This window comes from Streptomyces sp. LaBMicrA B280 (genome assembly GCF_049222185.1).
GTDB classification, from domain to species: Bacteria; Actinomycetota; Actinomycetes; order Streptomycetales; family Streptomycetaceae; genus Streptomyces; species Streptomyces murinus.
The window spans coordinates 1-56,263 of the sequence record NZ_JBMJCT010000023.1; the positions used below are offsets into that span (position 1 = coordinate 1).

The 56,263-nt window shown below is 72.1% G+C and carries 49 protein-coding genes and 2 pseudogenes (1 of these 51 cut by a window edge); 20 read left to right on the forward strand and 31 right to left on the reverse strand.

Annotated features, from left to right (window positions below):
• The coding region (locus ACLF5H_RS21345) for a hypothetical protein (protein ID WP_421677624.1) at positions 1-218 on the forward strand (218 nt) is incomplete at its 5' end.
• Between the two features lie 202 nt (positions 219-420).
• Here ACLF5H_RS21345 and ACLF5H_RS21350 read toward each other — a convergent pair.
• Entirely contained in the window at positions 421-1,428 is a 1,008-nt protein-coding gene (locus ACLF5H_RS21350) for a stage II sporulation protein M (protein WP_421677625.1), read from the reverse strand.
• A 144-nt stretch (positions 1,429-1,572) separates the two neighbouring features.
• Here ACLF5H_RS21350 and ACLF5H_RS21355 point away from each other — a divergent pair, with 144 nt between their 5' ends.
• On the forward strand, positions 1,573-2,565 hold the full coding sequence (locus ACLF5H_RS21355; RefSeq protein WP_421677626.1) for an RDD family protein: 993 nt from the start codon (positions 1,573-1,575) through the stop codon (positions 2,563-2,565).
• An 85-nt stretch (positions 2,566-2,650) separates the two neighbouring features.
• Here the strand turns inward: ACLF5H_RS21355 and ACLF5H_RS21360 are convergent, their stop codons facing one another.
• The 8 genes and pseudogenes from ACLF5H_RS21360 to ACLF5H_RS21395 all read right to left on the reverse strand — a co-directional run bounded on the left by ACLF5H_RS21360 (position 2,651) and on the right by ACLF5H_RS21395 (position 11,207).
• Positions 2,651-3,262 carry a hypothetical protein gene (locus tag ACLF5H_RS21360; RefSeq protein ID WP_421677627.1) on the reverse strand — a complete coding sequence of 204 codons (612 nt, stop codon included), beginning with the start codon at positions 3,260-3,262 and terminating at the stop codon, positions 2,651-2,653.
• Between the two features lie 184 nt (positions 3,263-3,446).
• On the reverse strand, positions 3,447-4,904 hold the full coding sequence (gene ahcY, locus ACLF5H_RS21365) for an adenosylhomocysteinase (protein WP_421677628.1): 1,458 nt from the start codon (positions 4,902-4,904) through the stop codon (positions 3,447-3,449).
• A 296-nt stretch (positions 4,905-5,200) separates the two neighbouring features.
• Complete coding sequence (locus ACLF5H_RS21370) at positions 5,201-6,181, reverse strand: cation diffusion facilitator family transporter (protein WP_421677629.1); 981 nt, start codon at positions 6,179-6,181, stop codon at positions 5,201-5,203.
• 129 nt (positions 6,182-6,310) lie between these two features.
• Entirely contained in the window at positions 6,311-7,462 is a 1,152-nt protein-coding gene (manA, locus tag ACLF5H_RS21375; protein WP_421677630.1) for a mannose-6-phosphate isomerase, class I, read from the reverse strand.
• Between the two features lie 206 nt (positions 7,463-7,668).
• Positions 7,669-8,849, reverse strand: a pseudogene (locus ACLF5H_RS21380) (SIS domain-containing protein).
• Between the two features lie 116 nt (positions 8,850-8,965).
• Positions 8,966-9,136, reverse strand: a complete 171-nt coding sequence (locus tag ACLF5H_RS21385; protein ID WP_061444380.1) for a Trm112 family protein — start codon at positions 9,134-9,136, stop codon at positions 8,966-8,968.
• Between the two features lie 112 nt (positions 9,137-9,248).
• On the reverse strand, positions 9,249-10,613 hold the full coding sequence (locus tag ACLF5H_RS21390) for a phosphomannomutase/phosphoglucomutase (protein WP_421677631.1): 1,365 nt from the start codon (positions 10,611-10,613) through the stop codon (positions 9,249-9,251).
• A 171-nt stretch (positions 10,614-10,784) separates the two neighbouring features.
• Positions 10,785-11,207, reverse strand: coding sequence for a DUF3499 domain-containing protein (locus ACLF5H_RS21395; RefSeq protein ID WP_079661865.1), 423 nt, complete (start codon positions 11,205-11,207; stop codon positions 10,785-10,787).
• A gap of 294 nt (positions 11,208-11,501) precedes the next feature.
• Here ACLF5H_RS21395 and ACLF5H_RS21400 point away from each other — a divergent pair, with 294 nt between their 5' ends.
• Positions 11,502-11,957: a metallopeptidase family protein gene (locus tag ACLF5H_RS21400; RefSeq protein ID WP_421677697.1), complete on the forward strand. Its 456-nt coding sequence runs from the start codon at positions 11,502-11,504 to the stop codon at positions 11,955-11,957.
• Positions 11,958-12,023: 66 nt separating this feature from the next.
• On the opposite strand, the gene ACLF5H_RS21405 is transcribed toward ACLF5H_RS21400, so the two are convergent.
• Positions 12,024-12,416 (reverse strand): nuclear transport factor 2 family protein, encoded by a 393-nt coding sequence (locus tag ACLF5H_RS21405; protein ID WP_421677632.1) that lies wholly within the window; start codon positions 12,414-12,416, stop codon positions 12,024-12,026.
• A gap of 97 nt (positions 12,417-12,513) precedes the next feature.
• Between ACLF5H_RS21405 and ACLF5H_RS21410 the strand changes: the two genes are divergently transcribed.
• Positions 12,514-12,972 (forward strand): MarR family winged helix-turn-helix transcriptional regulator, encoded by a 459-nt coding sequence (locus ACLF5H_RS21410; RefSeq protein WP_421677633.1) that lies wholly within the window; start codon positions 12,514-12,516, stop codon positions 12,970-12,972.
• A gap of 44 nt (positions 12,973-13,016) precedes the next feature.
• On the opposite strand, the gene ACLF5H_RS21415 is transcribed toward ACLF5H_RS21410, so the two are convergent.
• The 3 genes and pseudogenes from ACLF5H_RS21415 to ACLF5H_RS21425 form a co-directional block, all read right to left on the reverse strand.
• Positions 13,017-14,534, reverse strand: coding sequence for a DUF5719 family protein (locus tag ACLF5H_RS21415; RefSeq protein ID WP_421677634.1), 1,518 nt, complete (start codon positions 14,532-14,534; stop codon positions 13,017-13,019).
• A pseudogene (locus ACLF5H_RS21420) lies at positions 14,531-18,305 on the reverse strand (glycosyltransferase). The gene ACLF5H_RS21415 and the pseudogene ACLF5H_RS21420 overlap by 4 nt, the downstream one beginning before the upstream one ends.
• Before the next feature lie 224 nt (positions 18,306-18,529).
• The gene (locus ACLF5H_RS21425) at positions 18,530-18,793 is read right to left on the reverse strand and encodes a WhiB family transcriptional regulator (protein WP_003975777.1); all 264 of its coding nucleotides are present in this window, start codon (positions 18,791-18,793) and stop codon (positions 18,530-18,532) included.
• Between the two features lie 621 nt (positions 18,794-19,414).
• Between ACLF5H_RS21425 and ACLF5H_RS21430 the strand changes: the two genes are divergently transcribed.
• The 4 genes from ACLF5H_RS21430 to ACLF5H_RS21445 all read left to right on the forward strand — a co-directional run bounded on the left by ACLF5H_RS21430 (position 19,415) and on the right by ACLF5H_RS21445 (position 23,350).
• Positions 19,415-19,933, forward strand: coding sequence for a cysteine dioxygenase (locus ACLF5H_RS21430; RefSeq protein ID WP_421677635.1), 519 nt, complete (start codon positions 19,415-19,417; stop codon positions 19,931-19,933).
• 34 nt (positions 19,934-19,967) lie between these two features.
• Positions 19,968-20,927: a 2-phospho-L-lactate transferase gene (gene cofD / locus ACLF5H_RS21435; protein WP_421677636.1), complete on the forward strand. Its 960-nt coding sequence runs from the start codon at positions 19,968-19,970 to the stop codon at positions 20,925-20,927.
• Positions 20,924-22,246, forward strand: coding sequence for a coenzyme F420-0:L-glutamate ligase (locus ACLF5H_RS21440; RefSeq protein ID WP_421677637.1), 1,323 nt, complete (start codon positions 20,924-20,926; stop codon positions 22,244-22,246). Before cofD ends, ACLF5H_RS21440 begins: the two co-directional genes overlap by 4 nt.
• 90 nt (positions 22,247-22,336) lie before the next feature.
• Positions 22,337-23,350, forward strand: a complete 1,014-nt coding sequence (locus ACLF5H_RS21445; RefSeq protein WP_421677638.1) for a DNA-3-methyladenine glycosylase family protein — start codon at positions 22,337-22,339, stop codon at positions 23,348-23,350.
• 45 nt (positions 23,351-23,395) lie between these two features.
• Here ACLF5H_RS21445 and ACLF5H_RS21450 read toward each other — a convergent pair whose 3' ends face one another.
• The gene (locus ACLF5H_RS21450; RefSeq protein ID WP_398038558.1) at positions 23,396-24,478 is read right to left on the reverse strand and encodes a sugar phosphate nucleotidyltransferase; all 1,083 of its coding nucleotides are present in this window, start codon (positions 24,476-24,478) and stop codon (positions 23,396-23,398) included.
• A 183-nt stretch (positions 24,479-24,661) separates the two neighbouring features.
• On the opposite strand from ACLF5H_RS21450, the gene ACLF5H_RS21455 reads away from it, so the two are divergent.
• The 4 genes from ACLF5H_RS21455 (at position 24,662) to ACLF5H_RS21470 (ending at position 30,512) form a co-directional block, all read left to right on the forward strand.
• On the forward strand, positions 24,662-25,408 hold the full coding sequence (locus ACLF5H_RS21455; RefSeq protein WP_421677639.1) for a TIGR03089 family protein: 747 nt from the start codon (positions 24,662-24,664) through the stop codon (positions 25,406-25,408).
• A 96-nt stretch (positions 25,409-25,504) separates the two neighbouring features.
• Positions 25,505-26,683, forward strand: a complete 1,179-nt coding sequence (locus ACLF5H_RS21460) for an LCP family protein (protein WP_421677640.1) — start codon at positions 25,505-25,507, stop codon at positions 26,681-26,683.
• Between the two features lie 232 nt (positions 26,684-26,915).
• Positions 26,916-28,760 (forward strand): LCP family protein, encoded by a 1,845-nt coding sequence (locus tag ACLF5H_RS21465; protein WP_421677641.1) that lies wholly within the window; start codon positions 26,916-26,918, stop codon positions 28,758-28,760.
• A gap of 135 nt (positions 28,761-28,895) precedes the next feature.
• Complete coding sequence (locus tag ACLF5H_RS21470; protein ID WP_421677698.1) at positions 28,896-30,512, forward strand: LCP family protein; 1,617 nt, start codon at positions 28,896-28,898, stop codon at positions 30,510-30,512.
• 87 nt (positions 30,513-30,599) lie between these two features.
• Here the strand turns inward: ACLF5H_RS21470 and ACLF5H_RS21475 are convergent, their stop codons facing one another.
• Positions 30,600-31,625, reverse strand: a complete 1,026-nt coding sequence (locus tag ACLF5H_RS21475; RefSeq protein ID WP_421677642.1) for a glycosyltransferase family 2 protein — start codon at positions 31,623-31,625, stop codon at positions 30,600-30,602.
• 249 nt (positions 31,626-31,874) lie between these two features.
• Here ACLF5H_RS21475 and ACLF5H_RS21480 point away from each other — a divergent pair, with 249 nt between their 5' ends.
• Positions 31,875-33,257, forward strand: a complete 1,383-nt coding sequence (locus tag ACLF5H_RS21480) for an LCP family protein (protein WP_421677699.1) — start codon at positions 31,875-31,877, stop codon at positions 33,255-33,257.
• A gap of 44 nt (positions 33,258-33,301) precedes the next feature.
• Here the strand turns inward: ACLF5H_RS21480 and ACLF5H_RS21485 are convergent, their stop codons facing one another.
• Entirely contained in the window at positions 33,302-33,859 is a 558-nt protein-coding gene (locus ACLF5H_RS21485) for an acyl-CoA thioesterase (protein ID WP_232988352.1), read from the reverse strand.
• Between the two features lie 119 nt (positions 33,860-33,978).
• Between ACLF5H_RS21485 and ACLF5H_RS21490 the strand changes: the two genes are divergently transcribed.
• A complete protein-coding gene (locus ACLF5H_RS21490; protein ID WP_421677643.1) occupies positions 33,979-35,232 on the forward strand; it encodes an LCP family protein in 1,254 nt (417 codons plus the stop codon).
• Between the two features lie 93 nt (positions 35,233-35,325).
• On the opposite strand, the gene ACLF5H_RS21495 is transcribed toward ACLF5H_RS21490, so the two are convergent.
• Together ACLF5H_RS21495 and ACLF5H_RS21500 are read right to left on the reverse strand one after the other, a co-directional pair.
• Positions 35,326-35,691 carry a four-helix bundle copper-binding protein gene (locus ACLF5H_RS21495; RefSeq protein ID WP_421677644.1) on the reverse strand — a complete coding sequence of 122 codons (366 nt, stop codon included), beginning with the start codon at positions 35,689-35,691 and terminating at the stop codon, positions 35,326-35,328.
• 153 nt (positions 35,692-35,844) lie between these two features.
• A complete protein-coding gene (locus tag ACLF5H_RS21500) occupies positions 35,845-37,002 on the reverse strand; it encodes an acyl-CoA dehydrogenase family protein (RefSeq protein WP_037660888.1) in 1,158 nt (385 codons plus the stop codon).
• Positions 37,003-37,201: 199 nt separating this feature from the next.
• On the opposite strand from ACLF5H_RS21500, the gene ACLF5H_RS21505 reads away from it, so the two are divergent.
• Positions 37,202-38,545, forward strand: coding sequence for a UDP-glucose dehydrogenase family protein (locus tag ACLF5H_RS21505; protein WP_421677645.1), 1,344 nt, complete (start codon positions 37,202-37,204; stop codon positions 38,543-38,545).
• A 150-nt stretch (positions 38,546-38,695) separates the two neighbouring features.
• Here ACLF5H_RS21505 and ACLF5H_RS21510 read toward each other — a convergent pair whose 3' ends face one another.
• On the reverse strand, positions 38,696-39,202 hold the full coding sequence (locus ACLF5H_RS21510) for a CGNR zinc finger domain-containing protein (protein WP_421677646.1): 507 nt from the start codon (positions 39,200-39,202) through the stop codon (positions 38,696-38,698).
• A gap of 83 nt (positions 39,203-39,285) precedes the next feature.
• Here ACLF5H_RS21510 and ACLF5H_RS21515 point away from each other — a divergent pair, with 83 nt between their 5' ends.
• Positions 39,286-39,654, forward strand: coding sequence for a VOC family protein (locus ACLF5H_RS21515; RefSeq protein WP_421677647.1), 369 nt, complete (start codon positions 39,286-39,288; stop codon positions 39,652-39,654).
• 27 nt (positions 39,655-39,681) lie between these two features.
• On the forward strand, positions 39,682-40,074 hold the full coding sequence (locus ACLF5H_RS21520; RefSeq protein ID WP_421677648.1) for a VOC family protein: 393 nt from the start codon (positions 39,682-39,684) through the stop codon (positions 40,072-40,074).
• Between the two features lie 188 nt (positions 40,075-40,262).
• Here ACLF5H_RS21520 and ACLF5H_RS21525 read toward each other — a convergent pair whose 3' ends face one another.
• From ACLF5H_RS21525 to ACLF5H_RS21535, 3 genes are read right to left on the reverse strand one after another with little or no spacing between them, the layout of a single operon-like run.
• A complete protein-coding gene (locus ACLF5H_RS21525; RefSeq protein ID WP_421677700.1) occupies positions 40,263-41,441 on the reverse strand; it encodes a dipeptidase in 1,179 nt (392 codons plus the stop codon).
• Between the two features lie 5 nt (positions 41,442-41,446).
• The gene (gene purE, locus ACLF5H_RS21530) at positions 41,447-41,968 is read right to left on the reverse strand and encodes a 5-(carboxyamino)imidazole ribonucleotide mutase (RefSeq protein ID WP_078967599.1); all 522 of its coding nucleotides are present in this window, start codon (positions 41,966-41,968) and stop codon (positions 41,447-41,449) included.
• Positions 41,965-43,104: a 5-(carboxyamino)imidazole ribonucleotide synthase gene (locus ACLF5H_RS21535; protein WP_421677649.1), complete on the reverse strand. Its 1,140-nt coding sequence runs from the start codon at positions 43,102-43,104 to the stop codon at positions 41,965-41,967. Before ACLF5H_RS21535 ends, purE begins: the two co-directional genes overlap by 4 nt.
• Positions 43,105-43,321: 217 nt before the next feature.
• Here ACLF5H_RS21535 and ACLF5H_RS21540 point away from each other — a divergent pair, with 217 nt between their 5' ends.
• Positions 43,322-43,828 (forward strand): GtrA family protein, encoded by a 507-nt coding sequence (locus tag ACLF5H_RS21540; RefSeq protein ID WP_421677650.1) that lies wholly within the window; start codon positions 43,322-43,324, stop codon positions 43,826-43,828.
• Positions 43,829-43,881: 53 nt separating this feature from the next.
• Here the strand turns inward: ACLF5H_RS21540 and ACLF5H_RS21545 are convergent, their stop codons facing one another.
• Entirely contained in the window at positions 43,882-45,153 is a 1,272-nt protein-coding gene (locus ACLF5H_RS21545) for an ATP-binding protein (protein WP_085565062.1), read from the reverse strand.
• 41 nt (positions 45,154-45,194) lie between these two features.
• Positions 45,195-45,872: a response regulator transcription factor gene (locus ACLF5H_RS21550; protein WP_020940464.1), complete on the reverse strand. Its 678-nt coding sequence runs from the start codon at positions 45,870-45,872 to the stop codon at positions 45,195-45,197.
• A gap of 498 nt (positions 45,873-46,370) precedes the next feature.
• On the opposite strand from ACLF5H_RS21550, the gene ACLF5H_RS21555 reads away from it, so the two are divergent.
• Complete coding sequence (locus tag ACLF5H_RS21555) at positions 46,371-47,876, forward strand: peptide MFS transporter (protein WP_421677651.1); 1,506 nt, start codon at positions 46,371-46,373, stop codon at positions 47,874-47,876.
• Between the two features lie 161 nt (positions 47,877-48,037).
• Here ACLF5H_RS21555 and ACLF5H_RS21560 read toward each other — a convergent pair whose 3' ends face one another.
• The 6 genes from ACLF5H_RS21560 to ACLF5H_RS21585 all read right to left on the reverse strand — a co-directional run bounded on the left by ACLF5H_RS21560 (position 48,038) and on the right by ACLF5H_RS21585 (position 53,765).
• Complete coding sequence (locus ACLF5H_RS21560; RefSeq protein WP_421677701.1) at positions 48,038-49,309, reverse strand: hypothetical protein; 1,272 nt, start codon at positions 49,307-49,309, stop codon at positions 48,038-48,040.
• A gap of 2 nt (positions 49,310-49,311) precedes the next feature.
• Positions 49,312-50,403 (reverse strand): hypothetical protein, encoded by a 1,092-nt coding sequence (locus tag ACLF5H_RS21565; protein ID WP_421677652.1) that lies wholly within the window; start codon positions 50,401-50,403, stop codon positions 49,312-49,314.
• Positions 50,400-51,242 (reverse strand): hypothetical protein, encoded by an 843-nt coding sequence (locus ACLF5H_RS21570; protein ID WP_421677653.1) that lies wholly within the window; start codon positions 51,240-51,242, stop codon positions 50,400-50,402. The genes ACLF5H_RS21565 and ACLF5H_RS21570 overlap by 4 nt, the downstream gene beginning before the upstream one ends.
• Positions 51,243-51,303: 61 nt before the next feature.
• Complete coding sequence (locus ACLF5H_RS21575; protein WP_421677654.1) at positions 51,304-52,041, reverse strand: LPXTG cell wall anchor domain-containing protein; 738 nt, start codon at positions 52,039-52,041, stop codon at positions 51,304-51,306.
• A 369-nt stretch (positions 52,042-52,410) separates the two neighbouring features.
• The gene (locus ACLF5H_RS21580; RefSeq protein ID WP_421677655.1) at positions 52,411-53,019 is read right to left on the reverse strand and encodes an ATP-binding protein; all 609 of its coding nucleotides are present in this window, start codon (positions 53,017-53,019) and stop codon (positions 52,411-52,413) included.
• 359 nt (positions 53,020-53,378) lie between these two features.
• Positions 53,379-53,765 (reverse strand): STAS domain-containing protein, encoded by a 387-nt coding sequence (locus tag ACLF5H_RS21585; protein WP_046419781.1) that lies wholly within the window; start codon positions 53,763-53,765, stop codon positions 53,379-53,381.
• Positions 53,766-54,012: 247 nt separating this feature from the next.
• Here ACLF5H_RS21585 and ACLF5H_RS21590 point away from each other — a divergent pair, with 247 nt between their 5' ends.
• Complete coding sequence (locus ACLF5H_RS21590) at positions 54,013-54,909, forward strand: RNA polymerase sigma factor SigF (protein WP_125211244.1); 897 nt, start codon at positions 54,013-54,015, stop codon at positions 54,907-54,909.
• Positions 54,910-55,174: 265 nt separating this feature from the next.
• On the opposite strand, the gene hutI is transcribed toward ACLF5H_RS21590, so the two are convergent.
• A protein-coding gene (gene hutI, locus ACLF5H_RS21595; RefSeq protein ID WP_421677656.1) for an imidazolonepropionase crosses the window boundary here: on the reverse strand, positions 55,175-56,263 show its 3' portion. It continues 87 nt past the right edge of the window; only the last 1,089 of its 1,176 coding nucleotides appear in the window; the start codon falls outside the window, past its right edge; its stop codon occupies positions 55,175-55,177.

Below are 56,263 nucleotides of genomic sequence, written 5' to 3' on the forward strand. Positions count from 1 at the left end.
CATATCTGGCGTTGACTTTTGGCACGCTGTTGAGTTCTCAAGGAACGGTCGCTTCCTTTGTACTCACCCTCTCGGGCTTTCCTCCGGGCTTCCCTTCGGTGTTTCCGACTCTATCAGATCTTTTCTCGATCCGATTTCCTCGGTGCTTTCCAGGTTCTCGCTTTCGCGTTTCCCTTTCCGGCGATTCCGACTTTATCAGAAGTTCTTGGCCGGTCTGACCGGCCGCTCATTTCTGAGTAATCGGGAGGATGCTTCTTTTGAATGTCGATAGCGACTTCTTGGAAGCTAGTAGAGTCTAGCGGTCGCCACCGGACGTGTCCAGTTCTAGGCAACTGTTTGAATCTACCTCCCCACACGACCCTTGTCAACGGCTCTTGTGGGCGAAGAGGAGACTAGCAGCTCAGAGGGGCCGGACGCACATCATGCGGCGGTGGGCACGGAGGAACTGCGGTCCGCCGCGTCGAGGTCACCCGTCTCGCCCTCACGCACCGCGCGGCCCCCGAGGACGTAGACGTATGTCAGGAACGCCACCTCGGCCAGGACACCGATACCGATACGGGCCCAGGTGGGCAGGCCGGACGGTGTCACGAACCCTTCGATGGCGCCGGAGACGAACAGGACAAGGGCAAGGCCGATCGCCATGCCGACCGCGGCCCGTCCCTCCTCCGCGAGGGCGGCACGCCGGGTGCGGGGGCCGGGGTCGATCAGGGTCCAGCCCAGGCGCAGCCCCGTACCCGCGGCGACGAAGACCGCGGTCAGTTCCAGCAGGCCGTGCGGCAGGACCAGGCCCAGGAAGGTGTCGAGGCGGCCGGCGGAGGACATCAGGCCGAAGCCGACACCGAGGTTGAGCATGTTCTCGAAGAGGATCCACAGGACCGGCAGACCCAGGAAGACGCCCAGGACCAGGCACATCGCGGCGGCCTTGGCGTTGTTCGTCCACACCTGGGCGGCGAAGGACGCCGCCGGGTGGCTGGAGTAGTAGGTCTCGTACTCACCGCCGGGACGGGTCATCTGGCGCAGCTGGGCGGGTGCGGCGATGGCGGACTGCACCTCCGGGTGGGCGCCGATCCACCAGCCCAGGAGGATCGCGACGGCCGTGGAGACGAGTGCCGTGGGGATCCACCAGCGGCGCGCGCGATAGACGGCGGCCGGGAAGCCGCGGGTCAGGAAGCGGGTCACATCGCGCCAGGAGGCGGTGCGGGCACCGGTGACGGCGCTGCGCGCACGAGCCACGAGCTGGCTGAGCCGCCCGGTGAGCTGCGGGTCGGGCGCGCTGGACTGGATCAGCGAGAGGTGGGTCGCGGTGCGCTGGTAGAGGGTGACGAGTTCGTCGGCCTCGGCGCCGTCGAGGCGGCGTCGACGGCTGAGCAGGGCGTCGAGGCGGTCCCATTCGGCTCGGTGTGCGGAGACGAAGACGTCCAGGTCCATCGGGTCTGCCTGCTCCTCGGCCGGTCGCCGACTGATCGTCGTCGATGATCGTGTTTGCTGTCAGCTTGTCGTACTGACACGCAACGCGCCCACAGCTTGGCAGACTTGCCGCTCAGGGGCGGACCAGGGGAAGGACGGGCGGGCGTGAGCGAGCTGGTGACCGGCGAGGCGGTGGCGCTCGAACTGCTGCCGGCGAAGTTTCCGAGCAGGGCGTTGGCCGTACTGCTCGACCTGGCGGCGGCGATGGTCACGTACCTCGCGGTCACCATGGTGCTCGTGGTGTCGACGTCCTCCCTGGACAGTGCCGCACAGACGGCGCTGGGCATCGCGACGTTCCTCCTGGTTCCCGTCGGGGGGCCGATCGCGGTGGAGACGCTGAGCCACGGCCGTTCGCTCGGGAAGCTGGCGCTGGGGCTTCGGGTGGTGCGGGACGACGGCGGGCCGATCCGGTTCCGGCACGCGCTGGTGCGGGGTTCGATCGGGGTGGTCGAGATCCTCATGACGTTCGGGACGATCGCGTCCATCGCGTCGCTGGTCTCGGCGCGGGGGCGGCGGCTCGGGGACGTGTTCGCGGGGACCCTCGTCGTACGGGAGCGGATCCCGGTGGGGCAGACCGGCCTTGTCGCGCCTCCGCCTGCGCATCTCGTGCGGCGGTTCACCGGTCTCGACCTGTCGGCCGTGCCGGACGGGCTGTGGCTGGCCGTACGGCAGTACCTGACGCGGATGCGGCAGCTGGATCCCGGGGTGTCGTCGGAGATGGCGCAGCGGCTGGCCGGTGATCTCGCGGCGCGTACGGGGGCTCCGCTGCCCGTCGATCTTCCTCCGGCCGTCTTCCTGGCCGCCGTGGTGCATGAGCGTCAGTCGCGGGAGGCGCGGCAGGCCGGGCGGTCCTCCGGTGCGGACGGGCTCGTGGCGGGCCAGGTCCCGTTCGCGGCCCGGGTGGACGCGGGGCCGGGTACCGAGCCGGGCGGGGAGGCGGAGGGCCGGGCGGTGTACCGGGGCCCGACGCCGGTCCAGCCGGAGCCGCCCGCCGTGCCGCCGGTCGCGCCCGCCTCCCGGGAGCAGCCGCCGGTCGCGCCCGCCTCCCGGGAGCAGTCGGGCGAGCGGCCGGCCACCGGGTTCGCGCCGCCCGCGTAGCGCCGGGTGCGGAGCGCGGCCCTCCCGGCTCCCCCGCGCGAGTTCCGGCTCCCCCGCGTGGGACGGACGTCGTACGACCCGCCGCTCAGCGGAACGTCGACGGCGGTGACTCCAGGTCCTCCAGCTCGATCCCGGGCGCGGCCAGGACCACGTCCCCGGCGATGTGGACGGTGTGCTGTTCGCCCGTGTCCAGGGCGCTGACCTGGTATTCCTCCACGGTCAGGGGGCCGTTGTCAGTGGCGTGTGCTTCGCTGTTCACCAGTGCCCAGGACTGGTCCACGGTGCGGGGGGCGAGGACCGGGTCGGTGAGGGCGAGGAGTCGTACGCGGGTCGCGGAGGAGGGGGTGAGGCGCAGGAGCCGAGCGGTGGCGACGAGGAACGCGGGGGACGTGCCGGTGAAGGCGTGGGCGCGCACATTGCCTTCGGTGGCATGGGTTCCGGTGGGGTCCGTGCGGACCCAGGTGACGCCGTCGAGGGCGGCACCGCGTACCTGCCAGCCGCCCGCGTGGAGTTCGAGGCGGATCGGACGGCCGAGGTCGTCGAGGGCGAGGTCGACCGAACCACGCTGGTCGCCGGCGGGGGTCGTCAGCCGGGAGACATAGCGCCAGCCGGACGGGCCGGGGGCGCACTGGAAGTGCTCTTCACCGAGGGGGGTGTGATCGTGCGGATCGTGGAGCGAATAGCGGCCGCGGGGCATGGAGGTCCTGGGTCGTGACGGGCTCGGGTCGTCGCCGCGGTACGTCGGTCCGGGGGGTGACGCGCCGGACGGGTGCGTGAGGGCCGGACCGGACCGGCCACAAAGGGGCAGGCCCCCGGCACGGGGGTGCGGGGGCCTGCCTCTGGGGACCTGGCCGAGACGCGGTGACGCGGCTCGGGGGCGGTCAGTAGCGGTAGTGGTCCGACTTGTACGGACCCTCGACCTCGACACCGATGTACGCCGCCTGCTCCGGACGCAGCGTCGTCAGCCTGACGCCGAGGGAGTCCAGGTGGAGACGGGCGACCTTCTCGTCCAGGTGCTTGGGCAGCACATACACACCGGTCGGGTACTCGTCGGGCTTGGTGAACAACTCGATCTGGGCCAGCGTCTGGTCCGCGAACGAGTTCGACATCACGAACGACGGATGACCCGTCGCATTGCCCAGATTCAGCAGACGACCCTCGGACAGCACGATGATCACCTTGCCGTCCGGGAACGTCCACGTGTGGACCTGCGGCTTGACCTCGTCCTTGACGATCCCCGGGATCCCCGCCAGACCGGCCATGTCGATCTCGTTGTCGAAGTGACCGATGTTCCCCACGATCGCCTGGTGCTTCATCCGGGCCATGTCCGAGGCCATGATGATGTCCTTGTTACCCGTCGTGGTGACGAAGATGTCAGCCTTGTCCACGACCTCGTCCAGCGTCGTCACCTGATAGCCGTCCATCGCCGCCTGCAGCGCGCAGATCGGATCGATCTCCGTGACGATCACCCGGGCACCCTGACCCCGCAACGACTCCGCACAGCCCTTGCCCACATCGCCGTAACCACACACGACGGCGGTCTTGCCGCCGATGAGGACGTCGGTGGCACGGTTGATGCCGTCCACCAGAGAGTGGCGGCAACCGTACTTGTTGTCGAACTTCGACTTCGTCACCGCGTCATTGACGTTGATCGCCGGGAACAGCAGCACACCGTCACGCTGCATCTCGTACAGACGGTGCACACCCGTCGTGGTCTCCTCGGTCACGCCGCGGATCTCGGAGGCCAGCTGGGTCCACTTCTGCGAGCCGTCCGTGATGGTGCGGTGCAGCAGTTCGAGGATGACGCGGTGCTCGTCGGACTCGGCGGTCTCCAGGCCGGGGACCTTGCCGTCCTTCTCGTACTCGACGCCCTTGTGGACGAGGAGGGTGGCGTCACCGCCGTCGTCCAGGATCATGTTCGGACCGCCGGTGGGCTCCCCCGGCCAGGTCAGCGCCTGCTCGGTGCACCACCAGTACTCCTCCAGGGTCTCGCCCTTCCAGGCGAAGACCGGGACGCCCTGAGGGTTGTCCGGCGTGCCGTTCGGACCGACGGCGATGGCGGCGGCCGCATGGTCCTGCGTGGAGAAGATGTTGCAGGACGCCCAGCGGACCCGGGCACCGAGGGCGACCAGGGTCTCGATCAGCACCGCGGTCTGCACCGTCATGTGCAGGGAACCGGTCACACGGGCGCCGGCCAGCGGCTGCGCCTCGGCGTACTCCCTGCGGATCGCCATCAAGCCGGGCATCTCATGCTCGGCGAGAGTGATCTCCTTGCGGCCGAACTCGGCCAGCGAGAGATCGGCGACCTTGAAGTCCTGTCGGTTGTCGACAGTCGTCATTGCGAGCTGCTCCTCGGAATCGGGGCGAGGGTGGGTACGGCTGGTCTGCGCGGCGGCGGACATACGGATGCCCGGGAAGAGGGCACAGGGGTGCCCGCGTGCGCGCAGCGCAGTCCGTCGGAGGCCCTCTCTCCCTCGGACGGTCCGCTAGGGGACCGCCCGACCGCCATCAGCAGCGACGTCTGGCTTCGTCCCAAGCTACACCGGACCGCCCGGTCGCCCACAGTCCGCGTCCGCTTGGTTCAAGCCGTATCCGAGACGGCCGCGCGGTCCCCGGCGGGGTGGGCGGTGCCGGGTCAGTGGCCGCCGACGTGCGGGTTCGGGCCGCCGGGGGTCGCCAACGGGTCCGGGCCCTTGGCGGCCTCGGCCTCGCTGTAGATGTCGGGTTCGAGGTAGATCACACGGGCGATCGGGACGGCGGTGCGGATGCGGTCCTCAGCGGCGTCGATGGCGGCGGCGACCTCGGCGGCGGTGTCGTCGTGCCGGACCGCGATCTTGGCGGCGACCAGCAGTTCCTCGGGGCCGAGGTGCAGGGTGCGCATGTGGATGATGCGGGCGACCGAGGCGCCGTCGACGGTCGCGGCCTCGATCTTCTTGATCACGTCGAGGCCGGCCGCCTCGCCCAGCAGCAGCGACTTGGTCTCGGCGGCCAGCACCAGGGCGATGCAGACGAGCAGGACACCGATGCAGATGGTGCCGACGCCGTCCCAGACGCCGTCGCCGGTGAGCACGGAGAGGCCGACGCCGCCGAGGGCGAGGACGAGACCGATGAGCGCGCCGAAGTCCTCCAGCAGGACGACGGGCAGCTCGGGGGCCTTGGCGCGGCGGATGAACTGCGACCAGGACAGCGAGCCGCGCAGTTCCTGGGACTCCTTGATCGCGGTGCGGAAGGAGAAGCCCTCGGCGAGGATCGCGAAGACGAGGACGCCCACCGGCCAGTACCAGTTGTCCAGGGCGTGCGGGTGGGAGACCTTCTCGTAGCCCTCGTAGATGGCGAACATGCCGCCGATGGAGAAGAGGACGATCGAGACGAGGAAGGCGTAGATGTACCGCTCGCGGCCGTAGCCGAAGGGGTGCTGCGGGGTGGCCTCGCGCTGGGCCTTCTTGCCGCCGACGAGCAGCAGGAACTGATTGCCGGAGTCGGCGAGCGAGTGGACGCCCTCGGCGAGCATCGAGGACGAGCCGCTGAAGGCGAACGCCACGAACTTCGATGCCGCGATCGCGAGGTTGGCGCCCAGTGCCGCCACGATCGCCCTGGTACCGCCTGACGCGCTCATGTGTCCGCGTTGTCCCTTCGGTCTCTGCTCGGTCTCTGCGCCTTTGCCCGGCCTTTGCCGGTGGGCCATTCTTGCAGCCCGGCCGGGCCCCGACGCGTCAGGTATCCACAGCCCCGGTCATACGATCCGTCAGACGCGTACGGTGGCGCGGAAGACCGTACCCGCGCCCGAGATCCCGGCCCGCTCACCCGCGGGGACGAACACCGACTGCCCGGGGCCCAGTTCGTGCTCGCCCGCGCGGACGGAGCCGGCCGTGCACAGCAGGATCTGCGGGGTGTCCCGGGTGAGGTCGTGGGCGGCGCCGCCCTCGGCCAGGGTGTACCGGGAGAGCCGGAACTCGTCGATCGGCGTCTCGTAGACCTCCTCTCCGTCCGGGGCGGCCTCCGGCCGCAGTACGCCGGGGTCGCCCGCCTCGAAGCGGACGACGCGCAGGAGTTCGGGCACGTCGACGTGTTTGGGGGTCAGACCGCAGCGAAGGACGTTGTCGGAGTTGGCCATGATCTCGACGCCCAGGCCGTCGAGATAGGCGTGCGGGACACCGGCGCCCAGGAACAGGGCCTCACCGGGCTGGAGGCGGACATGGTTGAGCAGCATGGCCGCGATGACGCCGGGGTCGCCGGGGAAGTGGTGCGCGAGGTCGGCGTACGGGGCGTGGTCGCCGCCCAGGCGGGCGCAGGCCGCGGTGGCCTCGGCGACCGTACGGGCCATGTCGTCGCGGTCCGCGGAGAGGATCGCGGTGAGCACCTCGCGCAGGGCCGCCTCCTCGGGATGGGCGCCCAGGAGATCGACGTACGGCTTGAGGGAGTCGACGCCGAGGGCGGCGAGCAGTTCGGCGGCGTGGGCCGGTTCGCGGAAGCCGCACAGGCCGTCGAACTCGGTGAGGGCGCAGATCAGTTCGGGCTTGTGGTTGGCGTCCTTGTAGTTGCGGTGCGGCGCGTCGATCGGGACGCCTCTGCGCTCCTCGTCGTCGTAACCCTCCCTGGCCTGCTCCAGATCGGGGTGCACCTGGAGGGACAGGGGCGCGCCGGCGGCGAGGATCTTCAGCAGGAAGGGCAGCCGCGGGCCGAACCTGGCCACCGTCTCCTTGCCCAGTTCGCGCTCCGGGTCGGCGTCGATCACCTCGGCGAGTGTGCCGCGCGCGGTGCGCGAGGGGGCGCCGGGGTGGGCGCCCATCCACATCTCCGCCTGGGGTTCGCCGGTCGGCTCGACGCCGAGCAGCTGCGGGATGGCGGTGGCGGAACCCCAGGCGTAGGGGCGGACGGTGTTGTCGAGGCGGTCCATGTGTCTTCTCTGTCTTCCGTGCGTGCGCTGCTCGGCCGGCGGGCCTCGCGCGGGGCGCGGCGGCGGGGTGCGGGCCGTGGAGGGGCGGGCCCGGGGGTGCGCGGGGTCGACGGCGAGCGGGGTGAGGACCGGGAAGATCTGGTGCCGGAACAGCGTGAACAGGCGGGCCTGCTCCTTGTCCGCCAGTTCGCTCTCCCGTAGCCAGATCAGGCCCCGGAAGCGAGCGCCAGGTAAACGGCGGCGAAATCCGTGACGGCGATCAGTTCCGCGAGGGTCTCCAGTTCGCCGCCCTCCTCGGGTTCGAGTTCGCTGATCGGCGTGTCGTGGCTGAGGGCCAGGTCACGGGCGGTGGGGGCGGCGGAGAGGCCGCCGCTCGGGCGGTCGCGCAGCAGCACCACGCGCGTGTGCAGCGCGGGTGCCTCCTCCACGCGGTCGCGGAAGAAGTCGTCCGGGTCGGCGCCGGCGGCGAGCGGTCCGGCCAGCAGGGCGCCGTGCGCGGCGAGCGCCTCGGGCAGCTCGGCGACGACGGCGGGGCGAGATCGGAAGAGCACACGAGCGCCTCGGGCAGCTCGGCGACGACGGCGGGGCGCCCCGCGAGTTCGGCGAGGGCGGCGGCGAAGCGGCGGCCGGCGGGGCCCGCGGAGGCGCCCTCGGTCCACACTACGGGGAGCGCGTCGGCGAGTTCGGCGGCGACGGTCTTGGCGGGGTTGCTGTAGGCCACGATGGCGGGTCCGCAGCGCTCGGCGATCCGGTCGAGGCGGTCGGCGACCTTCTCCAGGGCCTCGGGCGGGGCGGTGAGCAGGCCGATCCGGTCCAGGAGCGCGAGCAGCGGGGTCAGCAGGGCCCAGAAGACGCCGGGTGAGGACGCGGCGAGCGGTTCCTCATGGTCGTACGGCGCCGTCGCCATCGGTACGAACAGTGCGCGGCTGACTCCGGCGGCCTCGGCGAGGGGGGTGTCGGCCGGGGCGACGGCGACGACGGTGACGCCGCGGCGGTACGCCTGGTCGGCGAGGAGGGCGAGGCTGGGTTCGGTGCCGTCCGGGGTGGTGATCAGGAGGAGGTCGACCGAGCCGGCCCAGCCGGGGAGTTCCCAGCGCAGGGCACCCGCGGCGGGGGCGACGCCGGTGGGCGCGAGGCGGACCACGGGGCTGCCGGGTCCCGCCAGGGTGCCGAGGAGGTCGGCGGTGTGGGTGGCGGCGGCGCCGGGTCCCGCGATCAGTACGGCGCGGGGGCGGCCGTCGGGTTTGAGGTTGCCGACACCGGCCTCGGCGGCGTGCCGGGCGGCGGTGCGGACGCGGGCGCCGGCCTCGGCGGCACCACGCAGCAGGCCCCGGCGGTCGGCCTCGGCGAGGCCCTCCGGGCTGTCGAGCAGCGATTCGTCCAACATGGGCGGCAGCCTCCGATGGCCGGGGGGTGGCTACGACGATCTACGACGCTACGGGGTGCGGGGGGGGCTTCCGACGGTACGGCGGTGTCCTCGCCGGTACGACGGGCCGGGCCGCGTCACTCGGGGCGGCGGGCCTCGTCCACGAGGAGGACCGGGATGCCGTCGCGGACCGGGTAGGCGAGACCGCAGTCCTGGCCGGTGCAGATCAGCTCGGCGTCCTGCTCCTCGAGGGGGGCGTGGCAGGCCGGGCAGGCGAGGATCTCCAGGAGGCCGGCTTCGAGCGGCATGGGGTGTGTCCCTTCGGGGCGAGGTTTCTTGGACCGCTGGTCAGCGTACCGCTGTGGGGCGGGTGGGGCGGGGGTCGCGGTACCGTCCGCGACCCGCCGGTGCCGCCCGGGGTCAGGCCCGGATGATCGCCAGGGCCTCGTCGCGGATCTCGGCCATGGTGGGCTCGTCCTTCGCCTCGGCGTTCAGGCGCAGGAGCGGCTCGGTGTTGGAGGGGCGGACGTTGAACCACCAGTCGGGGGTGGAGACGGTGAGGCCGTCGAGGTCGTCCAGGGTGACGTCGGCGCGCCCCGCGTAGGCGGCGCGGATCGCGGCGAGGCGGGCGGACTGGTCGGCGACGGTGGAGTTGATCTCGCCGGAGCCCTGGTAGCGGTCGTACTGGGCGACGAGCGAGGACAGCGGGCCCTGCTGGCCGCCGAGGGCGGCCAGGACGTGCAGGGCGGCCAGCATGCCGGTGTCGGCGTTCCAGAAGTCCTTGAAGTAGTAGTGCGCGGAGTGCTCGCCGCCGAAGATCGCGCCGGTGCGGGCCATCTCGGCCTTGATGAAGGAGTGGCCGACCCGGGTGCGGACCGGGGTGCCGCCGTTCTCGCGGACGACCTCGGGGACCGTGCGGGAGGTGATCAGGTTGTGGATGATCATGCCTTCACCGCCGTTGCGCGCCAGTTCGCGGGCGGCGACCAGGGCGGTGATCGCGGACGGGGAGACCGGGTCGCCGTTCTCGTCCACGACGAAGCAGCGGTCGGCGTCGCCGTCGAAGGCGATGCCGAGGTCGGCGCCCTCCGCCGGGACCCGCTTCTGGAGGTCCACGAGGTTGGCCGGGTCGAGCGGGTTGGCCTCGTGGTTCGGGAAGGTGCCGTCCAGTTCGAAGTACATCGGCACGAGCGTCAGGGGCAGGCCGGCGAAGACCGTGGGCACCGTGTGGCCGCCCATGCCGTTGCCCGCGTCGACCACGACCTTCAGGGGGCGGATCGCGCTCAGGTCGACCAGTGCGCGCAGGTGCGCCGCGTAGTCGTCCAGCGTCTCGCGCGAGGTGAGGGTGCCCGGCTCGGGGGCCGGCTCGGGGGCGCCCGACTCCAGCCACTTCTCGACCAGTTCGCGGATCTGGGTGAGGCCGGTGTCCTGGCCGACCGGGGCGGCGCCGGCGCGGCACATCTTGATGCCGTTGTACTGGGCCGGGTTGTGCGAGGCGGTGAACATCGCGCCGGGCAGGTCCAGCGCGCCCGAGGCGTAGTAGAGCTGGTCCGTGGAGCACAGGCCGATCTCGGTCACGTGCACGCCGCGGTCGGCCGCGCCGCGCGCGAAGGCGCGGGACAGGCCGGGGGACGAGGGCCGCATGTCATGGCCGACGACGATCGCCGTCGCGTCCGTCACCTGTGCGAAGGCGGCGCCGAAGAGACCGGCCAGGGTTTCGTCCCACTGGTCCGGGACCACTCCGCGTACGTCGTACGCCTTCACGATCTGCGACAGATCAGCCGTCACGGCCAGCCCTCCTGAAGTTCTCTGGACCCCCACAAACTACCCGTCCGCGGTAAGGGGGAGGTGTGCGGACACCGATGGGGCGCGCGGTCGTCACCGGGAGGAGTGGCGGGGGCGGGTGGCGCTCCGGCCACCCCTACGGGGGACCGTCCGCCATCTCCCCGCGGGCGTCCGTCAGTTGTCGGGGGAGCGCAGGACCCGCAGATGACCGCGGCGGGCCACCTCCATGGGGTCCGCGGTGCGGGCTCCGCCGCCGGCCCCGGCCGCGCGCTCCTGGGGGCGGGCGGCCTCGCGCACGGCGTTGGCGAGCGCCTCCAGGTCGTCACCGCTGGGGCGGGCGGGGGCGGAGCCGTCCAGGAGGCGGACGACCTCCCAGCCGCGCGGGGCGGTGAGGCGCTCGGAGTGCTCGGCGCACAGGTCGTAGCAGTGGGGTTCGGCGTAGGTGGCGAGCGGGCCGAGGACCGCGGTCGAGTCGGCGTAGACGTACGTCAGCGTCGCGACGGCGGGTCGGCCGCAGGCGGTGCGCGAACAGCGACGTACAGGGCTCACGACGTTGGACGGTACCGCACTCTTGAGCGGGCCGCGACGACTCTCCACCAGGTCACTCCCCCGTGTCGTGCTGTGAGACGCCCCACATACCCCTGAGAACAGGCCCTGTTGAGCTGCGCGGAAGGGGACGGCGGGGTGTGGGGGCAGGACTGTTTCCGGTCATGAGTCAGTACAAATACGGTCAATTGGCTTGAGTTCCGGGGACTTGAGGAGTTCGAGGACAGTTGCCGAAAAGAGCCGGTCCTTGGCCGAAACGGTCAGCCCGCGACAGGAATTCGCCGGTGGCCGGTTGGCGCGTGCGGCCGGGCGGGCGGGGCGGCCGAGGACTACGCTTCAGCAGTGATGGACAACCGTGTACCGCCCCGAGCCGCAGGCCCCGGACCCCGTCGCCGTGATCGTCACGGGCGGGGCATGCGGGGGCCGATCGCACCGCCGCAGGTGCCGTTGGCGGCGAGCAGGGCGGAGGTGTTCGCCGATCTCGTGCAGGACTCCGTGGAACGGCTGGAGCGGCGGTGGCCGCAGCTCGCCGAGGTGGAGTTCCTGGTGCTGGAGGTGCCCCGCCTGGAGGGGCAGGAGTCCGTCGCCCTGTGGGGGGACGAGGGGGTGCCGCTCGGCGGGATCGCGCCGGCGCGGGACGGGCGGCGGGCGCGGGTGGTCGTGTACCGGCGCCCGGTGGAGATCCGGTCGAAGGGGCGGGACGAGCGGGCGGCGCTCGTCCATGAGGTGGTCGTGGAGCAGGTCGCGGAACTGCTCGGGCTGACGCCGGAGACGGTGGATCCGCGGTACGGCGAGGAATAGGGCGGCGCCGGGGCCCGTGGAGAGGGGCCCCGGCCGGCGAGTCGGGCCTGATCCGGACGAGCGGCCCTAGCGGGCGCTGCCCAGGTCGCGGTCCGCGCTGGAGCCCTGGAGCATCAGGGTGGTCTCCTCGATGCGGCTGAACCGGCCGTCGGCCGCCAGGTCGGCGAAGACGTAGACCTCCATCTGCACGGTCGTGCCGTCCTTCTTCGTGATGTGGGCGGTGTGCCGGTCGGCGTACCGGTTGCCGTCCTGCAGCTCCTCGTGGACCTCGACGTGCCCGTCGGCGACGAGGGTGCGCAGGTGGGCGATGTGGTCGAGGAACTCGCCGCGGTCCGCCCACTCCCCGTCCGTGCGCTGGCGGTACTCCGGGGCGAAGTGGCGGTCGGCGGCCTCCTGCAGGGTCAGCTCCTCATTGAAGAGCAGGTCGGTCAGGGCGGCCTCGATACGGGTGCGGGTCATGGCAGGTCCTCTCAAAGAATCCGAGATGCGTGCGCTGCGCACGCTTCGCCATGACTGTAACACCCAATGCGTGCGCTGCGCACGCTATTCTTGGGGGATGGATTCCTCGCATACGGAAAACGAAGTCGGGCAGGAGATCGCGGACGCCCTGGGGGTGCTGCTGCGGCGCACCACGCGCACACGGCTGCACCAGAAGCTGACCGAGGGCATGGGTGAGGCGGTGGACGAGCTGACCTACCCCGTCCTCAGCGCCCTCGCCCGGATCGGCCCGTGCAGCGCGGCCGAGCTGGCGCCCGAGGTGGGCCTCGACCGCTCCGGCGTCACGCGCCGGGCCTCGCGGTTGCAGGACGCCGGTCTCGTACGGCGTGAGCCCGATCCCACCGATCAGCGCGCCCAGTTGCTCGTCCTCACCGAGCCGGGGCTGCGGGCCGTGGAGGAGCTGCGCGGGCGGCTGGCCGCCCACATCAGGGCGAGCCTGTCGGCATGGCCCCCGGGCGAGGCCGAGGCCTTCGCGCGGGGGCTGCACCGCTTCACGCAGGAGGGTCCGTTCGCCTGACGCGTTCGTCCGACAGGTTCGTCTGAGGGGCGGACCGGGCGCCCCTACTTCTGGAGGATCGAGAGGTCCTCGCTCGTCTTCGGCACCGAGACCAGGCCCCTGTCGCTCGGCAGGGTCTGGATGGTGAAGCCGGAGGGGTCGGTGGAGGTGAGGGTGCGGGAGGCGTAGAGAGGGGCGGTGGTGAGGGGTTCGACGGTCAGGGCGTAGGTGCCCTTGGCGCCGGAGGGGACCGGGGCGTCGATGTCCTGGGTGGTGCCGGCCTTGATCGTGTACGTCTTGCTGACCGCCGTACCGCCGTCGCTGCCCGCCGAGGCGGTGACCTTGACCTTGGCCGTGGCGGTGGGCGCCGTCAGGGCGAGGGTGGTGTTCTTGGCGCTGTTGTCGGCCGCGGTGGCGCGCGCGCCGACGGGGGCGGTGGCCGGGATGAACGCCGTCTCCTGGTTCGCCCCCTTGCCCCGGACCACCCGCAGCGCGGCGACGACCGGCACCGACTGGTCGGTGGGGGTCAGGACCAGGGACCCCGCCTCGCCACGAGTGAGCGGGCCGAGGTCGGCCGAGGTGGTCATGCCGGACTTGACGTGCAGTTCCTCATTGCCCGCCGGGGTGATCAGGCCGTCGGGCGAGGCGAGGCGGATCTTGAGGTCCGCGTCCGCGTCGCCGGGTGTGAAGGCGATCAGGCGGACATCGGTGGCGTCCTTGGGGATGCCGGGCAGCACCAGGCTGCCGGCCGGGTCGGCGGCCGCGGCCAGCCAGTCACCGCCCGACTTGTCGTCCAGCGCCTGCACCGTCGCGCCGACCCGCCCGCTGCGCACGCTGACATGCACGGTCAGGTCGTCCTGCCGCTCATCGGTCAGCGTGGACAGCAGGATCGGCTCGCTGGTGTGCGGTTTGACCGTGAGGTTCTCCCCCAGCGGCGACTTGATCGCGCCGTTCTTGCCGTACAGCTCGACATCCACGACGGCGGCGGAGTCGTCCGGGTTGGTCAGATGGACGTAGTCGGTGCGGCTCGCGGCGGTGCTGGCGCCCGGGAACCAGAACTCGGTGTCCGCGGGGGTGCAGCTGACGCCCTGGAGGCCGCGGCCGGTACCGGCGGCGATCTCGGTGGTCTCCTGCACGGTCCAGCCGGGCGCGAACTTCCCGTCCGCGGTACCGATCAGCGCGGGCGTGTCGGCGCCGGAGGTGTCGCCGGTGACCGGGGTGCCGGGCGCCTTCGGGGTGAGCGCCGGCTGGCCGGCGCTCGACTTCTTGCCGCTCTTGCCCTTGCCCTTGCCCTGCTGGGTGTCGCCCGTGCCGTCCGCCGACTGCACGGGGGCGGCCTGGAGTTGGGCCTTGCCGCCGCTCGCGGCGCCCTGGGTGACGGGCGTGAACGAGGTGTACGTCGTGTCCGCGATGTCCGACACGCTGGGCGCCGGGCACAGCAGACCGGTGCGCTGCACGGGCAGTTGGGCGGCGGCGCCCGGGGCGGGCGCGCCGGACGCGGACGGGGTGGCCAGCGCGGCGACCGCGGTGACGGCGGCCAGCGCGGTGGCACCGGCGATCAAGGACAGGGTGGTGCGGTTCACTGCTGGCTCCCGTCGGGGCGCTCGCTGCCGGTGCCATGGTGCGGCTGGGCGGGGTCGTAGCCCTGCTGGGCGGGGTCGTACGCCGGGTCGTAGACCTGCTGCTGGTACGCCGCCGGGTCGTACGGCTGCTGGTGCTGCTCGGCGGTGCCGCCGTAGGCGTACGGGTCGTAGGGCGCCGTGCCGTAGGGGTCGGTCTGGTACGCCTGCTGGTCGTAGCCGCCCTGCTGGTAGGCGTCGTTGCCGTAGCCCGGGTACGGGGTGTTCGCGTAGGGGGTGGCGTACGACTCGTCGTAGGCGGGGTCGTACGGCTGCTGGTGCGGGATCTCGGGCTCGGCGGGGGCCGGGGCCGGGGGCGCCTCAGGGGCTTGCTCCGCGGGCGGTTCCGCGGCGGACTCCTCCTCGGCCTGGGCGCGCAGGCGGCGGGCGCGGCGGCCCTCGCCCGCGGGGACCTCCGCGGGCTGCGGCTCCTCCTCGGGGAGGTCGTCGTCCACGTCGCGGCGGCGGCCCGGCAGGGCGAGGACGACCAGGACGACGGCGAGCGCGCCCTGGGCGAACAGCCAGGCGGTGTGGGTGAGGGGCGCGTCGTAGGTGACGTCCAACCGGCCGCCGGTGGACGGGAGTCGGAAGCCCTGGGCCCAGCCGTCGACGGTGGTGCGGGTGAGCGGCTTGCCGTCCAGGGTGGCGGTCCAGCCGGGGGCGGCGCTGTCGGCGAGGCGCAGCACACGGCCGTCCGAGCCGGACGGGACGGTGGTGTGGATGTCCACCGGTCCGGCCTCGACCGGCCGGGTGGTGCCGGAGTCGACGGAGTCCGAGGTGCCGGCGGGCAGGATGACCGCGCGGGAGACCTCCTGGTCGACGCGCCACAGGGCGTTGCCGTTCTGCTGGCTGAGCCGGGCCAGGCCGGGGGTGGCGTCGAGGACGCGGGTGATGTCGCGGGGCGCGCCCTTGTGGACGAGGACGTAGCGCACGGCGAAGCCGCCGAGTTCGTCGGCCTGGTCGGCGCCGGAGCCGGCGACCAGGTTGGCGACGACCTTGTCCAGGCGGGCGTTCTGGCCGTCGGTGGCGGTGAATTCGGCGTCTCCCATGCGGGCGCCGGCGCCGCGCACCAGGGTGTAGCCGACGTGCGCGGTGGAGTCGCTGTCCAGGACGAGGGTGCGGGCCCGGTCGCCGGTGGTGGAGTCCTCGGCGACGAACGCGGGCACCTGGGCCGGGTCGCGGCGCTGCACGGGGCCGTCGGCGCCGCGGACCATCCAGGCGGCGGCGAGCAGCAGCGGGCCCACGGCCGCGGTGAGCGCGATCAGGGCGGCCACGGCCCACGGCCGCGGTGAGCGCGATCCGGGCGGCCACCGGCTGGCGCCAGCCGAAGCTCTGCTCGGCCACGCGCGCGCGGGCGCCGTCGGCGCCGAGGACGGCGGCGGCCAGCAGCGCGATGCCGTAGACGAGGGTGGCCGGTCCGGCCCAGGCGGAGCGGTTGGCGAGGACCGCGAGGGCGAGGCCGATCAGGGCGACGACCCAGGCGGTGCGGATGCCGGCCTGCCGCTCGGAGCGCAGCAGTGCGGCGAGGGCGGCGAGCACGATGCCGAGCAGCAGCAGGCCGCTCGTGGTGCCGGGGCCGCCGGGGCTGGCGCCGAGCAGGTCGAGCGCGGAGGCGGACGAGGCGCCGTACGCGAGGCCCGCTTCCTTGAGGAAGCCGGTCGGCAGCAGGGTCAGCGACCAGGGGGCGAGGAGCAGCAGCGGGGTGCCGAGCTGCACGAGCAGGCGCAGGCCGTGGGCGATCAGGTCGGCGCGGCGCAGCGCGAGCACGCCGAGGCCGAGGACCAGCGCGATGGGCCAGACGATCGGGGTGAAGGCGGTGGTGATGGTCAGCAGCAGGGCGTACGCCCAGGTGGCGCGCCAGCTGCCACGGGCGCCGGTGCGGCTGGTGAGGCCGCTCGCGGCGACGCCCGCGCGGGCGATCAGCGGCAGCAGTACGGCGAGTACGGCGGTGCCGATGCGGCCGCCGGCCAGCGCGCCGGTGGTGGCGGGCAGGAAGGCGTAGGCGATGGCCGCCCAGGCGCGCAGCAGCCGGGAGGTGACCAGGGGCCGGGAGGCGAAGTAGGCGGTGCATCCGGCGAGCGGTACCGAGCAGACCAGCAGCACGGTGACGGCGACTCCGGCGGAGCCGAACAGCAGGGTGGCCAGGGTGGCGACGATGGCGAGGTACGGCGGTGCGGCGGGGGTGCCGCCCGCGCCGACCGGGTGCCAGGCGTCCGCGAAGCGGGACCACAGTTCACCTGCGCTCGCCGGGGCGGGCAGCAGGGCGCCGCCGCCGAGCGCGCCGCCGGAGAGCAGGGCGCGGCAGGCGACCAGGGAGATGACCAGCAGGGCGAGGAAGAGCACCGGTCCGGGCCTGCGGGCGATCCGCTTGAGGCGGACGAACTGTTCGACCTCCAGGAAGTCGGCGTCGTCGCCGCCGGGCCCGGACTCCACGGCGCCGCCGTGCCGGCCGGCCGAGGTGGTGTCGGTGTCGGAGCCGCTGGTGAAATTGCCCGCGAACTGCTCCACGGTGGCGCGGATGGTGGCGCCGGGCGGGGGGAAGAGGGGGCGCAGTTCGTCCTTGCCGATCTGCGGGGTGCCGCGGCGGCGCCGGGCGGCGATGATCCGCTCGGGCCGCAGCAGGGTGCCCAGCAGTCCCCGGATCTCGTCGACGGCCTGGCCCGGGACCTTGCCGACCAGGTAGGCGACGGTGCGCACCAGGGTGCCGAGGACGAGCCGCAGCATCACCCAGGGCAGCGCGGCGGTACGGGTGTTGGCGAGCAGGGTGTGGACGGCGCCGGCCTTGTCGACCTTGTGCGGGGAGGCGGCGGTGCGGCCCACGCAGTCCACGGCGCGGCGCTCGCGGGAAGCGGCCTCGGCGTGTCGGACGACCGCGTCGGGGGCGATCAGGACGCGGTGACCGGCGAGATGGGCGCGCCAGCACAGGTCCACGTCGTCGCGCATCAGGGGCAGTCGGCGGTCGAAGCCGCCGAGCTGTTCGAAGACGTCGCGGCGGATCAGCATGCCGGCGGTGGAGACGGACAGCACGGTGCGGACGTGGTCGTGCTGGCCCTGGTCCTGTTCGCGGCGGTCCAGGCCGGTCCAGCGGCGGCCGGAGTGGGCGATGGAGACGCCGACCTCCAGCAACTGCCTGCGGTCGTACCAGCCGCGGAGTTTGGGGCCGACGATCGCGACGTCGTCGCGGCCCAGTTCGAGCTCGTTCTCGACGACCCGGAGCAGCTGGGCGAGGGCGTCGGGTTCGGGGGCGCAGTCGTCGTGCAGCAGCCAGAGCCACTGGACCGGTTCGCCGTAGGGCAGTTCGGGGAGGTCGTAGGCGTCGTCGCGCCAGGTGCGGGTGGCCGGGTCCCAGCCGCTGGGGCGCTTGAGGTAGGGCAGCTCGTCCGGGGTGAGGACGGGGACGGTGCGGCTCGCCTCCTCGACGGCCTGGCCGAAGCCGGTGCGGCGGGCGAGGTGCAGCACGCCCGCGTCGCCGAGGGCCTCGCCGAGCAGCTGGGCGGAGTTGTCCGCGCTGCCGGTGTCGGCGGCCACCGCGTGCTGGACGGGGCGTTCCTGGCCGAGCAGCCCGGCGAGCGCGTCGGGCAGCCAGCGCGCGCCGTCGTGGGAGACGAGGACGGCGGTGACCACGTGACGCGGAAACTCTGGGGGGCGGGCCGGGTCGAACGCCGCCTGGTGGGCTGGGTCGAACGCTGCTGCGGCGGCCGGGTCTTGGGCTGCCGTATGGCTGTGCACGGACATCGAGGTACGGGCCCCGGTTCGCTGGACTGCGGTGGACACCTGCGGTCCCCGGGCCTCGATGGGCTCGCGGGGACAGCGGGTCGTCTCGGACGAGCGACCACACTATCGGCTGTCCACGACGACGGCCCGCCGCCTGTGGATAACCCACGGGCCACGGGCCGTTCGTGATGTTTTCTCGGGTATGGCGCGGGTATGTACCGGGTGCCCGCGGCGCCGGCTCGCGGTCAGACGGCGGCCTTCTTCAGCCGGCGGCGCTCCCGCTCGGACAGACCGCCCCAGATGCCGAAGCGCTCGTCGTTGGCGAGGGCGTACTCAAGGCATTCGGAGCGGACCTCGCAGGCGAGGCAGACCTTCTTCGCCTCTCTGGTGGAGCCGCCCTTCTCGGGGAAGAAGGACTCGGGGTCGGTCTGGGCGCACAGCGCGCGCTCCTGCCAGCCGAGTTCCTCGTCCGCGTCGTCGACCAGCAGTTGCTGCACCAGCTCGGTCATGTGCGCCCCTCGTCTGTCTTTCGCGTCCCCGTGCGTACGCCGTTACCGATTTCGGCTGAACGACACGAGTGAAATTACAAGTGTGCTGCTCCGGGCGAGTCAAGCCGAGATCTGCTATTGAGCCCGTTATTCACTCTGCGGAACCAAGGCCATGCGGAAAGTGTTCAAATCGGCATAAAGCACGACACTCATCCACTCCATGAAGGAAGACGTTCTGACGTTCGATCGCGTTGCGCCGCTCGTCGAGCGCTCGGATGTGCCCCATGTGTCCCGGTGCCCCGGGCAGCAAACCTCATGCACGGCAGATGACCCGGATGGGGTGAAATGTGTCCCACATGGCGGTCATCGAGTTGACAGCACTGGTGTGAACCGTTGTCCTAGGGGGCATGCTCGCGAACTCGGTACCCACCTCGACCCGCACCGCCGGGTCCCACGGTGCTGCCCGGGCCCGCTGTAGCTGTTGTCGCTGTCGCGGCTGTTGAGCCGGACCCTTCCGCTTTCTTTCGGGTCTCCGCTCCGGCTGTCGCCGACGCCTCGTCCTGTCGCGGCTCGGTCGTCCTTCCCTCGCAGCCCCTTTCGCCGGGCTTCCACTCTTCTTCGCCGAGGAACCAGCACACCCCCATGAACAGCGACAACGACCTCCAGATCGCCGGTGACCTGCTCGAAGTCCCGCATCTGCTCCAGCCGCCGCGCGAGCACCCGGCCACCGTCGCCGAGTTCGCCGGTCTGGCCCGCGCCATCGCCGCCGACCGCGGTCAGTGGGCGGACCTCGTGCGCTACGACGCCACGACCCGCTGGTACCACCGGCTGCGCACCGGCCCCGGTTACGAGGTCTGGCTGCTGTCCTGGGTGCCGGGGCAGGGCACCGGGCGGCACGATCACGGCCGCTCCTCCGGCGTCCTCACCGTCCTGGAGGGCACGCTCACCGAGCACACCCGGCGCGGTGCCAGGACGCTCGCGCCCGGCGCACAACACGTGTTCGCGCCGGGGTACGCCCACGAGGTCGTCAACGACGCGCTGGAACCAGCCGTCAGCCTGCACATCTACTACCCCGGTCTCACCGAGATGCCCATGCACTCCGCGGCGCACGCCGGGGCGCACGCCTCTCCCTCCTGCGCGGCGCGTCCGGTGACTGCCTGACGCGTTGTCGGACCCTCCTGCAAGACTGGTTCCCATGCGCATTGTGGTTCTGGCAGGCGGTATCGGTGGTGCTCGGTTCCTGCGTGGTCTCAGGCAGGCCGCGCCGGACGCGGACGTCACGGTGATCGGCAACACCGGCGATGACATCCACCTCTTCGGGCTGAAGGTCTGCCCGGACCTCGACACGGTGATGTACACGCTGGGCGGCGGCATCAACGAGGAGCAGGGCTGGGGGCGGTCCGAGGAGACCTTCCATCTCAAGGAGGAACTGGCGGCCTACGGGGTCGGCCCCGAGTGGTTCGGGCTCGGCGACCGGGACTTCGCCACGCACATCGTGCGGACGCAGATGCTCGGCGCCGGCTATCCGCTGAGCGCGGTCACCGCGGCGCTGTGCGACCGGTGGAAGCCGGGCGTGAAGCTGATCCCGATGACCGACGACCGGGTGGAGACGCATGTGGCCGTCGAGGTCGACGGCGAGCGCAAGGCGGTCCACTTCCAGGAGTACTGGGTGCGGATGCGGGCCGGTGTGCCCGCCGAGGCCGTGGTCCCGGTCGGCGCCGAGCACTCCAAGCCGGCCCCCGGCGTCCTGGAGGCGATCGCCGAGGCGGACGTCATCCTCTTCCCGCCGTCCAACCCGGTCGTGTCCATCGGCACGATCCTCGCGGTCCCCGGCATCAGGGAGGCCATCGCGGAGGCGGGCGTGCCCGTGGTCGGCCTGTCCCCCATCGTCGGCGACGCGCCGGTGCGCGGGATGGCCGACAAGGTGCTCGCCGCGGTCGGCGTGGAGTCCACGGCCGCCGCGGTCGCCGAGCACTACGGCTCGGGCCTGCTGGACGGCTGGCTGGTCGACACCGTGGACGCGGCGGTGGTCGAGCGCGTGGAGGCCGACGGCATCCGCTGCCGCGCCGTACCGCTGATGATGACCGACGTGGCCGCCACCGCGCAGATGGCGCGGGAGGCGCTGACGCTGGCCGAGGAGGTGCGGGGCGCGTGAGCACGGACCGCGCGGAGCGCCCCGCGTTCCAGGTCTGGGCGCCGGCCGGGCTGCCCGAGGTGCAGCGGGGCGACGACCTCGCCAAGCTGATCGCCGTCGCCGAGCCCGGCCTGGCCGACGGTGACGTGGTGGTCGTCACCTCCAAGATCGTGTCCAAGGCGGAGGGCCGGATTGTTCAGGCCACCGACCGGGAGGCCGCGATCGACGCGGAGACGGTGCGCGTGGTGGCCCGCCGGGGCGCCCTGCGGATCGTGGAGAACCGGCAGGGCCTGGTCATGGCCGCGGCCGGGGTCGACGCCTCCAACACCCCTGCCGGGACCGTGCTGTTGCTGCCCGAGGACCCGGACGCGTCCGCCCGGGCGATCCGCGACGGCCTGCGCGATGTCCTCGGGGTCGAGGTCGGGGTCATCGTCAGTGACACCTTCGGGCGCCCCTGGCGCGCGGGGCTCACGGATGTGGCGATCGGCGCCGCCGGAGTGCGGGTGCTGGACGATCTGCGCGGCGGCACGGACGCGCACGGCAACCCGCTCAGCGCCACCGTGGTGGCCACGGCCGACGAGCTGGCCGCCGCCGGTGACCTGGTCAAGGGCAAGGCCGAGGGGCGGCCGGTCGCGGTGGTGCGGGGCCTGTCCCAGGTGGTGGGAGAAGGCGGCGAGTCGGACACCGGCGCGCGGGCGCTGGTGCGCGCCGCGGCCGACGACATGTTCCGGCTCGGCACCTCCGAGGCGGTCCGCGAGGCCGTGACCCTGAGGCGCACCGTAAGGGCGTTCACCGAGGAGCCGGTGGATCCGGGTTCGGTACGGCGGGCGGTGGCGGCGGCCGTGACGGCGCCCGCCCCGCACCACACCACGCCCTGGCGGTTCGTGCTGCTGGAGTCCGCCGAGTCGCGGAACGAACTGCTGGACGCGATGCGGGACGCCTGGATCGCCGACCTGCGCCGGGACGGCAAGAGCGAGGAGTCCGTCGCCAAGCGGGTCCGGCGCGGCGAGGTGCTGCGCGACGCGCCGTATCTCGCGGTGCCGTGCCTCGTCATGGACGGCTCGCACCACTACGGGGACGCGCGGCGCGACGGTGCCGAGCGGGAGATGTTCGTCGTCGCCATGGGCGCGGGCGTGCAGAACTTCCTGGTGGCGCTGGCCGGGGAGCGCCTCGGCTCGGCCTGGGTGTCGTCCACGATGTTCTGCCGGGACGTGGTGCGCGAGACGCTCGGACTGCCCCCGGAGTGGGATCCGATGGGCGCGGTGGCGATCGGGCACCCGGCCCAGCCGCCGGGCCCGCGACCGGACCGGGACGCGGGAGCGTTCATCGAGGTGCGATGAGACGGAGGCGGGAGCGGGGGCCCGGTCTCGCCTAGTCTCGAAGGACGGCACCGCGGCATTCGGCCGCGCCGGCGACCCGAGGATCCATCCGTGGCAGGACGTTTCGTTCAGCGGCCCACGCGTACGGCTGTGCGCGGTGGGCAGGCCGGCGTGTCCGCGGGCGGGATACCGCGGCAGGTCCCGGTACCCGCGCGGGTGCGGCGGTGGGTGCCCGAGGGACCGCTCGATCTCGGCCTGGTGCTCGGGCCGCTGCGGCGCGGGCCCGCCGATCCGACGTTCCGGGCCACGGCGGACGGGTCGGTGTGGCGGGCGTGCCGCACCCCGGCCGGTCCCGGCACGCTGCGGGTACGGGCGTACGGCGGTGAGGTGCTCGGCGAGGCGTGGGGGCCGGGGGCGCGGTGGCTGCTCGACGGTCTGCCCGCGTTGCTCGGGGCGGCCGACGATCCGGAGGCGTTCGTGCCCCGGCACCGGGTGGTGGCGCTGGCGCGGCATCGGCGGCCGGGGTTGCGGCTCACGCGGACCGGGCTGGTGCTGGAGTCGCTGATTCCGTCGGTGCTGGAGCAGAAGGTCACGACGGATGAGGCGTACCGGGCGTGGCGGCTGCTGGTGCGGCGGTTCGGGGAGCCCGCGCCGGGCCCTGCGGGCTCCGGTGAGCGGCCGATGTTCGTCATGCCCGCGGCGCGGACGTGGGCGTTGATTCCCTCCTGGGAGTGGCACAAGGCCGGGGTCGACGACAAGCGCGCGGCCACGATCCTGCGGGCGGTGCGGGTGGCCGCGCGGATGGAGCAGGCGGTGGACATGCCCCCGGGGGAGGCCCGGGCGCGGCTGGAGGTCGTGCCGGGGGTGGGGGTGTGGACGTCGGCGGAGGTGGTGCAGCGCAGCCATGGGGCGGCGGACGAGGTGACGGTCGGGGATCTGCATCTGCCGGGGATCGTGGGGTGGGCGCTGGCGGGCGACCGGCACGCCGACGACTCCGAGATGCTGCGTCTGCTGGAGCCGTACGCCGGTCAGCGGCACCGTGCCGCCCGGCTGATCCTCTTGAGCGGTCTCGCCCCGGCCCGGCGCGTCCCGAAGATGCCCCGGGTGGACATCGGGTCGCTCTGAACCGGGGCGAGCCCCCCTTCTCGCCCCGGCCTCCGCACCGCGCCCCTACTGGTCGGAAGAGAACCGCACCGCCCCCGCCGGAATGCGCGCGTCGCACCACACCCGCGCCCCCTCGCGCAGCTCGTTGTCGGGCCCGATGACCGCGCCGTCGCCGATGACCGTGCCGGTGAGGACGGAGCGGGTGCCGACGCGGGCGCGGGTGCCGATGAGGGAGTCGGTGATGACCGCGCCGGGCTCGATGACCGCGCCCGGCAGGATCGTCGAGCCGAAGACCCGTGCGCCTTCCGCGACGAACGCGCCCTCGCCCACCACCGTGCCCCCGGTCAGCTTCGCGTCCGGCGCCACCTGGGCCGTCGGCAGCACCAGCCGGTCACCGCAGCGCCCCGGCACCGCGGGCGACGGCGCGCGCCCGAGCACCAGATCGGCCGAGCCGCGCACGAACGCCGCCGGGGTGCCGAGGTCCAGCCAGTACGTGGAGTCGACCATGCCCTGAAGGTGCGCCCCGGCCGCGAGCAGCTGGGGGAACGTCTCGCGCTCCACCGACACCGGCCGGCCCGCCGGGATCGCGTCGATGACCGAGCGCCGGAAGACGTACGCCCCCGCGTTGATCTGGTCGGTGACGATCTCCTCGGGCGTCTGCGGCTTCTCCAGGAACGCCAGCACCCGGCCCGTCCCGTCGGTCGGCACCAGGCCGTAGGCCCGCGGGTCGGACACCTTCGTCAGATGCAGCGAGACGTCCGCGCCCGTCGACTCGTGGGTGTCGACGAGGGCCCGGATGTCCAGGCCGGTCAGGATGTCGCCGTTGAAGATCAGCACCGGCTCGTCGGGTCCGGAGCGCAGCCGCGAGGCGACATTGCGGATCGCGCCGCCCGTGCCGAGCGGCTCCTCCTCGGTGACGTACTCGAGGTGGAGGCCGAGCGCCGAGCCGTCGCCGAAGTACGGCTCGAAGACCTCGGCCAGATAGCTGGTGGCAAGGACGATGTGCTCGACGCCCGCCGCTCTCGCCCGCGCCAGCTGGTGGGTGAGGAACGGCACGCCCGCGGCCCTGACCATGGGCTTGGGCGTGTGCACGGTGAGCGGGCGCAGCCGGGTGCCTTTGCCGCCGACCAGGAGGATCGCTTCTGTCACCTGTCGTCTCTGCTTCCTGCCGGGACCGGCCGAACTGGCTCGTTCTACTCGTATCGGCCGGTCAGTGTATGCAGACCGTAGCGACGGAGGCCGTGACGGCCACGCGGTTTGCCGTGAGACGGGTGTGAGATCAGTGAGAGACGCGCCCCCGCCGCGCGCCGTCGCGCGCGTACCCTGTGCCGGGTGAACGCCACCGATCGCACCCCCGCCGACCTGCTGACTTCCGCCCTCGCCGCAGATCCCGGCCGCCCGCTGGTGACCTTCTACGACGATGCCACGGGCGAACGCGTCGAACTCTCGGTCGCCACCTTCGCCAACTGGGTGGCCAAGACCGCGAACCTCCTTGAGGGCGACCTCTCCGTGGAACCCGGCGACCGGGTCGCGCTGCTGCTGCCCGCGCACTGGCAGACGGCGGTGTGGCTGCTGGCCTGCGCCTCGGTGGGCGCGGTCGCGGACGTGGCCGGGGCTCCGGCGGCGGCCGACGTGGTGGTCAGTGGGCCGGACGCGCTGGAGGCGGCGCGGGCGTGCCGGGGCGAGCGGGTCGCGCTGGCCCTGCGGCCGCTCGGCGGACGGTTCCCGCAGCCGCCGCAGGGGTTCCTCGACTACGCCGTGGAGGTGCCGGGCCAGGGCGACAGGTTCACGTCGCGGTACGGCGGGGAGTCGGCGCTGATCGTGGCCGGCGCGGAGTTCAGCGGGGCCGAGGTCGTCCAGAAGGCCCTCGCCGACTCGGCCGGGCTGGATCTCACGGGGCCTGGTTCGCGGCTGCTGTCCGGGTTGCCGTACGACACCTGGGAGGGGCTCAGCGCGGGGTTGTTCGCGCCGCTGGCCAGTGGGGGCTCGGTGGTGCTCTGCCGGAATCTGGAGCGCCTGGACGAGGGGGCGCTGGCGAAGCGGATCGAGAGCGAGAAGGTGACGGCGGTACGGCGGTGAGCCCCGCCTGATCCGGCAGACCCCCCTCTTGGAGTAGTCCAGGGCGCCTCCCCTCGGCCCCGCGCCCCATGGTCGTAAGGACAACCTCCTACGACCATGGGGCCTGACACCGTGACCGACTCCCCTCACCCCGCCGACGGTTCGTCCGCGACCGGGGCCGGGCTCGCCCGCAGGCGCCGGCGGCGGTGGGGCAAGGGTGCGGGGCTCGGGGCGGTGGTCCTGGTGGCGGCGGCCGTCGGGGCGGGGTGGACGGCGTACGCCCGGCTCAGTGCCAATATCCGGCCCGATGACGCGGCGGCCGCCGAGCTCGGCCGGTACGCGCGCGAGCGGCCCGCCGTCCTGGCGCCCGGGGCCCGGAACATCCTGCTGATCGGGTCCGACAGCCGGTCCGGGAGCGGCAACGCCCGCTACGGGCGGGACCTGGGCAGCCAGCGGTCGGACACGACGATCCTGCTGCATCTGGCCGCGGACCGGCGCGGCGCCACCGCCGTGTCCGTGCCCCGGGACCTGATGGTGGACATCCCCGGCTGCCTCCAGGGCGACGGCACCCGGGGCCGGCCGGTGTTCGCGATGTTCAACCACGCCTTCGAGCTGGGCGGTTCGGCGTGCACGGTCCGTACCGTCGAGAAGCTGACGGGCATCCGCGTCGACCACCACATGGTCGTGGACTTCAGTGGGTTCAAGGACATGGTGGACGCCGTCGACGGGGTGCGGGTCTGTCTGAAGGAGCCCATCGACGACAAGGCGGCGAAGCTGAGACTGCCGGCGGGCGAGGTCACGCTCGACGGGGAGCAGGCGCTCGGCTACGTACGGGCCCGCGAGTCGCTGGGCGACGGCAGCGACACCGAGCGGATGCGGCGCCAGCAGCGATTCCTCGGCGCGCTGGTCACCAGGGTGCGCGGCAATGACGTACTGCTGAACCCCTTGCGGCTGTACGCCGTACTGGACGCGGCGACCTCCTCCCTCACCACCGATCCCGGACTGGCGAATCTGGGTGATCTGTACCGATTGGTGCGAACGCTGCGCGACATTCCCACCCGGCATATGCAATTCCTGACGGTGCCGAGAGAGCAGTACGTCTACGACGCCAACCGCGACCAACTCGTGGAGCCCGAGGCCGAGAAGCTCTTCAAGCGGTTGCGCGCGGACCAGCCGGTGGTGGTGGAAGGACAGGCACCCGAGAAGCCGCCGGTGCCGCAAAAGGGCACAAACGGCGGCCCTTCTCCCGCACCCACCTACACCGGGAACACGGCCGCCGAACACGGCTGCGCGTAAGGCGTTCGCCGAGAGCCGCCGACTTCCGTTCAGAAAATGAGGCGGATTGCCCAGTTGTAGGGACGACGGATTTGTCACCGGCGTCCCTAGACGCTGAACTGGGCGGATAGTGTGAGCGATCCGGTGCACGTGGCCACGAGGTCCGACCTGGGGTCGTGCACTGTTTCACCGAGACCCGAGCGCCTTTGAGGGGGAAGGCGCCGCGTGGCCCCGACGGAGGATTCGGACAACCGTGGACGCGCAAGGCCGTGGGCGGGCGGACAACATCGATCCCGCAGACCAGTGGGTGCTCAATCCGAACACCGGCGAATACGAACTGCGACTGCCTCCTTCCGGAACGCAATCGGTTCCCGGTCCGCGCAAGCCGTCCGCCCAGGACGGCGGCGGTGCCCGGCGCCGCCGGCGCAACGACATGGCGCCCGGTGAGACCCGTGAGATGAGCAAGGTGCCCGCGCAGGACGGCGGGCCCGAGGAGGGCGGGACGCGCACCCAGGAGGGTGGCCGTGCCCGGGACGGCTCCCGCGCCGGGGACAAGGCGCGGGCCGGGGATGTGCCGCCGCCGAGGACCTCCCGGCGTCGTGGCACCGAGCCCGAGGGCGCGCCGGGACGGCGCGGCCGGCGGCCGGTGAAGAAGAAGCCGAAGGCGAAGAAGGTGCTGGCGTGGACCGCCGGGGGCACGGCCTTCGCGCTGGTCGCGGTCGGCGCCGCCGGGTATCTGTACCTCAAGCACCTTGAGGGCAACATCAGTTCGACCGATGTCGGGGACGCGGGCTCCAAGGGCTTCAGCAAGGACGAGGCCTTCAACCTGCTGATCATCGGCACCGACAAGCGCACCGGCAAGGGCAACGAGGGCTACGGCGACTCCGGCAGCGTCGGGCACGCGGACACCAACATCCTGCTGCACGTCTCCAAGGACCGGACCAACGCGACCGCGCTGAGCATCCCGCGCGACCTGATCGTGAATGTGCCGGACTGCCCGACCAAGCAGCCGGACGGCTCGACCAAGGTCGTCCAGGGCACCGACAACGTGCGCTTCAACACCAGCCTCGGCCAGGACGGCCGCGACCCGGGCTGCACCATGCGCACCGTCGAAGAGGTCACCGGCATACACGTCGACCACTTCATGATGGCCGACTTCAACGCGGTGAAGACGCTGACGACAGCGGTCGACGGCGTGGACGTGTGCGTCGCGCATCCGGTGGACGACAAGGAGTCGCACCTGAAGCTGCCCGCCGGCAAGTCCAAGGTCGAGGGCGAGCAGGCCCTCGCGTTCGTGCGCACCCGGCACAGCTTCGGCAACCAGGGCGACCTGGACCGGATCAAGGTGCAGCAGCAGTTCCTGGGTTCGCTGATGCGCAAGATGTCCTCCGGCGACACCCTGAGCGATCCCTCGAAGCTGATGGACCTCGCGGAGGCGGCCACCAAGGCGCTGACCGTCGACACCGGCATAAAGAGCATCAACACGCTGAAGGACATGGCGCTGGAGCTCAAGAAGGTGCCGCCGAAGAACATCACCTTCACCACGGTGCCGGTGGTGGACAACCCCGCCGAGAAGGTCCACGCGACGGTCGTCCTCAACCAGTCGGCGGCGCCCTCGGTCTTCCAGGCGATACAGAACGACGTCTCCTTCACCGACGTCAAGCGCAAGCAGAAGGCCGCCAAGGACGCGCAGGCCGCCCGGCTCAAGGGCACCAAGTCCGCGCCCGGCGACGTACGCGTGCGCATCCTCAACAGCGAGGCGGCACCGGGCAGCGCGCAGGCGGTCCTCGACTGGCTCCAGAACACCGAGGGCGTCCTGAAGTCGGAGAACGCGGGCAACGCGGCGGCCGGGCTGCAGAAGACCACCCTGGAGTACGCGCCCGACCAGGCCGCGCAGGCCCGGGAGCTGGCCGCCCTGATGGGGCTGCCCGGCTCGGCGCTCAAGCCGGGTTCGAGCGTCGTCAACTCCCAGGGACTGCCCGCGATGACGCTGACCCTGGGCAAGGACTTCAAGGGCGCGGGCACCCCGATCGCCGCCCCGGACACGGCACCGAAGGTCGACAAGTCAACGGCCAACGAGGTTAAGTGCGCCTCATAGGTAACCCTGCGGGCCCGTCGTGCGTCTAACTACTCGACGCGGGACGGGCCCGTCGCATGGCGCATAAGGGCGGGGAGGGCAGGGAGAGTGGCGCAGAGCGAAGTACGGGGTGACGCTGCCGGCGTGGACGACACGATGGCGCTCAACCCGCGGACGGCGGACCCGGAGGCCGGGGCCGGACGGCACGGCGGCGGGCGGCGCAAGGGGGGCTCGGGCTCGGGTGGTTCCGGAGGTTCCACGACCGGTCGGCGGCGTCGGCGGCGCGTGCTGCGCTGGTCGGCGACGGTCCTCACGGTGGTCATACTCGGCACGGCGGGCGCCGGTTACCTCTACTACCAGCACCTGAACGCCAGCATCCGCAAGGGCGAGCGCAGCAGCGGTGACGCCAAGGCGCAGAAGACCGCCCCGAACGCGGCCGGACAGACCCCGCTGAACATCCTGCTGGTCGGCTCGGACAGCCGTAACTCGGCGGAGAACCTGAAGCTCGGCGGCAGCAAGAGCAGCGTCGGCGATCCCCCGCTCGGGGACGTGCAGATGCTCATCCACATATCCGCCGACCGCAAGAGCGCCGCGATGGTGAGCATTCCCCGCGACACGCGCGTCGACATCCCCAAGTGCACGGATCCGGACACCGGCAGGGTCTATCCGGCGACCAACGACATCATCAACACCACCCTCGGCCGAGGCGGCGCCGGCTGCACGCTGGCCACCTGGGAGAACCTCACCGGGGTCTACATCGACCACTGGATGACGATCGACTTCGCGGGCGTGGTGAAGATGGCGGACGCCGTCGGCGGCGTCGACGTCTGTGTGAAGCAGAACGTCTGGGACCGCCCGACCGCGGCCCAGCGGGGCGGCTCCGGGCTGAAGCTGACGGCCGGGACGCACAAGATCAAGGGCGTGCAGGCGCTCCAGTGGCTGCGCACCCGGCACGCCTGGGGCAGCGACCCGTTGCGGGCCCGCGCCCAGCACATGTACCTCAACTCCATGCTCCGCACGCTCAAGTCGCAGAACGTGTTCACCGACACCGGGCGCCTGATGGACCTGGCCGACTCGGCCGTCAACTCCCTCAAGGTCTCCGAGGAGATCGGCACGGTCAAGAAGCTCTACGACCTCGGCATGGAGATGAAGTCCGTGCCGTCGGACCGCATCACGAGCGTGACGATGCCCAACCTCCCGGACCCGCTGGACCCCGACAACCACGTCGTCCCGAACACGGCCGACGCGAGCAAGCTCTGGGAGATGCTCCGGGACGACATCCCGCTCGACAAGAACGGCGGGGCCTCGGACGCCAAGCGGGCGGACAAGCCCCAGCCGGCGAAGTCGCCCTCCACCGATCCGGGCCGGCTCGGCGTCCTCGTCCAGAACGGCACCGGCTCCTCCTCCCAGGCGGCGGTCCCCGGCCGGGCCCGCACCATCGCCGAGGCGCTCGTGAGCGAGGGCTACGGCAGGGCGGCGGCCGACACCGCGCCCCCGCCGCCGCAGGACAAGACGGTCGTCGAGTACCCGAGCGCCGATCTCCAGGGCGACGCCCAGGGCGTGGCCAAGGCGCTGGGCCTGCCGCCGACCGCGGTGAAGCAGACCACCTCGGTCTCCGGCGTCACCCTGCTGCTCGGCGCGGACTGGCGCACCGGTACGACCTTCCCGAAGCAGTCCAAGCCGAAGGCCGGTGACGTCCCGTCCAACGCCGACGCCATCAACGGCGCGGACAAGGGCGGCTGCATGGATGTGTACAAGCCGTACCAGTGGTGAACGCCGTACCGATACCGGTGGCGAACGGGGCGGGGCCCCTCCTTCCCGGAGGGGCCCCGCCTCGTTCGGTGCGGACGTCCCGGTCCGTCAGGCGCTCCGCACCGCCGGGCGGCGCGAGGCGATGACCCGCTTCGCCAGGGACTTCGGGCTGGTCAGGAAGCCCCAGCCCCAGGACATGTGCATGGTGGCGAGGGCCACGGGGATCTGGAGGCGGGCCTTGAGGGGCAGGCCCTTGCCCGCGGGCAGGGAGCCGGCGGCGATCGCGGCGAGGTAGCCGCCGGGGATCACCAGGCCCCAGGGGGTCAGGGCCACGCCGACCACGATTCCCGCGGCGATCGCGCACACCGCGGTCGGCGGGGCGAGGTAGCGCAGGTTGATGGAGCCGGAGTGGTAGCGGGCGACGACATGGCGCCAGCGGCCGTAGTCCTTGTACTGCTTGGCCAGGGCGCGCACCGAGGGCCGGGGGCGGTACGACACCTTCAGCTCCGGTGAGAACCAGATCAGGCCGCCCGCCTCGCGGATGCGGAAGTTCAGCTCCCAGTCCTGGGCGCGAATGAACTCCTCGTTGTAGCCGCCCTGCCGCTCCAGCGCCTCGCGGCGGAAGACACCGAGGTAGACCGTCTCGGCGGGGGCCGCGTCGCCGCCGGTGTGGAAGGCCGCGTTGCCGACACCGATCTTGGAGGTCATCGCGGCGGCGACCGCGTGCTCCCAGTCGTTCTCGCCCTCGGCGTGCATGAGGCCGCCCACGTTCTGCGCGCCGGTCTCCGCGAGCAGCCGTACGGCGGTCTCGATGTAGTGGGGCGAGAGGATGCCGTGGCCGTCGACACGGACCACGATCGGGTGCCGGGAGGCCTTGATCGCCGCGTTCAGCGCGGCGGGGGTGCGGCCGGTCGGGTTCGGCACGGTGTGGACGCGGGGGTCTTCGGCCACGAGCTCGGCGGCGATCTCGTCCGTGCGGTCCGTGGACGGACCGAGGGCGATCACGACCTCCATGTCGCCGCCGTACTCCTGCGCGAGGATCGCTTGGACGGCCCCGCGCAGATGCCGTTCCTCGTTGAGGACGGGCATGATCACGGATACAGCGGGGAACCGCACGTCGGGCTTGGCGTTCATAGGGGCCTCACGTTACCGCGAACGGGGGACACCGGTGCGCGCCGCCGGGGCTCTGACGCGGGATGGAGATCGTATCGGCCTACTGTGCTCACGGATCCCACGTACGGCCTCGTCCGGAGGTGTCCCTTGGCCAGCCCGCCCCGGTCCCCGGCGCGACCCCAGCGCCGCCCGCAGCCGCCCCACCGGCTGCCGCCCCCGTCCGAGCGGCCGGTGCGGCCCGTGCGCCGACGACGGCGGCCGCGCTGGGCCATGCGGGCGATGACCACGCTGTCGGTGGTGGTGCTCGCCTCCGCGGGCATCGGCCACGCGGTGGTCACCAGCCTGGACGCCGGGATCTCCCGGGTCGACGCCTTCAAGGACATGAAGAACCGGCCGCGGGCGGGCCACGGGATGAACATCCTGCTGGTCGGCACCGACGGCCGGGACAAGATCACCGAGCGCCAGCGGCGCGCCTTCCACCTGGGCGGCCAGCCCTGTCACTGCACCGACACGATGATGATCGTGCACATCTCGGAGGACCGGGAGCGGGCCACGGTGGTGAGCCTGCCGCGGGACTCCTTCGCCGAGGTCCCCGCGCACCGGGACCAGACCACCGGCCGGCAGTTCGGCGCGCATCCGCTCAAGCTGAACGCGGCCTACGCCGAGGGCGGCCCCCAGCTGACCGTGCGCACGGTCGAGAACATGACCCGGGTGAAGATCGACCACTATCTGGAGGTCGACTTCACCAGCTTCATGAGGACCGTGGACGTCCTCGGCGGGGTGCGGATCTGTACGGCGACGCCGCTGAAGGACAGCTACAGCGGGCTCGACCTCGCCCCCGGCACCCACACCCTGCTGGGCGGGCAGGCCCTCCAGTACGTGCGCTCGCGGCACCTGGACGGCGCCAGCGACCTGGGCCGGATGAAGCGGCAGCAGCGTTTCCTGGCCTCGCTGATCGAGCGGGCGACGTCCTCGGGCGTGCTGCTGAACCCGATGCGCTTTCGCGATGTGACCCGGGCGGTGCTCGGCTCGGTGCGCGCCGACATCGGCTTCGGCACCGATGAGCTGCTGGACCTCGGGCGGGCGATGCGGAACTTCTCGCCCTCGTCCTCCGAGTTCACGACCGTCCCCATCGGGCAGATGGACTACCCGGTCAAGGACATCGGCTCGACCCTGAAGTGGGACCCGGCCCGCTCCGCCCAGCTGTTCCAGGCGCTGCGCGACGACAGGCCGCTCACCGCGGCCCGCCCGCACTCCGCGCCCGCCGCGACGCCCGTCGAGACGGACCCCCGGGGCATCCGGGTGCAGGTGGCGAACGGCACCGGCACCACCGGGCTCGCCAAGCGGATCGACACCGAGCTGGCGGCGACCGGCTTCGCCACCACCCATGAGCCGGTGACCGCGCCCGCCCAGCTGCCGACCACCGTCATCACGTACGACCCCCGCTGGGACCGCTCCGCGCGCGCCCTGGCCGCGGCCCTGCCGGGCAGCGAGCTGCGCGCGGCGCCGGGCCAGGGGCCGGTGCTGAAGGTGACCGCGGGCGCCGGCTTCAAGGGCGTACGGGCCGTGCGCTTCGAGGACCCGGGGCATCAGGACCGGGGCGCCGCGAGTGTGGTGCGCGGCAACGAGGTGGTGTGCTCCGGGGACGCCTGAGCGGACGCCGCCCGGGACACCTCTCGGCCCGTCTATCGGCCCGCCTAGTCGTGGAAGCCCTCCGCCACCCGCTGCTCGCGCAGCTCGCGGATGGCGCGGCGGCGGGCCAGCCGGTGGGTGCGGCGGATCTGCGCCTCCTGGTAGCGGCGGCGGTCGCGGTCGGTCTCCGGTATCACCGGGGGGACCTGGCGGGGCTTGCCGTCGGCGTCCACGGCCGCGAAGACCAGATAGGCCGAGCCGACCTGGGTGGGCGGGTCGGACTCGTTCCAGCGCTCGGCGAGGACCCGTACGCCGACCTCCATGGAGGTCCGGCCGGTCCAGTTGACCTGCGCCTTCACATGGACCAGGTCACCGACGCGGACCGGTTCGAGGAAGGCCATCTCGTCCATGGACGCGGTGACGGCGGGGCCGCCGGAGTGCCGGCCGGCCACGGCGCCCGCCGCGTCGTCCACCAGCTTCATGATCACCCCGCCGTGCACCGTACCCAGCAGGTTGGTGTCGTTGTGGGTCATGATGTGGCTGAGCGTGGTGCGCGAGGCGGACGTGGGTTTGCCCGGGATGTCCGGTTCCACTGCTTCCGGCTCCGTGGCCTGGTCTGTCATGCCCTCTACCTTATGCCGAAGCCGCATTCGCGGAATTTGTGTCAGCTTCGCAACAGCGCCGCCCTTATTTTCCGACAGCCCTTGTAAGCCGTACGGCGGTGCCCTGCACACTGGTCCGCATGAATGACTGGCCCGAGGCATGGTCCGACGACAATCGCGGCCCCCGCTACGGACGCGGCAGTGGCGGCGCGCAGCCCGAAGGCGCCCGCGCGATGCGCCAGGTGCGGCGCGGACCTGCGGCACCGCAGTACGGGGCCGGCGTTCCGCAGCAGCCGTCGTACGCGAACGGCGGCTATGACGACGAGTACGACAGCGGCTACAACACCGGACAGGTCTACGGGAACCCCGGCGGCCACGGCCCCGGGGGCACGCCGGGGGCCGGACAGAGACCCGCGCCGAACTGGCGGCGGCGGATCAAGTGGACCGCGATCACGCTGGTGACCGTGTTGATCGTCACCTCGGTGGCGACCTACTTCTGGGCCGACTCCAAGCTGCGCCGCGAGGTCGATCTCTCCCAGGTGATCGACCGGCCGCAGTCGGGGTCCGGCACCAACTATCTGATCGTCGGTTCGGACAGCCGCGAGGGCATGACCAAGGCGGACGAGAAGAAGCTGCACACCGGCGCCGCCGAGGGCAAGCGCACGGACTCCATGATGATCCTGCACGTCGGCGACAACGGCGACACGCTCGTCTCGCTGCCGCGTGACTCGAACGTGGAGATCCCGTCGTACAAGGGCTCGACGTCCGGGAAGGTCTATCCCGCCACGGGCCGCCAGGAGAAGCTGAACGCGGCCTACGCCGAGGACGGGCCGACGCTGCTGGTGCGCACGATCGAGTACAACACCGGGCTGCACATCGACCACTACGTGGAGATCGGCTTCCAGGGCTTCGCGAACATCGTGGACGCGGTCGGCGGGGTCCAGATCAACATCGACAAGGGCTTCAAGGACAAGTGGTCCGGCGCCGACTTCCAGGCCGGCGAGCAGACCCTGAACGGCCAGCAGGCGCTCGCGTTCGTGCGCACCCGGCACGCCTTCGCCGCGTCCGACCTCCAGCGGACCAAGAACCAGCAGAAGTTCCTGGCCGCCCTGGCCCACGAGGTGGCGACGCCCTCGACCGTGCTCAACCCGTTCAAGTTCTACCCGACCATGGGCGCGGGCCTGGACTCGCTGATCGTGGACAAGGACATGTCCCTGTGGAGCCTGGCCTCGATGTTCTGGGCCATGAAGGGCGTCAACGGCGGTGACGGCACCTCCATGAACATGCCCATCTCCGGCTCCACCGGCGGCAACCTCGTCTGGGACAAGGCGAAGGTCAAGACGCTGGTGAACGAGCTGAACAACGACCAGAAGGTCACGGTCACCGGCAACTAGCACAGGGCCGGGACGAGGCGACAGGGGCGGCCGGGCCGCCGCACGGGCGGGCGACGCCATGTGCGGCAAGGCCGGCCGCCCTTCGGTGTCAGGTCACATCCGGGCGCCGGCCATCGCGCGGCACATCTCGGCACACCTGCGACACGCGTCCGCGCAGCGCATCAACTGCTGGTCGTCCGGCATGGACATACACGCCTCGGCGGCCATGTCGCACGCCTTGGCGCACATCGCGCACATCTCGCCCGACATGGGCGAGCGGCGCATCATCATGTCGGCGCACATCCGGGTCGTCTCGGAGCAGTCCATGAGCGCGCGCATGATCTGCATCTGCGCCTGCCCGCCCTGCTGCATGCAGGAGCTCATGGTCTCCTCGCAGACGCTGTGGCAGTTCATGCAGGCCTCGATGCAGTCCTGCATCTGCTTGGTCATGGCGGGCATCGTCGTTCCGGGCTGGGCCATGGCTCCTCCTCGGAGCAAGAGGACCCGGGATCGGGTCCCGTGTGCTTCCGTCCTACGTCGCCCGGCCCGCCCCCGCATGTGACCGACCGGTCGTAAGGCCCCCGGAACGCACGGAAGGCGCCCCGCGGGACGCCTTCCGGTACCGCCGACGGGCTACGGCAGGTTGCGCGCCATGACGATGCGCTGGACCTGGTTGGTGCCCTCGTAGATCTGGGTGATCTTGGCGTCGCGCATCATGCGCTCGACCGGGTAGTCGCGGGTGTAGCCGTAGCCGCCGAGGAGCTGGACGGCGTCGGTGGTGACCTCCATGGCGACGTCCGAGGCGAAGCACTTGGCGGCGGCGCCCAGATAGGTCAGGTCGGCGTCGCCGCGCTCGGAGGCGGCGGCGGCCTGGTAGGTGAGGGCGCGGGCGGCGGAGATCTTCATCGACATGTCCGCGAGCATGAACTGGATGCCCTGGAAGTCGGCGATCGCCTTGCCGAACTGCTTGCGCTCCTGGACGTAGCCCTTGGCGTAGTCGAGGGCGCCCTGCGCGACACCGAGCGCCTGGGCGGCGATGGTGATGCGGGTGTGGTCCAGGGTCTTCATGGCGGTCATGAAGCCCGTGCCCTCCTCGCCGATCATGCGGTCGGCGGGGATGCGGACGTTGTCGAAGTAGACCTCGCGGGTCGGGGAGCCCTTGATGCCGAGCTTCTTCTCGGGGGCGCCGAAGGAGACGCCCTCGTCCGACTTCTCGACCACGAAGGCGGAGATGCCCTTGGAGCGCTTGGCCGGGTCGGTGACGGCCATCACCGTGTAGTACTCGGAGACGCCCGCGTTGGTGATCCAGCGCTTGACGCCGTTGAGGATCCAGTGGTCGCCGTCGCGGACCGCCTTGGTCTTCATACCGGCCGCGTCCGAACCGGCGTCCGGCTCGGAGAGGCAGTACGAGAACATCGCGTCGCCCTTGGCCAGCGGGCCCAGGTACTTCTTCTTCAGCTCCTCGGAGCCGGAGAGGATCACCGGGAGCGAGCCCAGCTTGTTCACCGCGGGGATCAGGGAGGAGGACACGCAGGCGCGGGCCACCTCCTCGATCACGATGACCGTGGCGAGCGCGTCGGCGCCGGCGCCGCCGTACTCCTCCGGGACGTGCACGGCGTGCATGTCGTTGGCCACCAGGGCGTCGAGGGCCTCCTGCGGGAAGCGGGCCTCCTCGTCCACCGCGGCGGCGTACGGCGCGATCTTCGCCTCGACCAGGGAGCGGACGGCGTCGCGGAGCATGTCGTGCTCCTCGGACGGGCGGTACAGGTCGAAGTCAGCCGATCCGGCCAAGGTCTCTCACGCTCCAAAGACGCAGTGATGGTGACGCATCACGGACAGAACAAACGCTAATTACCGTTAAGTAACTCAAATTTTAGGGCCCCGGCCCCGACTCGCCTACGTGAGGTTGGCGACAGCGGGAAAGTTGCCCCCCGAGCGGCCCGGCTATGCTCGGGCCCGCACGAGAGAATCCCCGAGCTGGAGCGCGTCCATGAGCCTGAAGATCACCGTGATCGGCACCGGGTATCTCGGCGCCACCCACGCCGCGGCCATGGCCGAGCTGGGATTCGAGGTGCTGGGCCTGGATGTCGTGCCCGAGAAGATCGCCATGCTGGAGCGCGGCGAGACCCCGATGTACGAGCCGGGGCTCGAAGAGCTGCTGCGCCGGCACGTGGCCGGCATCGAGGGGTCGACCGGGCGGCTGCGCTTCACCACCGACTGGGCCGAGATCGGCGCCTTCGGCGATGTGCACTTCGTGTGCGTGAACACCCCGCAGAAGCACGGCGAGTACGCCTGCGACATGTCGTACGTCGACTCCGCGATCGCCTCCCTCGCCCCGCATCTGCGCGGCCCGGCCCTGGTGGTCGGCAAGTCCACGGTGCCGGTGGGCTCGGCCGACCGGCTGGCCGCCTACCTCGCCGAGCACTCCCCCGCGGGCGGCGACGCCGAGCTGGCCTGGAACCCGGAGTTCCTGCGCGAGGGCTTCGCCGTCGAGGACACCCTGCACCCGGACCGGATCGTGGCCGGGGTGCGCGGCGAGCGGGCCGAGAAGCTGCTGCGCGAGGTGTACGCGACGCCGATCGGCGAGGGCACCCCCTTCGTCGTCACCGACTTCCCGACCGCCGAACTGGTGAAGACCGCCGCCAACTCCTTCCTCGCCACCAAGATCTCCTTCATCAACGCGATGGCGGAGGTCTGCGAGGCCGGCGGCGGCGACGTGGCCAAGCTGGCGGAGGCGATCGGGCACGACGACCGGATCGGCAGCAAGTTCCTGCGCGCCGGGATCGGTTTCGGCGGCGGCTGCCTGCCCAAGGACATCCGGGCGTTCATGGCCCGCGCGGGCGAGCTGGGCGCGGACCAGGCGCTGACCTTCCTGCGGGAGATCGACTCCATCAACATGCGCCGACGCGGCCAGATGGTGGAGATGGCCCGGGAGGCGCTGGGCGGCGACTCCTTCCTCGGCAAGCGGGTCGCGGTGCTCGGCGCCACCTTCAAGCCCGACTCGGACGACGTCCGCGACTCGCCCGCGCTCAACGTGGCGGGCCAGATACACCTCCAGGGCGGTCAGGTGACCGTGTACGACCCGAAGGGCATGGACAACGCCCGGCGGGTCTTCCCGACGCTGGGGTACGCGGAGACGGCCCTGGACGCCGTGCGCGGCGCGGACGTCGTGCTGCATCTGACCGAGTGGCGCGAGTTCCGCGAGCTGGACCCGGCGGAGCTGGGCGCGGCCGCGGCGGCCCGGGTGCTGCTCGACGGGCGCAACACCCTCGACCCGGAGCTGTGGCGCCGGGCGGGCTGGACGTACCGGGCGATGGGGCGGCCCACCGCCTGACGGGCGAACGCCCGAGGGACACGAGGAAACGGCGCCGGTTCGGCGCACACGGAAACGGCGCTGGTTCGGCCGAGGCTCAGTCGGCCGAACCGGCGCCGTTCCGCATTTTGCCCCAGCCTCCTGTGCCCGAGGGCCCCGGCTTCCCGCGCTTTACGCCCCCTTGGCCCGGTACCGCCGCATCTTCTCCCGCGCCCCGCAGACCCGCATCGAGCACCAGCGGCCGCGTCCGGCCGGGCTGCGGTCGTAGTACGCCCAGTGGCAGGTCACGGCCTCGCACGCCTTGAGCCGCATCCAGGTGCCCGCCAGCAGCGCCTCGGCGACGGCGGCGGCGACCCGGGAGAGCAGGGCGGTGTCACCGGCGGGGGCGAGGGCCGCGGAGCCGTCCCCCTCGGCCACGGCGACGTACAGCGGCGCGCGGGCCAGCAGTTCGCCGAGCGGGGTGACCGTCCGGTGCGGCGGATGCCCGGCGTGGGCGAGCAGGGCGGCCCGCAGCGACTCCCGCAGCTCCCGCGCCCCGGCGAGCTCCCCCTCGGCGATCCCGAGGCGGGCGCGCCCCTCCTCGGTGTCCAGCGCGTCGGCGCCGTCGGCCAGGTCCACGGTGTTGACCAGGGACTCCACCAGGGCGAGCCCCCCGGGAGCGGCCGTTCTCTCATTCATGGTTGCGACGTTACCCCTTGTCCGGGAGTATGAGGTCACCGTTACTGGTTACCCGCCTCTACAGGTAACAGAAGGAGGTCGTCATGGCTCTCGCCGAGCTCGGTGCGGTGGTCCTGGACTGTCCCGATCCCGACGCGCTGGCCGGTTTCTACGCCGAGGTGCTCGGCGGCACCGCGGAGCGCGACGAGGCGGGCGACTGGGTGGATCTGGCGCTGCCCGGCGGACAGGCGCTGGCCTTCCAGCGGGCCGAGGGGTACATCGCGCCGCGCCGGCCGGGCGCCGAGAGCGACGGCCAGCAGTTCCATCTGGACCTGACCGTGCGGGACCTGGTCGCGGCGCAGGAGGGCGTGCTGAGGCTGGGCGCGACGCTCCTGGACGCCGGGGAACCGGGCCGGTCCTGGCGGGTGTACGCCGACCCCGCCGGGCACCCGTTCTGCCTCTGCGCCTGCTGAGACCGTCCCCCTGAGGAGGAGAAAAACATGGCGTCCGTCGCCCATTTCCGCAACGTCGTGCTCGACTGCCCCGACCCGCACGCCCTGGCCGCCTTCTACGCGGCGGTGGGCGGGGGCACGCCGGTGGCCGAGGACGACACCTGGGTCGTGCTCCAGGTCCCCGGCGGCCCCCGGATGGCCTTCCAGCGGGCCGAGGGGCACACCCCGCCCGAGTGGCCCCGCGCCGACCGCAACGGCCAGCAGCTGCACCTGGACTTCGACGCGGGCAGCACCTGGGCGGAGCTGGACACGGCCCATGAGCGGGTCCTGGCGCTCGGCGCCCGCCCGCTGGACGAGGAGGACCGCGAGAAGAAGGACTTCGTGGTGTACGCCGACCCGGCGGGGCATCCGTTCTGCCTGTGCCGGATCGAGCACCGCTAGGGCGCGGCCGCGGTACGGCGAAGGGGGGGGGGGGGGGGTTTTTTTTCCCCCCCCCCCCCCCCCCCCCCCCCCCCCCCCCCCCCCCCCCCCCCCCCCCCCCGTACTTTGGGGGGGGGGGGGGGGGGGGGGGGGGGGGGGGGGGGGGGGGTGGAAGATAGACCCCCCCGCCCCTTTCCTGTCATCGCGCCTCAGCCGTCCAGCGACTCGATCGTCGCGTTGGACGGTGCCTGCGTGGACCGCAGGTCGCGGGCCACGTCCTCCGCCGCGCCCAGCACCCGTACCGAGTTCTGCCAGGTGAGCTTGGCGAGGTCCGCCTTGGACCAGCCGCGGTCCAGCAGCTCGGCCAGCAGGTTCGGGTAGCCGGAGACGTCGCTGAGGCCGTCCGGGGTGAAGGCCGTACCGTCGTAGTCGCCGCCGATGCCGAGGTGGTCGATGCCGGCGACCTCGCGCATGTGGTCCAGGTGGTCGGCGATCACCGGCACCGTGGCGATCGGGCGCGGGGTGCGCTCCTCGAAGGCGCGGTGCACCTTCATCGCCTCGGCGGTGGTGTCCAGGTGGTGCAGACCGTGGGCGCGCATGTTCTCGTCGGCCGCGGCCGTCCAGTCCACGGCCGCCTGGAGCACGAACTTCGGCACGAACGTCACCATCGCGACACCGCCGTTGGCGGGCAGCCGCTCCAGGACGTCGTCCGGGATGTTGCGGGGGTGGTCGCAGACCGCGCGGGCCGAGGAGTGCGAGAAGACCACCGGGGCGCTGCTCGCGTCCAGCGCGTCGCGCATCGTGGACGGCGCCACGTGCGAGAGGTCGACCAGCATGCCGAGCCGGTTCATCTCGCGGACCACCTCGCGGCCGAACGCGGTCAGGCCGTTCGCCCTCGGGGTGTCGGTCGCCGAGTCCGCCCAGTCCACATTGGAGTTGTGGGTGAGCGTCATGTAGCGCACGCCGAGCGCGTACAGACCGCGCAGGGTGCCCAGCGAGTTGGCGATGGAGTGGCCGCCCTCGGCGCCCATCAGGGAGGCGATACGGCCCTCGCCGCGCGCCGCCTCCATGTCGGCGGCGGTCAGCGCGGGCGCCAGGTCCGCCTGGTAGCGGTCGAGGAGCTGCCGTACGCAGTCGATCTGCTCCAGCGTCGCGGCGACCGGGTCCGGCTGCTCGGCCGGCACGTACACCGACCAGTACTGGGCGCCGACGCCGCCCGCGCGCAGCCGGGGGATGTCGGTGTGCAGATGCCCGTGCTGGTGGCCCGCGATGTCCAGGCGGTCCAGGTCGTAACCCGCCTTCTCGCGCAGCGCCCAGGGCAGGTCGTTGTGGCCGTCGACCACGGGGAACTCACGCAGCAGGGCGCGGGCCTCGTCCAGGTTCGTCACGGCGCTCACTTCCCGAAGCCGAAGCCGCCGGCGCCCTCGACCTTGGAGCGCAGCCGCTTGCCCTTCTCGGTGGCCTGCTCGTTCAGGTCGTGCTGGAAGTCGCGCATGCGGTGCAGCAGGTCCTCGTCATGGGTGGCGAGGATGCGGGCCGCGAGCAGCCCGGCATTGCGGGCACCGGCGACGGAGACCGTGGCCACGGGCACACCGGCCGGCATCTGCACGATCGACAGCAGGGAGTCCATGCCGTCGAGGTACTTCAGCGGCACCGGCACGCCGATGACCGGCAGCGGGGTGACGGAGGCGAGCATGCCCGGCAGATGGGCGGCGCCGCCCGCCCCGGCGATGATCACCTTGAGCCCGCGGTCGGCGGCCTGCTCGCCGTACGTGATCATCTCTCGGGGCATCCGGTGCGCGGAGACGACGTCGACCTCGTAGGCGATCTCGAACTCGTCCAGGGCCTTGGCGGCGGCTTCCATGACGGGCCAGTCGGAGTCCGACCCCATGACGATGCCAACAACGGGGCTCATTCGGTGATGGTGCCTCTCAGATAGCCGGCTGCGTGACGGGCGCGCTCCAGCACGTCGTCCAGGTCGTCGCCGTAGGTGTTGACGTGTCCCACCTTGCGGCCGGGCTTCACGTCCTTGCCGTACATGTGGATCTTGAGCTTGGGGTCGCGGGCCATGCAGTGCAGGTACGCGGAGTACATGTCCGGGTAGTCGCCGCCCAGCACATTGACCATCACGGTCCACCTGGCGCGCGGGCGCGGGTCGCCGAGGGGCAGGTCGAGGACCGCGCGGACGTGGTTGGCGAACTGCGAGGTGATCGCGCCGTCCTGGGTCCAGTGCCCGGAGTTGTGCGGGCGCATCGCCAGCTCGTTGACGAGGACGCGGCCGTCGCGGGTCTGGAACAGCTCGACGGCGAGGTGCCCGACGACGTCCAGTTCCTTGGCGATGGTGAGGGCGAGCCGCTCGGCGCCCAGCGCCAGCTCCTCGTCCAGGTCGGGGGCGGGGGCTATGACGGTGTCGCACACGCCGCCCACCTGGCGGGACTCCACCACCGGGTAGGCGACGGCCTGGCCGTGCGGGGAGCGTACGACGTTGGCGGCGAGCTCGCGGACGTAGTCGACCTTCTCCTCGGCGAGGACCGGCACGCCCGCCCGGAACGGCTCGGCGGCCTCCTCGGCGGAGTCGACGACCCACACGCCCTTGCCGTCGTAGCCGCCGCGGACGGTCTTCAGGACGACGGGGAAGCCGTCGCCCTCCGCCGCGAAGCGCACCACGTCGCCGGGATCAGCGACGATCCGGTGCCTCGGGCACGGGATGCCGATCGCGTCGAGCCGTGCCCGCATCACGCCCTTGTCCTGGGCGTGCACGAGCGCGTCGGGGCCCGGGCGGACGGGGATGCCGTCCGCCTCCAGGGCCCTGAGGTGCTCGGTGGGCACGTGCTCGTGATCGAAGGTGATCACGTCACAACCGCGCGCGAACTCACGCAGCGTGTCCAGATCGCGGTAGTCGCCGATGACGACATCGCTCACGACCTGCGCCGCGGAATCCTGAGGGGTGTCACTGAGGAGCTTGAACCTGATGCCCAGCGGGATGCCCGCCTCGTGCGTCATACGCGCGAGCTGACCCCCGCCGACCATGCCGACTACCGGGAACGTCACACCTACAGCGTATCGGCCACCGCGGACCGGCCGGATCGCCTCCCTCCGGGCCGGCCCCTCGGGCGGGTGTTCCCCACCGGTCCCCGGCTCTTACCCACCGCTTTCCGGCCTCTTTCCGACCTGTTTCCCCGCACTGGCCTGGTCCTCAGGCATCGGGCCCCGGGCGCCGATAGCATGGCCCAGTTGACCAAAACCTACCGACGGGAGCTGCAACGCCATGGAACAGCGTTCCTCGGGGCTGCAACGGCTCGTGGGCGAGATGGCCAAGTTCGGTGCCGTGGGCGGCGCCGGCGTCCTGGTGAACCTGGGCGTGTTCAACCTGGTCCGGCACGTCTCCACCCTCCCGGTGGTGCGCGCCAGCATCATCGCGACCGTGGTCGCCATCGCCTTCAACTACGTCGGCTTCCGCTACTGGACGTACCGGGACCGCGACCGCAGCGGCCGTACCAAGGAACTCACGCTGTTCCTGTTCTTCAGCGCGATCGGCCTGGTGATCGAGAACGGCGTGCTCTTCCTGGCCACCTACGGCCTGGGCTGGGACAGCCCGCTGGAGAGCAACGTCTTCAAGTTCCTCGGCATCGGCATCGCGACCCTGTTCCGCTTCTGGTCGTACCGCACCTGGGTGTTCCGCGCGCCGCCCGCGCAGGAGGCCGAGTCGATCCTGGCGGCGGAGTCGCGCCGCTCCCCTAGCGAGCCCGAGCCGAGGACGCAGCGGGTTCCCTGACCGCTGCCCGGCTCAGCGGACCGACAGCACAAAGGGCCTGCCGGCCGTGCCCCTCAGCGGACGGTCGGCAGTTCCTCGTCCGTCTTGCGGGCCGGGGGCGTGCGCGAGAGGAACAGGCCGAAGACCGGGGGCAGGGCCTGGAGCAGTTCCAGACGGCCGCCGTCGGCCTCGGCGAGGTCCCGGGCGACGGCCAGGCCGATGCCCGTGGAGTTGCGGCCGCTGATGGTCCGCTCGAAGATCCGCGCCCCGAGGTCGGCCGGCACCCCGGGCCCCTCGTCCGTGACCTCGACCACGGCCTGATTGCCGGTGACCCGGGTGCGCAGGGCGACGGTGCCGCCGCCGTGCATCAGCGAGTTCTCGATCAGCGCGGCCAGCACCTGGGCGACCGCGCCCGGGGTGCCCACCGCCTGGAGGTGCCGCTTGCCTGAGCTGACGATGGCCCGGCCCATGCTGCGGTAGGCGGGCCGCCACTCGGCGAGCTGCTGCTGGATGACCTCGTCCAGGTCGAAGGTGACGGCGGAGCCGGTGCGCGGGTCGCGGGAGTTCGTCAGCAGCCGCTCGACCACGTCGGTGAGCCGCTCGACCTGCGTCAGCGCGACGTTCGCCTCCTCCTTCACGATGTCCGGGTCGTCCGTGAGGGTGATCTCCTCCAGCCGCATGGACAGCGCGGTGAGCGGGGTGCGCAGCTGGTGGGAGGCGTCGGCGGCGAGCCGCCGCTCGGCGGTCAGCATCCGCGCGATCTTCTCGGCGGAGGAGTCCAGCACATCGGCGACCCGGTCCAGCTCGGGGACGCCGTACCGCTTGTGCCGCGGGCGCGGGTCGCCCGAGCCGAGGCGTTCCGCGGTGGAGGCGAGATCGGTCAGCGGGGAGGCGAGCCGGTTGGCCTGGCGCACCGCGAGCAGTACCGCCGCGACCACCGCGAGCAGCGCGACCAGGCCGATGATCAGCAGGGTGCGGCCGACCTCCCGGGTCACCGCGGAGCGCGGCTCCTGCACGGTGACGGTCTCGCCCTCCTCGCCGTGCTGGGTGGCGTGGATGACATCGCCGACGGGCCGGGTGCCGATCTCGATCGGCGTCCGGCCGGGCATCTCGATCACCGCGTACTGCTCTTTGCTGACCGGATTGCGCAGCGCGTCGGCGTTGACGTTCTCCGCGGCCAGGATGCGGCTGTCCACGATGCTGGCCAGCCGCACCGCCTCGGACTCCACCCGCTCCTGGGCGCTGTTGGTGATCGTCCGGGTCTCGACGATCACCAGGGAGACGCCGAAGACGGCGATCACCACGAGGACGACGGCGAGGGTGGATTGAATAAGACGTCGGCGCATGTTCCGTTACCTGAGGTGACCGCCGGCCCCCGGTGCGGGGCTCAGCTCTTCTCGAAGCGGAAGCCCACGCCCCGGACCGTGGCGATGTAGCGGGGGTTGGCCGCGTCGTCACCGAGCTTCTTGCGCAGCCAGGAGATGTGCATGTCGAGGGTCTTGGTGGACGACCACCAGGTGGTGTCCCAGACCTCGCGCATCAGCTGGTCGCGCGTCACCACGCGGCCGGCGTCGCGCACCAGCACCCGCAGCAGGTCGAACTCCTTGGCGGTGAGCTGGAGTTCCTCGTCGCCCATCCACGCGCGGTGCGACTCCACGTCGATGCGCACGCCGTGCGTGGCCGGGGGCTGCTGCGGCTCGGCGGCGCCGCGGCGCAGCAGGGCCCGTACACGGGCGAGCAGTTCGGCGAGGCGGAAGGGCTTGGTGACGTAGTCGTCGGCGCCCGCGTCCAGGCCGACGACGGTGTCCACCTCGTCGGCCCGCGCGGTCAGGATGAGGATCGGCACGGTGTGGCCGTCGGCGCGCAGCCGGCGGGCGACCTCCAGGCCGTCCATGCCGGGCAGGCCCAGGTCGAGTACGACCAGATCGACGCCCCCCTGCATTCCGGCGTCGAGCGCGGTGGGTCCGTCCTCGCGCACCTCGACCTCGTAACCTTCCCGGCGCAGGGCGCGGGCCAGCGGCTCCGAGATGGACGCGTCGTCCTCGGCGAGCAGTACACGGGTCATGAGGTGATGGTAGACCGCCCGCATGTGGTGCTGGGGTCTGATCGGTTCCCGGGATTCTTACCTGGGGTGTCCACTGGTACGAACCATCACCTGTGGGATGCGATCGTAGAAGGGGCCTTCGAAATCCGTCGCGCGGTTCCCCCGACACCTGTGATCCGCGTCTCAAGTCCTTCCATACCGGGCGGTGTCCTGACGTACAGTGACGTGAACGCCTGTAGTACACCCGGGGACCTTTGGCGGGCATTGACGCTGAAGGTCCTTCTTGTGTGCGGGCCGGTCGGGTCCGACCGGCCTTGAAAGGAATGACCTCTGGCCGGGCTCCGGACGCATCGTCGCGTCACGGAGCGTGGATCCCGGTGGTCGCCGTCCACCGCTTCGTGATCCGGGGCGGACTCCCCCGGGGCGTTGGGGGCGGGCGGCCGACCCCGCCGGTGCCGGCCGCTACCCCCACCGGGCGCGCAACGCTCCACCGCGCGTCCCGACCAGCAAGGAACGACCATGGCGTCCAGCCTGACGAAGGACTCGGTCCACCCGGGCACCCCCGGCACCGAGAAGACCTTCTTCGGCCACCCCCGCGGCCTGGCCACTCTGTTCATGACCGAGATGTGGGAGCGGTTCTCCTACTACGGCATGCGGGCCCTGCTCCCCCTGTACCTGGTGGCCCCCGGTGGCCTGCACCTGTCCGCGGGCACGGCGACGGCGATCTACTCCGTCTACCTGTCGCTCGTGTACCTGCTCGCGCTGCCCGGCGGCTGGGTCGCCGACCGGCTCCTCGGCCCCCGCAAGACGGTCGCGGTCGCGGGTCTGATCATCATGCTGGGCCATCTGTGCCTGGCCCTGCCGGCCGCCGCGAGCTTCTTCGTCGGCCTGGTGCTGGTCGCCATCGGCTCCGGTCTGCTGAAGGCCAACATCTCCACGATGGTCGGCCACCTGTACGACGGCCCGAAGGACGCCCGCCGCGACGGTGGCTTCACGCTCTTCTACATCGGCATCAACCTGGGCGCGTTCGTCGCTCCGCTGGTCATCGGCACCATCGGTGAGAACGTCAACTGGCACTTCGGCTTCGCGCTGGCCGCGCTCGGCATGGCGCTGGGTCTGACCCAGTACCTGCTGGGCGGCCGCCACCTGAGCGAGCAGAGCAAGGTCGTCCCGACGCCGATGACGGCCCAGGAGAAGGCCACCACCCTGCGCAAGGGCCTGATCTGGCTGGTCATCGCCGCGGTCTTCTACGGCATCGTCGGCTTCACCGGTCACTTCACCCTCAACTGGGCGCTGATCCCGCTGACCGTCATCGGTCTCATCGTGCCGATCCTGGTCATCGGCCGGATCCTGCGCGACAAGGACCTCGACGGCGAGGAGCGCTCGAAGGTCCGCGCGTACATCTGGTTCTTCGTGGCCGCCGCGGTCTTCTGGATGATCTACGACCAGGGTGGTTCGACCCTGTCGCTGTTCGCGAAGGACTCCGCCAAGAACACGATCTTCGGCTGGAACTTCCCGGTCTCCTGGTACCAGTCGGTCAACCCGGTCATGATCATGGCCCTCGCGCCGGTCTTCGCCTGGCTGTGGCTGTGGCTGAACCGGCGCGGCAAGGAGCCGAGCACGATCGTGAAGTTCTCCTCCGGCCTGGTGCTGGTCGGCGCTTCCTTCTTCGTGTTCCTCGCCCCGCTGTCCATCGCGCAGGACGGCCACAAGGCCGCGGCGATGTGGCTGGTCGGCATCTACTTCCTCCAGACCGTCGGTGAGCTGACGCTGTCGCCGGTGGGTCTGTCGGTGACGACGAAGATGGCGCCGAAGAAGTACGCCTCGCAGATGATGGGCGTCTGGTTCCTCGCGGTCACCGCGGGCGACTCCATCACCGCGCTGCTGTCGAACCCGGCCGTCGGCGGGGTCAACCTCGACAAGATGGGCTTCGTGATGCTGGAGGCCGTCCTCGCGGTGATCGCCGGTGTGGCGGTGTGGATGTACCGCGGCAAGGTGAACAAGCTGATGGGCGACGTGCGCTAGTCGCTGGGACTTGGCCGACGAGGGCTGTCGCACCCCGGGTGGGTGTGGCGGCCCTCGTCGTTTGTGCGCCTCAGCGCCGTGGGGGGATTGCGCGTTGGCGGGTGCGGGGGCGTCGTGGTTGTTCGCGCAGTTCCCCGCGCCCCCGGACAAAGACAGGTCGGCTAGCGTCGGCGGGGTCGTGGCATGAAGGTGAACACCGCGCCGCCCAGAAGGATCGCGGTACCCGCCACCAGGCCCAGGGCCTTCAGGGTGCCGTGGTCGCTGGCGCCCGTGTCGGCCAGGCCGCCGGAGGTGGAGGCGCTCGTGCCGCCCGTCGAGCCGCCGGAGGTGGACGTTCCTCCCGAAGTGCCGCCCGGCTGACCGCTGGTGTCCAGGGTCAGGGAGACCTGCGTGCTGGTCGGGGTGCAGGTGGTCGTCGTACCCAGGGCGTTGACCGTCAGGACGCCCGGGGAGAGGGTCGAGGAGCCGGTCGCGCCGGGTTTGTAGGTGCCGGTGAGGTCGGGGATCGCGATGGGGTCGCCGGACTTGATGGGGGCGGCGTTGGCGGGGCCCGCCACATGCGCCGTGCCCTTGTCCGCGCCGCCGACGACCACCTCCATGGACGGCTTCACGGAGCCCGCGGGGATGTCGGCGGGACTGTCCATCACCGACTTCTCGAACCGCACCGTGAGCGCGTAGTCCCCGCCGCTCTTCTTCGCGTCGATCCGCACCGGTGAGGTGGCGTTCTTGTCGCCGATCGGGGTCTTGCACGCGTAGGGGATCTGCACCTCCTTGCCGGTGAAGTCGGTCTGCCCGGTGCCGCCCGACGTGGACGGCGTGGGGGTGGGGGTGGGCGTGGCGCTGTGGGTGGGCGTGGGCGTGGGCGTAGGTGTCGGGGTCGGGGTCGGGGTCGAAGTGCCGCCCGCCGCCGTGACCTTGATCGTCGCCGACTGCTGGACCGCCTCCTTGGGCGTGCACTTCGTGTCCGTCGACATCGCGTTCACCGTGTACGCGTCCGGCGTCAGCGTCACCTCCCCCGGCGCCGTCAGCTTCACGCTGCCCTTCATGTCGGACAGCACCATCTGGGCGCCCTTGGGGATCGCGGGGTTCTGCCGCGGGCCCCGCATCGCGATGTCGGCGCTCTGCGCGCCGGCCGCCTTCAGCACGCCCGAGGGCTGCACCGAGTTGGCGGGCAGGTCGATGATGTCCGGGTTCTTGGACGCGGCCTGGACGAACTTCCAGCCGACGTCCACCGTGTCGCCCACCTTCGCCGTCGCGGGCGCGGTGATCTCGACCTGTGTCGTGCCGTCGACGGGGCTGATGCCCGCGGGCGGCACACAGTGCGTGGCGTACGCCACGGTCGCCGCCTGCGCGGGCGTCGCGGCCAGGCCCAGCAGGGCACCCGCACCGCTCAGCACCAGCGCGGCGCCCACCGCCGTACCTCTCCTTCGCATGCTCACGTGGGTCCCTTCCTGGTGGGGGTCGTACCCGGGGTCGTGCCGGGGGTCGTGCCGGGGGTCGTACGAGACGTCGGGCTGTCGTCGCGCGGTGCGGAGCGCGGTCCTGGCGCCGTGCCCGGGGCGAACCACGGGAGGGCGGGGGCCGGGGACCCGGAGGGCGGTGAGTCGGAGGGCCGGGTCCGGGCACGCCGGGTGGGGCGCGCGAGGCGGAAGCGGGAGGGGCGGGGGGCGGCCGGGCGGCGGGGGCGTACCCGGTCCACCACCGCCATCCCGGCGCGGAACAACGCGGCCGGTACGACCAGGCAGAGCAGGATCCAGAAGAGGGTCACGCCCCAGGGCCGCCCCACGTCCCAGGGCTGTTCGGCGAGCAGCTCGCCGTCGCGCTTCAGCGAGACGGTGTAGCCGCCGTGCGCCCCGGCGGACAGTTCCACCGGCAGCTCGATCTGCGCCTTCCCGCCGGGCGCGAGGGTGCCGTGCCACTGCCGGTCGTCCCACTGCGGGGCGAACACGCCGTGCGCCGTGCCGACTTGGAAGACCGGGTCCTTGACGGGCGTGGTGCCGAGGTTGCCCGCGGTGAAGACCAGGGTGCGGCCCGGCGGGGCGCCGAACCAGGTCAGCAGGGAGCCGGAGCCGGTCAGCCGGGTGTCGGAGAGGATCGACAGCCGCCCGCCGGAGGGCTCGGCGGGCAGCGGGGCCACGGGGTGTCCGGCGACGTCGATGACGGCGTCCGCCTGCGCGGGGGTGCCGGTGACCGTGGCCACGTGCACCACACAGGGGCAGGGCACGGGCGGCTCGGCGACCGGCAGCTTCTTGGCGAAGGCGCCCCGGGCGTCGGTGGTGACGGCACGACCGTCGGCGTTGGCGCAGGAGTTGGTGCCGCCGATGACGCCCCGGGACGGCGTGGCCCGGCCGCAGACCAGCAGCATCAGCAGGGTGTCCGGGCGCCAGCCGGTACCGTGGACGGTGACCGAACCGCCGGTCCCGGCCTGTGCCGCGGACAGCCGTACGGCCGGTCCGTCCGCCGCCGCGACCCCGGCGAGCGGCAGCAGGAGCAGCACGGCGACCGCCAGGACCACGATCCGCCTCACGCCACCGCTCCCGTCAACTCGGCCTCGCGGGACGGGGTTTCGCTCTCGCGGGTACGACGCGCACGCCGCCGGACGAGGAAGGTGACCGCCACCGTCGCCGCGAGCCCGGCGAGGGCGCCCAGCGTGCCCCACGGCACGAAGGTGGCCGCCGTGTCCGCCGTGGCGCGCGCCCCGCCCGCCGTCACCGTCAGCCGTACGTCGACGTGGTCCAGGAACGGGCGGCCGTGCCACGGCTCTCTGAGGGTGCGCCGGGTGCCGGGGGCCAGCCGGACGGGCAGCGGGCGCGGAGCCCGGTCAAGGACCCGCCCGAAGGTGCCGTCGGCGCGCACCGCGAGCGTCGGCACGAGCACGGTCGTACCCCGGTTGACCAGCTGGTACGTGATGTCGTCCGGGTGGAGGGCGAGGTGTTCGACGGTCAGCGCGGCGAGCCGGGGCCCGGCGATCCGCAGCCGTACCGGGACGTCGGCCGCCCGGCCCGTGCCGTCGCGCGCCTCGATCGCGCCGGAGCGGGCGCCGGGCGCGGACCCGGACGGCACGGTCACGGTGAAGGGCACCTCGGCACGGGTGCGGGCCGGGACGGTGAGCGTGGCCCTGGCGAGGACGACCGGCAGTCCGGTGCCGCGCAGCCGTACCGTCACCGGGGTGCGGGCCGGGTTGGTCACGGCGACGGTGTCCTGGAGGGCGGTGCCGGGGGCGCCCTCGGCGTAGAAGGACGGCCGGGGGCCGCCGGCGGGCGCGAGGGACCAACCGGCCGGGCCCGCGGCGGCGGGTGACGCGGCGCCCAGCAGCGTCAGCGTCATCAGCAGGGGCGGTCCGAGGGCGCGTACGGCGGACGGCATGGGCGGCTCCAGCGCTGGTGACCGGGTTTCGGCGGCGTACGGCGGCTTACGGCGGCGGAGTTCAGCGGCGTACGGCGGGGCCGCGCCGGGTCAGCCAGAGGGCGCCCGCGGCGCCGGTGAGGAGGACGGTGCCGCCGAGGGTGCCGAGGGCGATGGCGGAGTCGTCGGGTCCTGTCTGCGGGAGGGTGCCGCCGGGCGCGGAGCCGGTGGAGCCGGTGGAGCCGGAGGTGCCTGAGGAGCCGGAGGTGGCGCCGGTGGCCCCGGAGGAGCCGCCGGTCGAACCGCCGCCCGCCGCGGTCACGTCGAGCGTCAGGGAGGGGCCCGGGTTGCCGGTGGGGGTGCAGGTCGTCGTCGTGCCGAGCGCCTTGATGGTGAGCGTGCCCGCGGTGAGCGTGACCTTGCCGGACTTCCCGGGCGTGTAGGTGCCGCTCAAGTCGCTGATCTTGATGGGGGTGTTGGCGGGGATCGCGGCGGCGTTGGGCGGCCCGCTCACCGGGATCGTGCCGCTGTCCGCGGCGCCCAGCTTGATGGTGGCGCTCGGGCTCATCGCGCCCTTGCCCAGCTCGACGGGGCTGGAGGAGACGCCCTTCTGCCAGGACATCGTGACCTTGTAACCGGCGCCGCTGCGGACGCCCTTGATGTCGATCGGCGAGACGGCGCTCTTGACGCCGATCGGCGTCTCACACTTGTAGTTGACGTCGACCACGTCGGCGTGGGCGACCGGCGCGGTCAGCACCACGGCCGCTCCGGCCAGCGCCGCGGCGGACGCGAACGCGGCGGTTCGTTTCGGGTACGACACGATCGGTCCACCCCAATTCGTTCCCGGCAAATTCCTGACGGTGCATCAGGTCAGCCGTCAAGGTACGCCCGGGACCCCGAGGAAGGAAGACACGTACCGGCGGGGGTTGTGTGGGGGGTCGGGGGTGACGCGGTGCGCTCGGGCGGCTCGGGTTGCGCGCGGGCGTGCGGGATGACCAGGGGGGCGGGGGGGCGCACGCGGGCGTGCGGGATGGCCTCCGGGAGGACGATCAGGCGCTCGGAGCCGCGCGGGTCCCACCGGAGTGACGGCTGCGCACTCGGGCCGCGGGGCCTGCCGGAGTGGCGGCCGGTCGGAGTGGCGCGTGGGCGGCCCCTGAGGCGGGGCCGCTCGGTGCGGCGTGCGGCGGGGTCAGGCCGGAGCGCCCAGTTCCGCCCACACCGTCTTGCCGGGGCGGCCCTGGGCGCGCACCACGCCCCAGTCCAGGCACAGGCGCTGGACGATGAACATGCCGTGGCCGCCGGGGCGGCCCGCGCGATGGGGCGTGCGGGGGGCCGGCTGGCCGGTGCCGCGGTCGGTGACCTCCAGGCGGATCACCTTGTTGTCACAGGCGAGGGCGAGCTCGTCGGGCCCCTCGGCGTGCAGACAGGCGTTGGTGACGAGCTCGGAGACGACGAGCAGCACGTCCTCCGCGGCGGCCCGCTGGTCCGCGCCCGCGGCGGGCAGCCAGCCCCAGTCGTACAGCGCCTGCCGGGTGAAGTCGCGGGCGAGCGGGACGACGCCACTGGCCCCTTCGAGGCCGAGTCTGCGGACCTGCCGGCCCCGCGCCGCCTCCGTGCCGCCCGCGCCCGTCCGGGACGGCGGCGCGGCCGCCGTCCGGGACGGCGGCGCGGCCGCGCCCGTCACGGATGCCATGGCGGCGCCGGCCGGCGCGTCCTCCTCCGAGGACCCGGGCACCCCGGAAGCGCCGCTGGGCTCGTGGCCGCGGTCGCCCGGCGGGTAGGGCCGGGTGGTGCTCATCAGCGCTTCACCTCACCGAATCACCAGTTCACGATGGAAAAGTCCGGTACTCCCCGGCACCGGTCGGTCCGTCCGTCGTCGGCGCCCTCGCCCCGCCGTACGTCCCGTCATCCGCACATCAGCCCCCGTCCGCCCGTCGCGTGACGCCTCGCACTCCTGTTCGCGGTCGTCCCGTCCGGGCAGGTTCCTGCCCGTTCGAGCCGGTCGCACACCCACGGGTACGTCACACCCGGAGCGCGGCGACACCGCCTTGGTGGTGGATGGTCGCCAGCATCTCTCCTGCCCGACCCGGGCGCCGGAACACCCCCGTCTTCCGCGGGGCGCACGGGTACCGCACCCGGCCGCGCATGATCGCGGGCTCAGTCGGTGCCGTCGCCCTCCCCGGCCAGGGCGTCCGCAACGGAGTCATGGACGGTGAAGACCGCCTCGGCCCCGGTGATCTCGAACACGCGAGCGACTACGGGCTGCATTCCCGCCAGATGGACGCCGCCACCGGCGGCCTCCGCCTTCAAACGGGCTCCGAGCAGGACGTTCAGCCCCGTGGAGTCACAGAACTCCAGGCGCGAGCAGTCCACCACGAGCCGCGAGAATCCCTTGCCCAGGAGGTCGTCGAGGGGTTCGCGCAGTAGATCGGCGGTGTGGTGGTCAAGCTCACCCGCCGGTGTGACAACCGCGCTGGCGCCCTCTTCACGCACCTCCACCAGAAGCCGGCCCGACTGTGCGCTGCCGACCATCCCGTGGTCCATGCCGTCTCTCTCCCGAGGTCGTGGCTTGCTGATGCCCTCGAACATTACGCCTTCCTGGCGCAGTCCGGCACCCGAACAACCTCACATAATCGGACATACCCCAACAGAACGCACTTGCGATCGCTCAGGCAAAGCCGATAGGGCTAGTAAGGACACGTACTTCTACACGCCGGCTTTGGAGGCGCCGCACTCCGTAGTGCACCTGATGGCTTCGGCAGCCGTATGCCGAGAACGATGGAGGACACCCATGTCACCCCGGCTCGACGCCTCGCCTACCCCGACCGCGACGTCGACACCCCCACCGGTACAACTGGATCATCCCATCGATCTCCATGACCCCTTCGAGGGACTCCCGGAGATCCCCCCGTACGACGAGGTCGGCCCCGTCGACGCACGGGCCCTGTCCAAGACCCTCTTCGGGCGCCTGGAAGCGCTGGAGGAAGGGACGCACGAGTACGCGTACGTGCGTAACACCCTCGTCGAGCTGAACCTCGCGCTCGTCAAGTTCGCCGCCTCCCGCTTCCGCTCCCGCAGTGAGCCGATGGAGGACATCATCCAGGTCGGCACCATCGGCCTGATCAAGGCGATCGACCGCTTCGAGCTCTCGCGCGGTGTCGAGTTCCCCACTTTCGCGATGCCGACCATCATCGGCGAGATCAAGCGCTTCTTCCGCGACACCTCGTGGTCCGTGCGCGTACCGCGTCGGCTCCAGGAGCTGCGTCTGGACCTGGCGAAGGCCGGGGACGAGCTGGCCCAGCAGCTGGACCGCGCGCCGACCGTCACGGAGCTGGCCGAGCGCCTGGGCATCTCGAACGACGAGGTCGTCGAGGGCATGGCCGCCTCGAACGCGTACACCGCCTCGTCGCTGGACGCCCAGCCCGAGGAGGACGAGACCGAGGGCGCGCTCGCGGACCGCATCGGGTACGAGGACCACGGGATCGAGGGCATCGAGTACATCGAGTCGCTCAAGCCCCTGATCGCCGGGCTGCCCCAGCGCGACCGGAAGATCCTCTCCCTGCGGTTCGTGGCCAACATGACCCAGTCGGAGATCGGCGAGGAACTGGGCATCTCCCAGATGCACGTGTCCCGCCTCCTGTCCCGCACGCTGGTACGGCTGCGCAAGGGACTGACGGTGGAGGAGTGACTTCCGGGGCACCCGTCCTCTCTCCGGATCGGACACGCCGAAGCGGGGCAGACCCCCCACCCGGGGGTCTTCTTTTTGTTTTTTTGTTTCCTTTTTTTCCCCCCCCCCCCCCCCCCCCCCCCCCCCCCCCCCCCACGGGGGGGGGGGGGGGGGGGGGGGGGGGGGGGGAATGAGGGGAAACCATACCAAAAAAAGAACAAAACCCCCCCCCCCCCCCCCCCCCCCCCCCCCCCCCCGCTTCGGCGTGTCGTCGTGTCTCCGGTGCTCACACCACCCGTACGCCGCTCCGCCACACCCCGCTGACCAGGGGCACGCCCGGCCGGTAGGCGAGGTGGACATGGCTGGGCGCGTCGAGGAGGGTCAGGTCGGCGCGGGCACCGGGGGTGAGGCGGCCGATGTCGGTGCGGCGCAGGGCCGCGGCGCCGCCCGCCGTGGCGGACCAGACCGCCTCGTCGGGGGTCATGCCCATGTCGCGGACGGCCAGGGCGACGCAGAAGGGCACGGAGGAGGTGAACGACGAGCCCGGGTTGCAGTCCGTGGACAGGGCGACGGTGACCCCCGCGTCCAGCAGCCGACGGGCGTCGGGCCACTCGGCGCGGGTGGAGAACTCCGCGCCGGGCAGCAGCGTGGCCACCGTGTCGCCGCTCGCCAGGGCGTCGACGTCCGCGTCCGTGAGGTGGGTGCAGTGGTCGGCGCTGGCCGCGTCCAGCTCCACGGCCAGCTGGACGCCGGGGCCGTAGGAGAGCTGGTTGGCGTGGATGCGCGGGTGCAGGCCCCTGGCCTTGCCCGCGGTGAGGATCGCGCGGGCCTGGTCGCCGTCGAAGGCGCCCTTCTCGCAGAACACGTCGATCCAGCGGGCGTGCGGCGCGCAGGCGTCCAGCATCTCGCCGGTGACCAGGGCGACGTAGGCCGCCGGATCGTCGGCGTAGTCCGGGGAGACGATGTGCGCGCCGAGGTACGTCACCTCGTCGGTGTGCTCGGCCGCGATGCGCAGGGCGCGGGCCTCGTCCTCGACGGTCAGGCCGTAGCCCGACTTGGTCTCGAAAGTGGTGGTGCCCTGGCGCAGCGCCTCGGCCAGGTAGTGGGTCAGGTTGGCCGCCAGCTGCGCGTCGCTCGCGGCGCGGGTGGCGGCGACGGTGGTGCGGATGCCGCCCGCCGAGTAGGCGCGGCCGGACATCCGGGCGTTGAACTCCTGGGTGCGGTCGCCCGCGAAGACCAGGTGGGAGTGGGAGTCCACGAACCCCGGCAGCACCGCCCGGCCGCCCGCGTCGACCCGATTGTCAGTGGCGGGTGCTTTGCTTGATTCACCGGTCCACGTGACGCGGTCGCCCTCGATGACGACGGCCGCGTCCTG

Excerpts from the sequence above, each read along its gene's own strand:
- ACLF5H_RS21350 (WP_421677625.1), bottom strand. The coding sequence starts at position 1,428 with ATGGACCTGGACGTCTTCGTCTCCGCACACCGAGCCGAATGGGACCGC.
- ACLF5H_RS21360 (WP_421677627.1), bottom strand. The coding sequence starts at position 3,262 with ATGCCCCGCGGCCGCTATTCGCTCCACGATCCGCACGATCACACCCCC.
- ahcY (WP_421677628.1), bottom strand. The coding sequence starts at position 4,904 with ATGACGACTGTCGACAACCGACAGGACTTCAAGGTCGCCGATCTCTCG.
- ACLF5H_RS21370 (WP_421677629.1), bottom strand. The coding sequence starts at position 6,181 with ATGAGCGCGTCAGGCGGTACCAGGGCGATCGTGGCGGCACTGGGCGCC.
- manA (WP_421677630.1), bottom strand. The coding sequence starts at position 7,462 with ATGGACCGCCTCGACAACACCGTCCGCCCCTACGCCTGGGGTTCCGCC.
- ACLF5H_RS21385 (WP_061444380.1), bottom strand. The coding sequence starts at position 9,136 with ATGCCGCTCGAAGCCGGCCTCCTGGAGATCCTCGCCTGCCCGGCCTGC.
- ACLF5H_RS21400 (WP_421677697.1), top strand. The coding sequence starts at position 11,502 with ATGGACAACCGTGTACCGCCCCGAGCCGCAGGCCCCGGACCCCGTCGC.
- ACLF5H_RS21405 (WP_421677632.1), bottom strand. The coding sequence starts at position 12,416 with ATGACCCGCACCCGTATCGAGGCCGCCCTGACCGACCTGCTCTTCAAT.
- ACLF5H_RS21410 (WP_421677633.1), top strand. The coding sequence starts at position 12,514 with ATGGATTCCTCGCATACGGAAAACGAAGTCGGGCAGGAGATCGCGGAC.
- ACLF5H_RS21425 (WP_003975777.1), bottom strand. The coding sequence starts at position 18,793 with ATGACCGAGCTGGTGCAGCAACTGCTGGTCGACGACGCGGACGAGGAA.
- ACLF5H_RS21430 (WP_421677635.1), top strand. The coding sequence starts at position 19,415 with ATGAACAGCGACAACGACCTCCAGATCGCCGGTGACCTGCTCGAAGTC.
- cofD (WP_421677636.1), top strand. The coding sequence starts at position 19,968 with ATGCGCATTGTGGTTCTGGCAGGCGGTATCGGTGGTGCTCGGTTCCTG.
- ACLF5H_RS21460 (WP_421677640.1), top strand. The coding sequence starts at position 25,505 with ATGGGGCCTGACACCGTGACCGACTCCCCTCACCCCGCCGACGGTTCG.
- ACLF5H_RS21470 (WP_421677698.1), top strand. The coding sequence starts at position 28,896 with ATGGCGCTCAACCCGCGGACGGCGGACCCGGAGGCCGGGGCCGGACGG.
- ACLF5H_RS21475 (WP_421677642.1), bottom strand. The coding sequence starts at position 31,625 with ATGAACGCCAAGCCCGACGTGCGGTTCCCCGCTGTATCCGTGATCATG.
- ACLF5H_RS21480 (WP_421677699.1), top strand. The coding sequence starts at position 31,875 with ATGCGGGCGATGACCACGCTGTCGGTGGTGGTGCTCGCCTCCGCGGGC.
- ACLF5H_RS21485 (WP_232988352.1), bottom strand. The coding sequence starts at position 33,859 with ATGACAGACCAGGCCACGGAGCCGGAAGCAGTGGAACCGGACATCCCG.
- ACLF5H_RS21490 (WP_421677643.1), top strand. The coding sequence starts at position 33,979 with ATGAATGACTGGCCCGAGGCATGGTCCGACGACAATCGCGGCCCCCGC.
- ACLF5H_RS21495 (WP_421677644.1), bottom strand. The coding sequence starts at position 35,691 with ATGGCCCAGCCCGGAACGACGATGCCCGCCATGACCAAGCAGATGCAG.
- ACLF5H_RS21505 (WP_421677645.1), top strand. The coding sequence starts at position 37,202 with ATGAGCCTGAAGATCACCGTGATCGGCACCGGGTATCTCGGCGCCACC.
- ACLF5H_RS21510 (WP_421677646.1), bottom strand. The coding sequence starts at position 39,202 with ATGAATGAGAGAACGGCCGCTCCCGGGGGGCTCGCCCTGGTGGAGTCC.
- ACLF5H_RS21515 (WP_421677647.1), top strand. The coding sequence starts at position 39,286 with ATGGCTCTCGCCGAGCTCGGTGCGGTGGTCCTGGACTGTCCCGATCCC.
- ACLF5H_RS21520 (WP_421677648.1), top strand. The coding sequence starts at position 39,682 with ATGGCGTCCGTCGCCCATTTCCGCAACGTCGTGCTCGACTGCCCCGAC.
- purE (WP_078967599.1), bottom strand. The coding sequence starts at position 41,968 with ATGAGCCCCGTTGTTGGCATCGTCATGGGGTCGGACTCCGACTGGCCC.
- ACLF5H_RS21540 (WP_421677650.1), top strand. The coding sequence starts at position 43,322 with ATGGAACAGCGTTCCTCGGGGCTGCAACGGCTCGTGGGCGAGATGGCC.
- ACLF5H_RS21545 (WP_085565062.1), bottom strand. The coding sequence starts at position 45,153 with ATGCGCCGACGTCTTATTCAATCCACCCTCGCCGTCGTCCTCGTGGTG.
- ACLF5H_RS21550 (WP_020940464.1), bottom strand. The coding sequence starts at position 45,872 with ATGACCCGTGTACTGCTCGCCGAGGACGACGCGTCCATCTCGGAGCCG.
- ACLF5H_RS21555 (WP_421677651.1), top strand. The coding sequence starts at position 46,371 with ATGGCGTCCAGCCTGACGAAGGACTCGGTCCACCCGGGCACCCCCGGC.
- ACLF5H_RS21560 (WP_421677701.1), bottom strand. The coding sequence starts at position 49,309 with ATGCGAAGGAGAGGTACGGCGGTGGGCGCCGCGCTGGTGCTGAGCGGT.
- ACLF5H_RS21570 (WP_421677653.1), bottom strand. The coding sequence starts at position 51,242 with ATGCCGTCCGCCGTACGCGCCCTCGGACCGCCCCTGCTGATGACGCTG.
- ACLF5H_RS21580 (WP_421677655.1), bottom strand. The coding sequence starts at position 53,019 with ATGAGCACCACCCGGCCCTACCCGCCGGGCGACCGCGGCCACGAGCCC.
- ACLF5H_RS21585 (WP_046419781.1), bottom strand. The coding sequence starts at position 53,765 with ATGGACCACGGGATGGTCGGCAGCGCACAGTCGGGCCGGCTTCTGGTG.
- ACLF5H_RS21590 (WP_125211244.1), top strand. The coding sequence starts at position 54,013 with ATGTCACCCCGGCTCGACGCCTCGCCTACCCCGACCGCGACGTCGACA.